General features: G+C 42.1%; 50 protein-coding genes and 6 pseudogenes (2 of these 56 only partly in view). 16 read left to right on the top strand and 40 right to left on the bottom strand.

From position 1 onward, the window contains the following. The 3 genes and pseudogenes from ADJ67_01060 to ADJ67_01050 all read right to left on the bottom strand — a co-directional run. Positions 1 to 560, bottom strand: the 5' portion of a protein-coding gene (locus tag ADJ67_01060; GenBank protein ID AKT46428.1) for an HAD family hydrolase. The gene continues 91 nt to the left of window position 1, outside the view; only the first 560 of its 651 coding nucleotides appear in the window; its start codon is at positions 558 to 560; its stop codon lies beyond the left edge, outside the window. Between the two features lie 13 nt (positions 561 to 573). Then, on the bottom strand, positions 574 to 1,149 hold the full coding sequence (locus tag ADJ67_01055; protein ID AKT47614.1) for a hypothetical protein: 576 nt from the start codon (positions 1,147 to 1,149) through the stop codon (positions 574 to 576). Between the two features lie 75 nt (positions 1,150 to 1,224). Then, a pseudogene (locus ADJ67_01050) lies at positions 1,225 to 1,704 on the bottom strand (hypothetical protein). A 203-nt stretch (positions 1,705 to 1,907) separates the two neighbouring features. Here ADJ67_01050 and ADJ67_01045 point away from each other — a divergent pair. From ADJ67_01045 to ADJ67_01030, 4 genes are all read left to right on the top strand, one after another. Beyond that, positions 1,908 to 2,105: a hypothetical protein gene (locus ADJ67_01045; GenBank protein ID AKT46427.1), complete on the top strand. Its 198-nt coding sequence runs from the start codon at positions 1,908 to 1,910 to the stop codon at positions 2,103 to 2,105. A gap of 9 nt (positions 2,106 to 2,114) precedes the next feature. After that, positions 2,115 to 3,482: a hypothetical protein gene (locus ADJ67_01040; protein AKT46426.1), complete on the top strand. Its 1,368-nt coding sequence runs from the start codon at positions 2,115 to 2,117 to the stop codon at positions 3,480 to 3,482. Positions 3,483 to 3,620: 138 nt separating this feature from the next. After that, positions 3,621 to 5,390, top strand: coding sequence for a threonyl-tRNA synthetase (locus ADJ67_01035; GenBank protein AKT46425.1), 1,770 nt, complete (start codon positions 3,621 to 3,623; stop codon positions 5,388 to 5,390). A 268-nt stretch (positions 5,391 to 5,658) separates the two neighbouring features. After that, on the top strand, positions 5,659 to 6,999 hold the full coding sequence (locus ADJ67_01030) for a hypothetical protein (GenBank protein ID AKT46424.1): 1,341 nt from the start codon (positions 5,659 to 5,661) through the stop codon (positions 6,997 to 6,999). A gap of 139 nt (positions 7,000 to 7,138) precedes the next feature. On the opposite strand, the pseudogene ADJ67_01025 reads toward ADJ67_01030, so the two are convergent. The 5 genes and pseudogenes from ADJ67_01025 to ADJ67_01005 all read right to left on the bottom strand — a co-directional run bounded on the left by ADJ67_01025 (position 7,139) and on the right by ADJ67_01005 (position 12,155). Next, positions 7,139 to 7,714 (bottom strand): annotated as a pseudogene (locus ADJ67_01025) (hypothetical protein). Then, positions 7,701 to 8,315, bottom strand: a complete 615-nt coding sequence (locus tag ADJ67_01020; protein AKT46423.1) for a hypothetical protein — start codon at positions 8,313 to 8,315, stop codon at positions 7,701 to 7,703. The pseudogene ADJ67_01025 and the gene ADJ67_01020 overlap by 14 nt, the downstream one beginning before the upstream one ends. Before the next feature lie 340 nt (positions 8,316 to 8,655). Next, a pseudogene (locus ADJ67_01015) lies at positions 8,656 to 8,880 on the bottom strand (hypothetical protein). 140 nt (positions 8,881 to 9,020) lie between these two features. Continuing rightward, positions 9,021 to 11,390, bottom strand: coding sequence for an ATPase P (locus tag ADJ67_01010; protein ID AKT46422.1), 2,370 nt, complete (start codon positions 11,388 to 11,390; stop codon positions 9,021 to 9,023). Positions 11,391 to 11,411: 21 nt separating this feature from the next. Next, a complete protein-coding gene (locus tag ADJ67_01005) occupies positions 11,412 to 12,155 on the bottom strand; it encodes a hydrolase (protein AKT46421.1) in 744 nt (247 codons plus the stop codon). 150 nt (positions 12,156 to 12,305) lie between these two features. Here ADJ67_01005 and ADJ67_01000 point away from each other — a divergent pair, with 150 nt between their 5' ends. Beyond that, positions 12,306 to 12,560 (top strand): hypothetical protein, encoded by a 255-nt coding sequence (locus ADJ67_01000; GenBank protein AKT46420.1) that lies wholly within the window; start codon positions 12,306 to 12,308, stop codon positions 12,558 to 12,560. A 7-nt stretch (positions 12,561 to 12,567) separates the two neighbouring features. On the opposite strand, the gene ADJ67_00995 is transcribed toward ADJ67_01000, so the two are convergent. Genes ADJ67_00995 through ADJ67_00980 form a run of 4 tightly spaced genes read right to left on the bottom strand, consistent with a single transcriptional unit; the run spans position 12,568 to position 16,580 of the window. Then, the gene (locus ADJ67_00995; GenBank protein AKT46419.1) at positions 12,568 to 14,013 is read right to left on the bottom strand and encodes a hypothetical protein; all 1,446 of its coding nucleotides are present in this window, start codon (positions 14,011 to 14,013) and stop codon (positions 12,568 to 12,570) included. After that, positions 14,006 to 14,707 carry a PhoB family transcriptional regulator gene (locus tag ADJ67_00990; GenBank protein ID AKT46418.1) on the bottom strand — a complete coding sequence of 234 codons (702 nt, stop codon included), beginning with the start codon at positions 14,705 to 14,707 and terminating at the stop codon, positions 14,006 to 14,008. The genes ADJ67_00995 and ADJ67_00990 overlap by 8 nt, the downstream gene beginning before the upstream one ends. Positions 14,708 to 14,709: 2 nt before the next feature. Further along, on the bottom strand, positions 14,710 to 15,915 hold the full coding sequence (locus ADJ67_00985; protein ID AKT46417.1) for a hypothetical protein: 1,206 nt from the start codon (positions 15,913 to 15,915) through the stop codon (positions 14,710 to 14,712). A gap of 2 nt (positions 15,916 to 15,917) precedes the next feature. Further along, positions 15,918 to 16,580 carry a hypothetical protein gene (locus tag ADJ67_00980; protein AKT46416.1) on the bottom strand — a complete coding sequence of 221 codons (663 nt, stop codon included), beginning with the start codon at positions 16,578 to 16,580 and terminating at the stop codon, positions 15,918 to 15,920. A gap of 191 nt (positions 16,581 to 16,771) precedes the next feature. On the opposite strand from ADJ67_00980, the gene ADJ67_00975 reads away from it, so the two are divergent. After that, positions 16,772 to 17,443: a hypothetical protein gene (locus ADJ67_00975; protein ID AKT47613.1), complete on the top strand. Its 672-nt coding sequence runs from the start codon at positions 16,772 to 16,774 to the stop codon at positions 17,441 to 17,443. Positions 17,444 to 17,535: 92 nt separating this feature from the next. Further along, positions 17,536 to 17,739, top strand: a complete 204-nt coding sequence (locus tag ADJ67_00970; GenBank protein AKT46415.1) for a disulfide oxidoreductase — start codon at positions 17,536 to 17,538, stop codon at positions 17,737 to 17,739. 61 nt (positions 17,740 to 17,800) lie between these two features. Here ADJ67_00970 and ADJ67_00965 read toward each other — a convergent pair whose 3' ends face one another. The 6 genes and pseudogenes from ADJ67_00965 to ADJ67_00940 all read right to left on the bottom strand — a co-directional run bounded on the left by ADJ67_00965 (position 17,801) and on the right by ADJ67_00940 (position 22,698). Further along, positions 17,801 to 18,883: a hypothetical protein gene (locus ADJ67_00965; GenBank protein AKT46414.1), complete on the bottom strand. Its 1,083-nt coding sequence runs from the start codon at positions 18,881 to 18,883 to the stop codon at positions 17,801 to 17,803. Between the two features lie 22 nt (positions 18,884 to 18,905). Next, the gene (locus ADJ67_00960; protein ID AKT46413.1) at positions 18,906 to 19,292 is read right to left on the bottom strand and encodes a hypothetical protein; all 387 of its coding nucleotides are present in this window, start codon (positions 19,290 to 19,292) and stop codon (positions 18,906 to 18,908) included. Continuing rightward, positions 19,279 to 19,608, bottom strand: a complete 330-nt coding sequence (locus tag ADJ67_00955) for a hypothetical protein (GenBank protein AKT47612.1) — start codon at positions 19,606 to 19,608, stop codon at positions 19,279 to 19,281. The genes ADJ67_00960 and ADJ67_00955 overlap by 14 nt, the downstream gene beginning before the upstream one ends. A gap of 547 nt (positions 19,609 to 20,155) precedes the next feature. Continuing rightward, a complete protein-coding gene (locus ADJ67_00950) occupies positions 20,156 to 21,004 on the bottom strand; it encodes a 3-hydroxybutyryl-CoA dehydrogenase (GenBank protein ID AKT46412.1) in 849 nt (282 codons plus the stop codon). A gap of 157 nt (positions 21,005 to 21,161) precedes the next feature. After that, positions 21,162 to 22,235: a hypothetical protein gene (locus tag ADJ67_00945; GenBank protein ID AKT46411.1), complete on the bottom strand. Its 1,074-nt coding sequence runs from the start codon at positions 22,233 to 22,235 to the stop codon at positions 21,162 to 21,164. Positions 22,236 to 22,482: 247 nt separating this feature from the next. Then, positions 22,483 to 22,698, bottom strand: a pseudogene (locus ADJ67_00940) (hypothetical protein). A gap of 199 nt (positions 22,699 to 22,897) precedes the next feature. Here ADJ67_00940 and ADJ67_00935 point away from each other — a divergent pair. Next, a complete protein-coding gene (locus tag ADJ67_00935; protein AKT46410.1) occupies positions 22,898 to 23,179 on the top strand; it encodes a hypothetical protein in 282 nt (93 codons plus the stop codon). Between the two features lie 14 nt (positions 23,180 to 23,193). On the opposite strand, the gene ADJ67_00930 is transcribed toward ADJ67_00935, so the two are convergent. The 3 genes from ADJ67_00930 to ADJ67_00920 all read right to left on the bottom strand — a co-directional run bounded on the left by ADJ67_00930 (position 23,194) and on the right by ADJ67_00920 (position 28,410). Further along, positions 23,194 to 24,186, bottom strand: coding sequence for a peptide chain release factor 2 (locus ADJ67_00930; protein ID AKT46409.1), 993 nt, complete (start codon positions 24,184 to 24,186; stop codon positions 23,194 to 23,196). A gap of 148 nt (positions 24,187 to 24,334) precedes the next feature. Continuing rightward, positions 24,335 to 27,127, bottom strand: coding sequence for a preprotein translocase subunit SecA (locus tag ADJ67_00925; GenBank protein AKT46408.1), 2,793 nt, complete (start codon positions 27,125 to 27,127; stop codon positions 24,335 to 24,337). Beyond that, positions 27,124 to 28,410 carry a transporter gene (locus ADJ67_00920; GenBank protein AKT46407.1) on the bottom strand — a complete coding sequence of 429 codons (1,287 nt, stop codon included), beginning with the start codon at positions 28,408 to 28,410 and terminating at the stop codon, positions 27,124 to 27,126. Before ADJ67_00920 ends, ADJ67_00925 begins: the two co-directional genes overlap by 4 nt. 176 nt (positions 28,411 to 28,586) lie before the next feature. On the opposite strand from ADJ67_00920, the gene ADJ67_00915 reads away from it, so the two are divergent. Continuing rightward, positions 28,587 to 29,555, top strand: a complete 969-nt coding sequence (locus tag ADJ67_00915; protein ID AKT46406.1) for a hypothetical protein — start codon at positions 28,587 to 28,589, stop codon at positions 29,553 to 29,555. Between the two features lie 159 nt (positions 29,556 to 29,714). Here the strand turns inward: ADJ67_00915 and ADJ67_00910 are convergent, their stop codons facing one another. The 6 genes from ADJ67_00910 to ADJ67_00885 are packed head-to-tail and all read right to left on the bottom strand — an operon-like array spanning position 29,715 to position 34,097. Next, positions 29,715 to 30,509 (bottom strand): hypothetical protein, encoded by a 795-nt coding sequence (locus ADJ67_00910; protein AKT46405.1) that lies wholly within the window; start codon positions 30,507 to 30,509, stop codon positions 29,715 to 29,717. 15 nt (positions 30,510 to 30,524) lie between these two features. After that, the gene (locus tag ADJ67_00905) at positions 30,525 to 31,184 is read right to left on the bottom strand and encodes a hypothetical protein (protein AKT46404.1); all 660 of its coding nucleotides are present in this window, start codon (positions 31,182 to 31,184) and stop codon (positions 30,525 to 30,527) included. Further along, on the bottom strand, positions 31,185 to 31,565 hold the full coding sequence (locus ADJ67_00900; GenBank protein AKT46403.1) for a hypothetical protein: 381 nt from the start codon (positions 31,563 to 31,565) through the stop codon (positions 31,185 to 31,187). Between the two features lie 24 nt (positions 31,566 to 31,589). After that, positions 31,590 to 32,381: a hypothetical protein gene (locus tag ADJ67_00895; GenBank protein AKT46402.1), complete on the bottom strand. Its 792-nt coding sequence runs from the start codon at positions 32,379 to 32,381 to the stop codon at positions 31,590 to 31,592. Between the two features lie 26 nt (positions 32,382 to 32,407). Continuing rightward, positions 32,408 to 32,947 carry a hypothetical protein gene (locus ADJ67_00890; protein ID AKT46401.1) on the bottom strand — a complete coding sequence of 180 codons (540 nt, stop codon included), beginning with the start codon at positions 32,945 to 32,947 and terminating at the stop codon, positions 32,408 to 32,410. A gap of 1 nt (position 32,948) precedes the next feature. After that, positions 32,949 to 34,097 (bottom strand): hypothetical protein, encoded by a 1,149-nt coding sequence (locus tag ADJ67_00885; GenBank protein ID AKT46400.1) that lies wholly within the window; start codon positions 34,095 to 34,097, stop codon positions 32,949 to 32,951. Positions 34,098 to 34,262: 165 nt separating this feature from the next. Here ADJ67_00885 and ADJ67_00880 point away from each other — a divergent pair, with 165 nt between their 5' ends. The 5 genes from ADJ67_00880 to ADJ67_00860 all read left to right on the top strand — a co-directional run bounded on the left by ADJ67_00880 (position 34,263) and on the right by ADJ67_00860 (position 40,623). Continuing rightward, positions 34,263 to 35,168 carry a permease gene (locus tag ADJ67_00880; GenBank protein ID AKT46399.1) on the top strand — a complete coding sequence of 302 codons (906 nt, stop codon included), beginning with the start codon at positions 34,263 to 34,265 and terminating at the stop codon, positions 35,166 to 35,168. Between the two features lie 179 nt (positions 35,169 to 35,347). Next, complete coding sequence (locus ADJ67_00875) at positions 35,348 to 36,718, top strand: guanine permease (protein ID AKT46398.1); 1,371 nt, start codon at positions 35,348 to 35,350, stop codon at positions 36,716 to 36,718. A 163-nt stretch (positions 36,719 to 36,881) separates the two neighbouring features. After that, positions 36,882 to 37,436, top strand: a complete 555-nt coding sequence (locus ADJ67_00870; GenBank protein AKT46397.1) for an adenine phosphoribosyltransferase — start codon at positions 36,882 to 36,884, stop codon at positions 37,434 to 37,436. A gap of 19 nt (positions 37,437 to 37,455) precedes the next feature. Next, positions 37,456 to 38,988: a phosphoglucomutase gene (locus tag ADJ67_00865; protein AKT46396.1), complete on the top strand. Its 1,533-nt coding sequence runs from the start codon at positions 37,456 to 37,458 to the stop codon at positions 38,986 to 38,988. A 276-nt stretch (positions 38,989 to 39,264) separates the two neighbouring features. After that, on the top strand, positions 39,265 to 40,623 hold the full coding sequence (locus tag ADJ67_00860) for a branched-chain amino acid transporter (protein AKT46395.1): 1,359 nt from the start codon (positions 39,265 to 39,267) through the stop codon (positions 40,621 to 40,623). A 200-nt stretch (positions 40,624 to 40,823) separates the two neighbouring features. Here ADJ67_00860 and ADJ67_00855 read toward each other — a convergent pair. The 3 genes and pseudogenes from ADJ67_00855 to ADJ67_00845 form a co-directional block, all read right to left on the bottom strand. After that, positions 40,824 to 42,065: pseudogene (locus ADJ67_00855) on the bottom strand (hypothetical protein). 18 nt (positions 42,066 to 42,083) lie between these two features. After that, on the bottom strand, positions 42,084 to 43,598 hold the full coding sequence (locus ADJ67_00850) for a hypothetical protein (protein AKT46394.1): 1,515 nt from the start codon (positions 43,596 to 43,598) through the stop codon (positions 42,084 to 42,086). 125 nt (positions 43,599 to 43,723) lie between these two features. Beyond that, on the bottom strand, positions 43,724 to 44,152 hold the full coding sequence (locus ADJ67_00845; protein ID AKT46393.1) for a hypothetical protein: 429 nt from the start codon (positions 44,150 to 44,152) through the stop codon (positions 43,724 to 43,726). A gap of 661 nt (positions 44,153 to 44,813) precedes the next feature. Here ADJ67_00845 and ADJ67_00840 point away from each other — a divergent pair. Continuing rightward, a complete protein-coding gene (locus ADJ67_00840) occupies positions 44,814 to 45,926 on the top strand; it encodes a hypothetical protein (protein AKT47611.1) in 1,113 nt (370 codons plus the stop codon). Between the two features lie 130 nt (positions 45,927 to 46,056). Here the strand turns inward: ADJ67_00840 and ADJ67_00835 are convergent, their stop codons facing one another. Genes ADJ67_00835 through ADJ67_00820 form a run of 4 tightly spaced genes read right to left on the bottom strand, consistent with a single transcriptional unit; the run spans position 46,057 to position 49,133 of the window. Beyond that, entirely contained in the window at positions 46,057 to 46,752 is a 696-nt protein-coding gene (locus ADJ67_00835; protein AKT46392.1) for a hypothetical protein, read from the bottom strand. A 28-nt stretch (positions 46,753 to 46,780) separates the two neighbouring features. After that, positions 46,781 to 47,743, bottom strand: coding sequence for a hypothetical protein (locus tag ADJ67_00830; protein ID AKT47610.1), 963 nt, complete (start codon positions 47,741 to 47,743; stop codon positions 46,781 to 46,783). A gap of 53 nt (positions 47,744 to 47,796) precedes the next feature. Next, the gene (locus ADJ67_00825; GenBank protein AKT46391.1) at positions 47,797 to 48,654 is read right to left on the bottom strand and encodes a hypothetical protein; all 858 of its coding nucleotides are present in this window, start codon (positions 48,652 to 48,654) and stop codon (positions 47,797 to 47,799) included. Continuing rightward, positions 48,654 to 49,133: an adenosine deaminase gene (locus ADJ67_00820; GenBank protein AKT47609.1), complete on the bottom strand. Its 480-nt coding sequence runs from the start codon at positions 49,131 to 49,133 to the stop codon at positions 48,654 to 48,656. The genes ADJ67_00825 and ADJ67_00820 overlap by 1 nt, the downstream gene beginning before the upstream one ends. A gap of 169 nt (positions 49,134 to 49,302) precedes the next feature. On the opposite strand from ADJ67_00820, the gene ADJ67_00815 reads away from it, so the two are divergent. Beyond that, complete coding sequence (locus ADJ67_00815; GenBank protein ID AKT46390.1) at positions 49,303 to 49,977, top strand: hypothetical protein; 675 nt, start codon at positions 49,303 to 49,305, stop codon at positions 49,975 to 49,977. A 106-nt stretch (positions 49,978 to 50,083) separates the two neighbouring features. Here the strand turns inward: ADJ67_00815 and ADJ67_00810 are convergent. From ADJ67_00810 to ADJ67_00785, 6 genes and pseudogenes are all read right to left on the bottom strand, one after another. Beyond that, positions 50,084 to 50,635, bottom strand: a pseudogene (locus ADJ67_00810) (hypothetical protein). Between the two features lie 778 nt (positions 50,636 to 51,413). Then, a complete protein-coding gene (locus ADJ67_00805) occupies positions 51,414 to 52,862 on the bottom strand; it encodes a sodium:proton antiporter (protein ID AKT46389.1) in 1,449 nt (482 codons plus the stop codon). A gap of 256 nt (positions 52,863 to 53,118) precedes the next feature. Further along, the gene (locus tag ADJ67_00800; protein AKT46388.1) at positions 53,119 to 53,685 is read right to left on the bottom strand and encodes a hypothetical protein; all 567 of its coding nucleotides are present in this window, start codon (positions 53,683 to 53,685) and stop codon (positions 53,119 to 53,121) included. A gap of 167 nt (positions 53,686 to 53,852) precedes the next feature. Continuing rightward, a complete protein-coding gene (locus ADJ67_00795) occupies positions 53,853 to 54,941 on the bottom strand; it encodes an alanine racemase (GenBank protein ID AKT46387.1) in 1,089 nt (362 codons plus the stop codon). Positions 54,942 to 54,953: 12 nt separating this feature from the next. Beyond that, positions 54,954 to 56,543, bottom strand: coding sequence for a DNA mismatch repair protein MutL (locus tag ADJ67_00790; GenBank protein AKT46386.1), 1,590 nt, complete (start codon positions 56,541 to 56,543; stop codon positions 54,954 to 54,956). Between the two features lie 66 nt (positions 56,544 to 56,609). Further along, positions 56,610 to 57,671, bottom strand: partial view of a LuxR family transcriptional regulator gene (locus tag ADJ67_00785; protein ID AKT46385.1) — the end only. Its footprint extends 1,194 nt past the window's final position; 1,062 of the gene's 2,256 nt are visible here — the last part of the coding sequence; its start codon lies beyond the right edge, outside the window; it ends in the stop codon at positions 56,610 to 56,612.

Raw genomic sequence — 57,671 nt, 5'->3', positions numbered from 1 at the left:
CATGTGACTATTATGTGATTAATCCCCGCATTGTTTGCCGTGAGCAGATCAACCTCCGAATCACCGATATATACAACCTCGTCCTTGCTCAAGCCGAACTCATCAATTATAGCATTTATAGGCTTTGGATCTGGCTTCCTTGGTATTCCAAGTCTCTCACCATAAGCTACATCAAAGGCGCCCTCAAAGAAATTCGCACAAAGCTCCTTAACAGCACTGTCAATCTTGTTGGAAACAACAGCTGTCTTTACGCCACTAGCTCTCACCTCTTTGATCAGTTCAACTATTCCATCGTAAGGCCTAGTATTATCCATGCTATGAACCTTATAGTATTTCAGAAAATCCTCTTCAACCTTTGATATTTCAGCATCGCTAAGTCCGGCTGGCACGCTTTGTTCTATCAAAAACCTGACGCCCCTGCCGAGCGCCGCCCTCGTCTCCTGCTTGCTTCTTGCTGGGAGCCCATTCTCACTTAATGCATAGTCTACACCGTTTGCAAGGTCGTCGAGCGTCGATAGAATGGTTCCGTCCATATCAAAAATGGCTAATTTATATTTCATCAAATCCCCCCACCTACTCATCAAAACTAAGAACTTCATCCAAAGGAAGCTTAGGGACGTAGTAGTTTCTTTCTTCATCTATATAGTAGCTAAGTTCACCCGCCTTGCCTTCGACCAATGTGCTCGTATGAGCTGGTTTTCCAATCGCTATTGCAAGGCGCATTGTGATATCATCATCAAGCCCAAGCTCCTTTGCAAAAGCCTTGGCATTAATTGATGCGAGTATGCAGCTTCCGTAACCCTTTTCGGCACTAGCTATAGCTATAGTATCTGATGCAATTCCGGTATCTATATCCTTTATCATCGATGGGCTTCCTGCATAGTAAATCACTATAAAAGCTGTCGGCATCTCATCTTCTTTTGGCGTTCCTAGTTCGCTTGGCAAGGACGCAGCCCACTTTGCATTCTCGCAAAGCGTTCTGACTTTCTCCCTATTTGTTACAACAACAAAACGAAGCTCCTGAGCATTTCTGCCACAGCTTCTCTTTGCTGCCATAGAAACTATTTCGGCGAGTTCTTCTCTAGGAATTTCAACCTGTTTAAACCTTCTATATGTCCTGCACCTATCTAGCAATTCCTTGAGATTCATCTTTGATTCTCCAGAAAAATTCAGACCACCTACCTTTGTTATAGCAGTCTTCTCCGATGTCTTTCCAAAGTGTGCCTTGGCTGAAGCGACATAGTGCTCTGCCGCTTTTTGATTGCCGATTATCTCCTCTGGAGTTAGATCTCTTACTACCTTTGCTGGGCTTCCTACTATGAGCACACCCTCTGGAAATTTCTTGTTCTGGGGGATTAGGCTTCCTGCTGCCACTAGGGAATTCTTTCCTATATGACATCCATTCATCAAAATTGAGCCCATGCCTATCATGCAGTTATCCTCAATTACTGCACCATGAACTATAGCGCCATGGCCAATCGTCACATCATCACCTATATGCATAGGATATCCAGCATCAAGATGCAGAACTGCAGATTCCTGGACATTAACTCTCGAGCCCATTTTGAGCTCAGCTGAGTCTCCTCGAACCGTTGCGTTATACCAAATAGAGCAATCCTTGCCACATCTTACATTTCCGCTGACAACTGCGCCCTCGGCTATCATCAAATCCTCAAAACCGTTCATATATTCATCTCCTAGCATATTTATATTCTTTTAATAACCATTATATTATACCATCTCATCTGCTTAAAACAAAACTGACATACACATGATAACTACAATTAAATTAATATCTTATATTATAACTAGTGAAACTATTCCATCCTCTGGTTTTTAGTGATACAATCATATGACAATCAAAATATAAAATGATAGCAAAGGCCTCTTGGCACAAAGGAGATAAGATGCGTAAAAAGAATAGAATGAAACTAAAGAAAGCTGAGGAAATCCTCGCTAGAGAGAAACAGCGTCAGAGAAACGTATTTCTCAATATAGCTACAGCCTTAACTCTGACAACACTTGTTGGACTTTCAGTAATTGCCCTAGCGCCAGTTCGCAAGGACGAAGCAGTTAGCTCTGAGCTGGAGTCAGAAAGCAGATAGCTTATAAGTATGAAAAAATCAGATAAACTCGGCTACAGCATTGCTTCGACCGGAGATGCAATTGCCTATACATTTATAGGTACTTTTTTGATGTTCTTTCTTACCACCGTGGCAAAGATTGATCCAGCAAAGGCTGGCGTAATCAGCGCTGTCGGTGCTATTTGGAATGCCATCTTTAACCCATTTATGGGGTATTTTTCGGACAAAGTAAGAACTCGCTTTGGTAAGCGTAGACCTGTAATGCTCGCGTTTTCAATTCCGCTCGGCGTTTCACTCTTCTTGCTTTACACCGTTGTTCCACTACCCGAAACCCTAAAAGCAATCTACTACGGCCTGATTCTCATGCTTTTTTGGACATCATACACTGGCTTCTTTGTCCCTTATCTAGCACTTGGCGCAGAATATACAACAAACTACGACGATAGAATCGTGCTAAGGCTTTATGCATCATTCTTCAATATGATGGGAATCTTAATCTGCATGTTCTCGCCTACACTTTTGATAGACTTTCTAAAATCAAAGGGAATGGAAACCAGCCACGCATGGTCGCTAACTGCAGGCATGCTTGGACTGATTATAATGAGCGTAATATTTATAACGGTTCATCTATCAAAGAGTAAGGATCTTCCATGTTCTAAGGCAGATGCCCCAGCAAAGGATGACAGTAATGGAATCCTAGGTATATTCAAGGAATACATTGCCGTTGCAAAGCTAAAGCCTATGATATACCTGACAATTGCCAGCCTAACATCGCTTATCTGCTATGCGATTTTGATGTCTGACATGCTCTACTTTATGACATATAACCTAAGATTTTCACCTAAGCTTATTGCACTTTTACTTTTGTTCAGACCGCTGATTGCAGTAGCTTTCATCCCACTTGTGGGAAGAATCGCTATCAAAACAGACAAGCGTCTAGCGATAATTGCATTTTACTCTCTTGGTATCGCTTTGATGGTATTACTTCACTTCATCGGTATCGAAAGCAAGTTTACCATCGCTCTATATGTCCTAGCTTTGATGCTCTGCACATGTATCTACTGGCAGCTAATGCCTGCAATCTACTACGATGTGTGCGACTACGACCAGCTCCATAGCGGTAAATCAAGACAGGGAACTATAGTTTCCTTCCAGGGGTTAATTGAGGCAGTTGCTGTAGGCGCCGGCTCGCTGATACTCGGTACACTTCTTAAGGTATCTGGCTTTGATGGAAATGCAACTGTGCAAAATGCCGAGACTTTGGCACGAATAGAGAGCTCTACAACTATAATTCCTGTAATGTTTCTAGCTGTTGCGGCTATATCAATCTACCTTTATCCGATAACAAAGCGTGCACATGAGGAAATTTTGAGGGATTTAGCAAAAAAGGATAAATAAAATTAGTAAAACCAATAAATTTATATTAATTTATTGGTTTTATTTTACAATAAATGGATAATATGTTAGTATAAGGGGTACAATTAAATTACCTTTTTAATACTAATTAATGCTAAATTTTATATGGGGGATAGTTTTATGAATAAAGAAGAATTTGCAAAAGTATATCGCCATTCCCTTGCACATATCCTAGCTAAAGCTGTTATGGAGATTTATGGCAAGGAGAATGTTCAGATAGCCATCGGCCCAGAAATTGCCGACGGATTTTACTACGATTTCGTATTGCCTAAGAATGTGACAAATGACGACTTCCCTGCAATAGAGGAAAAGATGCGCGAGATTATCAAGCGCAGAGAAGATTGGGTATGTAAGGAGCTCTCTAAGAGCGAGGCTCTAGAGCTATTCAAGGACCAGATATTCAAGGTTGAACTGATCAACGAGCTACCTGAGGACGAGAGACTCACAGTTTACTACACAGGAGATGACTTTGTTGACCTATGTCGTGGACCGCACATTAGCAATTCTCAGGAATTGATGAACTGTGCATTTCAGATTAAATCAGCTTCTGGCTCATATTGGAGAGGCGACGAAAACCGTGAGCAGCTTCAGCGTATCTATGTTTACGCCTTCCTAAACAAGCAGGATCTAAAAGAGCATCTAAAGCTCGTTAAGGAAGCTATGGAGCGTGACCACAAGAAGATTGGCCCAGCACTAGATTTATTTATGTTCCAGCCAAGTGCACCTGGTATGCCTTACTGGCTACCAAGAGGATGGAAGCTCTTCAATGCACTTAAGGGATTCTGGTCTAGCATACACGAAGAGCATGGATATCAGGAGATTTCAGGTCCTGTTCTAAGCAGCAGTGAGCTCTGGGAAGTCAGCGGACACTGGGGTCATTACAAAGAGAATATGTTTGTAGTTCCTCCAGCAAACGATGGTGATAAGATTTATGCTCTTAAACCAATGAACTGCCCTAATGCTATACTTACATATAAGAGAAGTATTCACAGCTACAAGGACCTTCCAATTAGAATCAGCCAGACAGATACAATTCATCGTAAGGAGAAGTCCGGCGAGCTTAACGGTCTATTCCGTGTTCAGATGTTCCGTCAAGACGATGCACACACAATCCTAGCTGAGAATCAGGTAGCTGACGAAATCGCCGATATCATGAAGATAGCGGACGAGATTTACGGAACACTAGGTCTAAAGTACCGCGCAGAGCTTTCAACAAGACCTGATGACTATATGGGAGACATCGAGTCATGGAACAAGGCTGAGGCAGGTCTAAAGGCAATCCTTGATAATCAGTATGGAGAAGGCAACTACGAAGTTAATGAAGGCGATGGTGCTTTCTACGGTCCTAAGATTGACCTACAGATGACAGATGCTCTAGGTCGTGAATGGCAGATGGGTACAATCCAGCTTGACTTCCAGCTACCTTTGAACTTTGATCTTAAGTACACTGCAGCTGACGGAAGCCAGCAGCGCCCAGTTATGATTCACCGTGCAATCTTCGGTTCATTTGAGCGTTTCATCGGTATCCTAATCGAGAACTTCAAGGGTGCATTCCCATTCTGGCTCTCACCTGTTCAGGTAGGCATAGTTCCTATCCGTCCTGAGCACAATGAGTATGCTGAGAAAGTTGCTAAGCTTCTTCGTAAGAACCGCATCAGATTTGAGGTTGACTACGAGAACCGCAACATGAAGGAAAAGATTAAGGCTTATAAGAACTGCAAAGCTCCATATATCATCGTACTCGGTGATAAGGAAGCTAGCGAAAACACTGTTTCTGTAAATGTTCGCGGAAGCAACAAGCAGATCCAGAATGTTCCACTAGAGAAATTCATCGATATGTGTAATGAGATGAATCTTGAGCACAACCTTGAGCTAATTGAGGAACTATAAGGGTTTAGATTGAATCGTTAATAGGCGATTCTTATAAATATTCAAATATAAACGATTAAAGGGACTAGATTAAATCTAGTCCCTTTGTTATTTCGGCGCTCTAAAATATTGGGTTGGGGTTGGTACTCTCTAAATTATCGGGTTGGTAAAAACAGACCGTTTTTTCTTTGAGGTTGGTGGACTCTAAAATATCGGGTTGGTAAAAAAAATAACCCTTCGCATATAATGTATTTAAGCACAATACTCTAATTACGAAGGGAGGAACTCTATGATTCCTAATACTGATTTTATCACAACTTTTCTCAATATCAGAGATTCTGATCTGGAATATTTCTTTGTTTCTACAGAAAATGGTAAAACTTACTACAATGTTCAGCTTAAAAGGAAGCTTTTTTCCTGTCCATATTGCCGTTGTGAAACTATCGGATATGGACACAGAATGAAAACAATCTATCACCCTGTTTTGAGAGATACTAACGGATATATCAAATATAATGCCAATCGATATCTCTGTAAAGGCTGTGGCAAGATTTCCATGGAACCTAATCCTTTTGCATTCTCTGAATTCAATTCATCATACTTGCTTCTTGATGAAGTTATGAAGAAATTAAAGAACCTTGGCTACACTCTAGAAATGATTTCCGAAGAACTGAATATTTCAACCACACAGATAAACAATTATCTTGATTCATATGTTGTTGTCCCTAATCTTCCTCTTCCTGAATCCGTTGGCATTGATGAACTTCATAGTCCTTCTCTTTCAAGGAAGAATGCTAGCTATTTATGTGTAATTGTAGACAACGAAAAGCGTTGCCTATACGATATTCTGGATTCCAGAAGTAAAGATTATCTATCAAATTTTTTCGTGAGTAAAACAAGAGAAGAAAGGCATAATGTAAAATATGTAACTATTGATATGTGGGAACCTTACCGTGATGTTGCAAAGTCATTTTTACCAAATGCAATAGTGGCAGTTGACCCTTTTCATGTAATTGAACACCTGTGCAGAGACTTTGAAAATCTTAGAATTAGCCTTATGAAACAATGTCCTTACGATTCAAATGGCTATTATCTTTTAAAGAAATGGAACTGGCTATTAAATAAGGACGGCATAGATTTAGATAACGCTAAAGCATATAATCACAGATTCCAAACCACCTTAAATCGAAGAGATTTGTTAATGATGATCAAAGATACTTTCCCAATCCTTGGCGAAGCATATGAATTAAAAGAGTATTACAGAAGGCTAAACAAAACAGCAACCTATGAGGAGGCAGTTGAAAAATATGATGATGTTGTAAGGCTTTTTAATAACTCCGGAATTCCTCAATATGATGAATTTGCATCCATATTAGTAAAATGGAAAACTGAAATACTTAATTCTTTCAGAAGACCATATGAAAACAGAAAACTTTCCAATGCTTATTCTGAGAATATCAACGGAAAACTCCGAACATACATAACTGTATCCAGAGGGCTTGGCAACTTTAAACGGTTTAGATGTAGAACTCTATTCGCTTTAAATCCAAAAATATACTTTGCAATATCGGACAACCTTAAAACAAACAAGAGGATTGGACGAAAGAGAGGTCCATACAATAAAGAGTAGCAATATAAAAGGACATTTTCCACATGAATTTCATGCGAAAAATGTCCTTTTTATTCATAGTCACCAACCCGATAGTTTAGAGATGGATTTTTCTAACCAACCCGATAATTTATACTATCGTTATTTCTCATATTTACTTACTAATCCTTGCCTCTATGTACTGTTCTGCAGCCTTTTCCATAGCTAGACATATCTCTAGTGCATCCTGAAGGTCCTTGCCACAAGCAATCATACCGTGGTTTGATATTATGCATCCAGAGCGGTCGCCGAGTGCCTTTACGACATTCTTGGTCAGCTTTCGGCTTCCAGCATAGGCATAGTCACTGATGTAGATTAGCTCTCCTGTAATCTTTGCTAGTTTTTCATCCAAAACCTGCAGTGGCTTTCTCGCCGCCGCAAAGATTGAGCAGTATCTGGAATGCGTATGAATTATTGCTCCAATGTCGCTTCTACTCTCATAGATTCCTGCATGTAATCCCTTCTCTGTTGTTGGAACATTTCCGTCTCCACATGTCAAAGTTTTAATTGCGACCTTTACCATATCGCTACCATCTATCATCTTATAATCTAGGCCTGATGGAGTTACAAGCATGTAGTTTGCGGAAAGTCTCACAGATATATTTCCCCAAGTGCCCTGAACTAGTCCAAGTTCAAGAAGCTTGCGTCCGTATTCAGCCATGGAGCGTCTGGATTGCCATTCATCATTTTTTCTCATCTGCAATCCTCCTCTCTGCCCTAGAGTACTTGTTCAAATACTTTCTTCTGTTTGTATTCACAGTAAAAAAGCCAAGTTCCTTTGCACCACCTATTACCGAAGCTTTGAGGACTATTTCTGCCGATTTTTCTAGTACAGTCATGGCAACAACAGCCTCATATGGATTTCTGCCAATGGTTATTGCATAAGCATGCGATAGCTCTCCTTGTGGATCTACAAGTACTGCTGAATCCTTCCTGAGAGAACTTGCAATTTTATGTGCATCTCTATCTAGTATTGGAGCCCTGTGACCAACAATCTGTGCGAAGTCATCGAGCACTGCTGTTACTTGCGTACCTGCTTTGATGCACGCCTTACAGTATTTAGGTGCGCTAAGCATAAGAGCCTCATAATTTTTGAGGCTCATTAGTATTTCAGCTTCTGTCATATACTCGTCTGTAACTTCGGAAAAATCTTCAGTTCCTAGCTTGTAAAGTTCGGTTCCTGCTTTTGATATAAGGCATTTGCCGTCCAGCTTAACGAGTAATCTGTCTTCTACTTGTAAATTGTATTCAAGCTCTCTTATCTTTTTGATATAGTTTGAAAGCTCTTCTGGTTTCATCAACTAATCCTTTCCCCTTAAACTAGCCCAAACACTCTACCTGCTGAATGATGTCATCCATCTTGTCCATCATCTTATTCTCGTCAATCTTGCCATCGTGCAGGTAAGTATGATTTAGAACTGCGTAAAAACCACCAGTTAAAAATGTTAACTTGGTCTCGTCTCCACCGATTCTGTCTAATATCATCTGCTCTATTTCTAAAATTGGATTGCAGCCGCCCGGTTCGACTATTGATGCTGAAATTACCCTGATAATCAGCGCCGGGAAGACAGCTGCATCTTTAATCAGCTGCTCGAAGACATGTCTTACATCTGGACGATTGTCTTCCCTTTTCTCTTTTCTTTCGCAGTATTCCCTTACTGCGTTAACCTCATCCTCGCAAAGTGCGTCTAGCACACCTTTAACACTCCCAAAGTAGTTGAAAACCGTTGTCCTGGAAACATTCGCAGCATCTGCAATGTCCTGCATTGTGACATGCTCAATTCCATGAGTTTCTAGTAATGCTTTAGAATTCTGCATTATTAGTCTTCGGGTCTTTCCTCTCTTGCCATAAAATACACTCATTCTTTTTCTCCCCACTTAGGTACTATATTATGTTTTTATATGCAGTCTAACGTATAGTTAAACTTACCACCTTTTTATATTAGCTCATCTCCAATCAAATATCAACGTAAAATATGCATATCTCAATAAATTTCACATTTCTATTCCGCGCTCTTACGTCTTCTTCCTCTTCGCTTTTCTAGCTTGCGAGCTTTACGCCTCTCTGAAATCCATTTTCCGATACCCACACCCTTATGGATATATCTGAATAGGCCTTCTGTAGCGATCAAAAATACTACGAGAAGCATAGCAGCTTCTGTTGTAATGCTGTTGATACCAAAGAGCTTAGGCATAAACATAACGCTGTAAGCCATACCCGCTATCAAAATCGCCATCATTCCAATGTGAAGTCTATTTATCGGCTGAGCCACCTTACCTAAGTATAGGAAGCCAACTAGCGCAACAAGCATAGTGCTTGAAGTCGAAATACACTCTGCTGTGATGTTGAACACCTGCCCAAATACAACCAGAGAACTTACGCTTATGAACATCGTAATACCCGCCGGCAGGGCCATCTTGAACACATTTGATAGGAATCTTCCTTTGATTCTATCAAAATTTGGCTCTAGCGAAAGGATAAACGACGGAACGCCAATCGTGAACATGCTTATCAAAGTAATCTGCGAAGGCTTTAGTGGATACTTAAGCACATTGATCACCGAGAACACCGCAAGAAGCAGTGAGAAAATATTCTTTGTTAAGTAAAGTGATGCTGCCTTTTGGATGTTATTTACAACTCTTCTACCCTCGGAAACTACAGAAGGCATCTTAGAGAAATCTGAATCCATCAAAACGAGCATAGACGCATTTGACGCCGCCTCGCTTCCGGAAGCCATGGCTACCGAGCAGTCTGCATCTCTTAAGGCGAGGACGTCGTTTACACCGTCACCCGTCATACCTACAGTCTTGCCCTGTTTCTTAAGCGCCTTGACAAATGCAAGTTTCTGCTCAGGCGTAACTCTACCAAATACCGTAAATCTCTCAACAGCCTCATAAATTGACTGCTCATCCGTTAAATCTCTAGCATCTACATAGTGGTCTCCACCTATGATTCCAGCTTCCATGGCTACGTGTGATACTGTCTCAGGGTTGTCTCCCGAAATAACTTTGATCTCTACGCCATTTGCTGCGAAGTACTCAAAGGTTTCCTTCGCCGATTCTCTTACTGGATTATCTAGGAACACAAGTCCAAGAAGTCTCGCAGCTGCCTCAAGCCTTCCGCCATTAGGAACCTCGTTAGTCTGTGCAATTGCAAGGACTCTATATCCCTTATTGCTTATATTACTTATATAGTCTTCGTACCTTTCAAAGTCACTTCTCAGTATAAACTCAGGTGCGCCTATTACAAAGTTGCCCTCAACAAAGCAGGTTGCACTGTACTTATATTTAGATGAAAATCCGCAAACCGATGTAGCTTCTCTTCCACTCAGCTTAGTAAAGTGCTCTTGAAGCGCGGCCATGGTCGAGTTATCCTTGCTTTGATATCTCACAATGTCGCCTACTAGAGTCTCTAAGGCATCATCGCTAATACTTTCATCCATCTTTACAAAGCCTTCAACCTTCATATCTGGGCCTGTTATAGTACCAGTTTTGTCAACGCAAAGCACGTCTACACGTGCTAGAGCTTCTATGCACTTCATGTTCTGGACAAGAACATCCTTCTTTGCTAGCCTCAAAGCCGAAACAACCATAGCTATGCTCGCCGTCATGTATAGGCCTTCTGGAATCATTCCGAGAATAGCTGCAACCATTGAAGTTATACTGCTTCTAAAGGTTCCATCGAGTATGTACCACTCCTGAAATACGAGCGTAAGTCCCATTGGTATAATTAAAATTCCGATGACCTTAACCAGCTTGTCGAGCGACTTTATCATCTCGGACTCTTCCTGCTTATCCTTGGTTGCTTCCTTTGTTAGCTTTGATATATACGAGCTAGCTCCGACCGCAGTAAGAACTGCCATGCACTCTCCAGAAACTACATAGCTTCCCGAAAGCAATGCATCGCCCTGAGATTTTCCAATCTCGTCGGCTTCACCCGTCAAAAGAGACTCATTTACCTGAATCGAGCCATCTATAACCTCTGCATCTGCTGGAATCTGGTTTCCAGAGCGCAAAATAATCACATCATCGATGACTAGTTTTTCTGTAGCGACCTCTGTTCTCTTGCCATCTCTCAAGACCTCAACCTTTGGCATCTTGAGGATTTTCAGGCTGTCGAGGGTGCGCTTTGATCTAATCTCCTGCAGTATTCCTATTGCCGTATTCGCAAAGACTATGAGCATAAATGTCAAATCCTTAAGCGAACCTGCGATAACGAGTAGAAGTGCGAGCACCGTAAAGATAAGGTTGAAGTAGGTGAAGACATTGTCCTTCACTATCTGCTTCACCGTTCTCGTCGAGGAGCTTACCTTTACATTCACCTTTCCGGCCTGTTCTCTATCTTTTACTTCTTGCTTTGTTAATCCCTGCATACTTTTCCTTTTCTAAACGAACTATATTATATCCATTGACGCTTTGAGTTCTTTCTCGATTTCCTCGAGATCACTGCCTTTCTTTGATGCATCGTCTGGACTATTTCTGTAGTTTTCCATCATGCTTGCAAATATATCTGCTGTTGAAGGCGGCGTGTAGCTTATCGTGTTTGCACCAGCTTCAATTGTCTCAGCTATGGATTCCTCCGTAGGACCACCCGTTGCGATAATTGGAATCGTTGGGAATTTCTTTCGGATTTCGCGAACCACCTGAGGCGTCTTTGCCGCAGCAGAAACATTCAAAATCGATGCACCTGCATCTAGTCTTGCCTGAATATCCGTATCACTGTTTAGTACGGTTACAATGATTGGAATATCAATAGTCTTCTTTATCATCATGATAGTATCATTCTGAGTTGGGGCATTTACGACTACACCAAAAGCTCCATGTGCCTCAGCGTCTCTTGCTATCAAAACAGAACGAAGTCCCGTTGTGGTTCCTCCACCAACACCTGCAAATACAGGAATAGACGACGCATTTACTATGGTCTGCGAAATAATCTGCTGTGGCGTAAAAGGATACACCGCTAGCACCGCATCGGCATTGCAGTTTCTGATTATGGCAAGGTCCGTTGTAAATATAACTGACTTTATTCTTCGGCCGAGCACAACTATGCCCTTTGCCTTCCAAATGTTTTCTGGAATCTGTAAGCTGTGTGATCTTAAGGTTCCATTTAGGCGTGGAATGTCTTTTTTGTTCATCATATCACTCCAATCTTAGTTTTATATAACGCACGACACGCGTGCCTTTGATTCTGGTTTCGCACTTTTCACCATCCATCAAAGATTGTCCTTAGTCAAAACAGCAAAACTATGCTATAATGCGATAAGAAATGCAATATTTGGAGGTGTAAAATGTCATATAAATTCAAAACTCATGGAACATGCGCTTCATTTATCGACGTTGAGATGGACGGCGACAAGATCAAAGAGGTCAATTTCACCGGCGGTTGCAACGGTAACCTCAAAGCAATCTCAAACCTTGTAAAGGGAATGACCCTCGAAGAGGTGAGAGAAAGACTTCAGGGAATTACCTGCGGTTTCAAAGACACCTCTTGTGCCGACCAGCTTGTTCACGCACTCGAAGAAGCTGCCAAAAACGGAAAATAATAGATTTCTATTGATGCTTTTCCGTAATATCTGTCTCAGCTGAATCCTGCGATTCAGCTTCATCAGCTTTGATTTCACCTTCCGGCGTTCCCTCGAATACCGGGAGATTTATTTTTACCGTAAATAGAGTTCCCTCATCTTTATATGAAAATCTTCCGCCCATATTACGGCAAATTCTCTCACAAGTCTTGAGTCCAATTTTGTTACTCTCTACATCGCGCGAATCTGGACGCGATCTATTTATGATTCTGATTATAATCTCCGAAAGCTCCTGCACTGCACTTATTCGCACGTGGTAAGTCTTATCGGCGTACTTTAATATATTTGATGAAACATTATCAAAGAGCCTCTTAAGACCTGAAACATCGGCCTTTATATCAATCTCAGGAACTGAGTACTCAAAGTCAATCTGATATCCGTAGTTTATAAGCTCAGCTGCATGCTCAGATATAAGCTGCTGCAAAAGGATACCGGCATTGTAGACCTCAAGCTCCTTCTCCTTGTGGCTTCCAAATACAAGGAAATATTGGAATAGCTTATCAGACAAATCCTTTAGCTGGAAAGCTTTCTCTCTGCTCGAAACAATGTACTTAAGCATTTCCTCTTCAGAATTATACTTATGACTCTCAATAATGTCCAAATAGCCTATTAACGATGTGAGCGGAGTCCTGATATCATGCGACATAGCGGTTATGAGCTGTGTGTTTGCATCCCAAGCAGCCTTCTCGCTCTGAAGTCTTTCAACTATAGAGTTACGCATGTTGTCGACATTGACCGCAAGCCTTCCAATCTCGTCATTTGACATAGGATTAATCTCTGCCTCAAGGTTTCCGTCGATAACCTCCTGAACTTCCTTTGATAGCCTAATCATCCTCTTCAGAACCCTACTGTTATATATCAAAAGACTTCCGAAAATAGCAAGACCACAGACGAATATCTTGACAAAAAGCATAATCTTGGAAAAATGCTCTTCCTTGTACACATCTATAAATACGTAATATTTTTTATCAGCGAATTTAACAATCCTATTCTTAAAGTTTGTCTTAAAATTCTCGTCTAAAGTTGTTGTTTGCTGTTTTATTTGATTGTTAGTCGTTAACTTCTTGTCGCTCTTGGTTTTATTGTCCGTCGTTGGCGAGTATGACCAGCCTCCGTCGAATACCGTATTCGTATCATCAGAAACCGTGAGATAAGTGTAATCGTTTTTCTTTACCCATTTCTGAAGCTTTTCGGTGTCGGTCCCCTTGACATTATTATTCGCTATATACTCCTCAAGCCCGCTGTATGCCTTGCCGACATTCTTTTCGATTGCAGCATCGCTCTTGTAGAATTTCTCAATCAGTATATTCTCTAGCCAATCTGAGACTCCATAAAGCGAGATGGCAAGCACAATGGTTGCGAGTACGACAATGGTGAGCATAAGGTTAAGCGAAATAAACTTCTTCTTACTCAACCTTGTACCCCTTTCCCCAGATGGTCTTTATAAGCTTAGGGTGGTTAGCATCATCCTCGAGCTTCTTTCGCAGGTTAAGCACGTGAACCATTACCGTATTCCCATCAGATGGACGATACTCACCGTTCCAAACGCCCTCATAAAGGTCCTTATTGCCGACGATTTCACCACGGTGTTCAACAAAGTATCTCATTATCGCATATTCCTTATCTGTCAAAGAGATACGCTTTCCTTCTTTGATGACACAACGCTTCTTAGAATCGAGCCTAATGCTCTCGTTCAGCGCCGTAACGCCCGAAGCCTGAGATACCACTCTCTGATACTCCGTATATCTTCTCAGAAGGGATTTTACCTTCATCAAAAGCTCTGCCTGAGAAAAAGGCTTAACTAGGTAGTCATCACCGCCCTCTGAATAGGCATCTATCTTATCCTTCTCCTGCGATTTTGCCGTCAAAAACATGATAGGCACGTTTGATCTTCGGCGAATCATCTCGCAGGTTTCAACGCCTGTAAGACCAGGCATCATTATGTCAAGAATTACGAGATTTATCTCCTTGTCAGCATATACCATCTCAACAGCATCGCCACCATTACCCGCTTGAAGAACATTGTATCCCTCACTTCCAAGCAAAATGGAGACTACCTCTCTAATATCTTGATCATCATCAACAACCAAAATCTTATTCTGTGCCATTTTTAATCCCTTTCCTTGTTTTCCTCTGCCGCCTTATCTATATACATAAAAATGAATATAGCACCTATGATGGTGAGCGCAGATGATGCGCAAAGAAGAACCTTTGCTGAAAAAATATCCAATATAAAGCCGCCCATCAAGCTAGTTACAACGCCTGCCGTAGTTGTCATAGTCGTAAACAGCATGTGCCCCTTTATTTCCTCGCCTTTTCTCATATTCTCATCGATATACTTGACCATTGCAGGTAAAAATACCGCTAGTGAACAAAGCTGAGTTAACTGGACTATGAGAAGCATGGTTACATTCGGTGAAAGCGTGCATCCGACAAGCCATATACAGAACACAACTGCTGAAAACTTCAGAAGCGTACTGCACTGTATTCTCTTGCTATATTTATCAAAGGTCATCATCGCAGGAACCTCGAGAAAAGCTAGAACCGATAGAACTAGCCCTACTTCACCATTGTTTCCTCCAACTGCCCTTACAATCTGAGCCATAAAAGTGTTTACAGTCGCATTTCCAACATAAAGACCTAAAACACCTAGATTCACCATGAAGAACATCCTGTGATCTTTGAGGAACGCCCTTAGGTTTATCTTCTCTGCAGGAACCTCATGCTCCACATTTTTTTCCCCTGCCATCAAAGTGTTTTGTCTATGTGCCCTATATGAGAACCAAACGACTATTAAAAGCACTAAAGTCGTTAGAATTCCGGCCTTTGGAATAATGTCAACAGTATATGAATCAACCATATATCCCAAGGCAACAACGACAATGCTGTAAACCAAGGAACCTATGCTCCTGCAAAATCCGAAATAAATCTTATTTCCGCCATCCTCGAGCACGCGGTTAAGTCCATTGCAAAAAGGCTGCATAACTGACTGAAGCATGAAAGCTGCTACATAAAAAGTTCCAAGTACAAGATGATTCTTAGCTACAAGAATTATATTTGTAAACAAAACAAGTGCTATGCACATGCTCGCCATAACGCTAAATATCGCAGTTCTTCTAGATCTATCCACATAGTCAGCAAGATATGGCTGTATTATTACCGCAAGTATATTCGCCAGCGCTATGATAATTCCAATCTGCGAATTTGAAAAGCCTCTTGCCAGCAAAAACACCGACGAAAAGCTCGAAATAACACCGTAGTAAACCCAGTATGCACCGTGTACCGACGAGTAAAGGAAGTTCAGTTTCTTTTCCATCCCTAACCTTCCAATCCTTCTATTAGGCACACTAGACTCTCGCCCTCGCTAACATATAGGTCCGCAAGTTCCTTTATTTCCTTTTGGTTAGCGATACTCACCTCATCAAAGATACCAACTGTCTTCATTCCAAGCGCAGCTGCTGTTTTGAGCGAGTAGAGCCCATCCTCAAAAACTATGGTCTCCTCTGGGGCCCTAGCCATAAAATCCATGGCCTGAAGGAACAAATCCGGCTCTGCCTTTGATTTTCCGACCTCTGTCGAGGTGTAAATTCTATCAAAATAGGAAGAAAGTCCCGTGCGCTCAAGGCCTACCTCGATGCATTCCCTATCAGTCGAAGTTCCGATAACCATAGGAATCTCACGCGTCTTAAAATACTCTAAAAGCTCCCTAGCGCCTTCCTTAAGTTCAACCTCATTCTGATAAAACTCTCTAATTATCGCATCCATCCCTTCAACAGCTTCCTCTGCCGTTACCGTAAGATTGTATTCATCTATTATGTACTCGGCCGCCTCAGAAATCGTCATAGCAAAAAGCTTTTCGGCTATGTTTTCATCTGCATCTACACCGAGTGATTTTATGTATTTATACGGCACCAAATTCCACTGTCCCATCGAGTCGAGAAGCGTGCCGTCGGCATCAAATATTGCTGCCTTTATCTTCATATTTTCCCTCTCGTGCACTGTAAATTTTTGTATAATTATCCTATATAACTTTACCACGATATCCCTTTGATGTCCATTTATATGGTAGAAATATCTCAATTGGGGTATTAATAAAATGTAATTTGGGCTGTTCGTTTTTCTTCGCAAAGGAGGCTAATGTGGCAACTATCAAAAATATATCGGCACAGGCTTTGGACGCGCTATGTTGCTGTCCGCTTTTTAAGACTCTGAGCCGTGATGAAATCTCGAAATACCTAGAAAACAGTAATTCCAAGCTCTGCAGTTTTGAGAAGGGCGAGCTGATATTTGACATGGACGATGAGCCGACAGATCTTCTAATTCTGATTAAAGGTTCTGTCGACATAGGCAAGATTTTCCTCGATGGAAGACGAAGCATAGTCACTCATTTTGATGAGCCTGGTGAGATATTTGGCGAGGTTTTGCTATTTTTGAACAAGGACAGCTACGACCACTTCGGCGAGGCAATTGCGCGTTCAGAAGTTTTGATGGTTCCAAAGAAATACATTCTAAGCGATATAGGAATTGGTATCAGGACACACCAGATTCTTTCGTCAAATATGATCAACATTTTGGCGCAGAAGGCTTTCTACCTTAACGGCAGAGTTAGGCTTCTTCTCGGCTCAACGCTTAGATCCAAGATTGCTTACCTCATAGTCAATGAGACGAAATGCGATCCAAAGACCCCGCTCACAATAGGGCGCGAAAACCTTTCTGAGCTTCTCGGCGCGGCAAGACCATCCGTTTCACGTGAGCTTATGAAAATGTACGACGAAGGCCTCATAAATGTTGACGGCAAGAAAATCTACGGAGTTGATTTTGATGGCCTAGCGGATTTAATCTAGTTCGCATGTAACATTTGTTACCTACAAGGCCCTAAATATATGTTAAAATATGTTTATATTAAACAGATGAACAATAAATGGAGGATATAAAGATGGAAAATAAAGTAACTAAGGACATGCTAATCGGTGAGGTTGTATCAAAGTACCCAGAGACAATCGAAATTCTAATGGGGGCAGGAATGCACTGCCTAGGCTGCCCATCATCACAGATGGAGTCACTTTCAGACGCTTGCGCTGTTCACGGCATCAGCTCAGATGCTCTTCTAGCAGCTATCAACGAAAAGCTATCAAAATAAGACGAAAACTGCTGTCAGTGAACAGCAGTTTTTTATTTTTTGCATGGCTAAAGGCCTGCTATTATTCAAATTGTTTAATCGCACCATCCACGAGCGTAGTAATCAGCTCTGAATAGCTAATTCCCTTGTCCATTATAAGTTTAGGATACATACTGTGCTCAGTGAATCCTGGCATTGTATTTATCTCGTTAAAGCAAATCTCACCATCATCAGTATAGAAGAAGTCCACCCTAGAAAGCCCCTTGCATTCAAGGACCCTGAATACTGCCTTGGCCTGCTCCTGAATCTCACAGACTATTTCATCGTTTAGGTCATCGCAGATGCCAACCTTGGTCTTAACCGAATCCTTGTACTTCTCATCAAATGAGTAAAACCTATCATCGCTGACAATCTCACCTATCCTCGAAGCAATTAGCTCACCATTCCCGCAGTCTAAAACAGCTACCTCAATTTCACGACCCGATATGCCCTCCTCGACAACTATTTTATTATGGTGCTTATATGCCTCAGAAACTGCATCTCTAATCTCTGAAGCACTGCTCACCTTACTTACACCTATGGATGAACCTGCATTAGCTGGTTTGACAAATATAGGGTATCTGTTACTGAAGTAGCTTGCTATCTCCTCGCACTGCGCTTTGACATCACCATCTTCTAGCTTAAACTCTAGATAATCAGCCTGCATAAGGTCTAAGCCTTTGACCAGCCTTTTGGTTATCGCTTTGTCAATTGCAACTGCCGATGACATAATTCCTGGACCTATATACGGAATGCCCGCATACTTGAAAATGCCCTGAATTGAGCCATCTTCACCGTATTCGCCATGTAATATCGGTAATAGGCAATCCGGGATATAGATAGGCTCGCTCGCATCATCCCAGCGATAAAGACCCTTCCTCGACATATCCGTTGACAAAAATACAGCTATATTATCTTCTCTATTCTTCCACTCGCCCGATTTTATCTCTTCGCTAGTCGCTTCCGTCAAAAGCCATCTGCCTTCTCTCGTTATGCCGAGACATTTAAGCTCGAATCTGCTTCTATCCACATTTGATGTAAGGGATGCTGCCGAAAGGCAGGAGACATCGTGCTCTGGCGATAGCCCACCGAATATTACTAAAAGCTTTTCCAATTTGTCCTCCAGATTATAGCCTTGATTTCTGATGCTAGATAATGTTTCTGATTATCGCAAACACTATGAGTGCAGTGCAGTAAATTACAAGCAAAATCTTATTCCATCTAGGCATTGCCTTTTGCTTATAGCCAAGGTATGCGTTATATAGTATTTCAAAAAGTAAAAACGGAATGGTTGTAAAGATGAACGGATTAGCGTAGAAAGCCTGCGGAAACCTAAACATCAAAATATTGACGCACATTGTCGTCACACCACAGCCTGGGCATTTATATCCTGTGAAGTGCCTAAAAACACAAGGCACATATATATTCGTCATTCTAAGCCATATATAGTAAATGACTCCCAATATTATAAAGGGAGTCGTTTTCTTCAGCAAATAGCGTAGAAATCCACCTTCTCGCTTATTACATATCTGCATAGTTATTTAGTGTGTCCTGCATTAGAGCATATGATACGATACCAAGTCCTAGGAAGGTAAGCACGATGTATAGAATTCCTGTGTTTGACTTACCTGTAACTCTATCAAGTCTTTCACCCATCTTGTACATCCAGTAGATACCGTAGATTCCGCATGTCAGTATTGAAAATAGGAATACCATTCCACCTGTTGTAGCTCCTACTTCACCTGACAGTGAGTTAACTTCATCGTTGAGCACGATCATCCAGTAGATGCCATAGATTCCGCAGGTTAGCAAGCTGAAAATGATGCAAAGAGCAATTTCTCTTCTTCTAATTGGTGCTCTATACTGATTGAATCCATTTCCGCCAAACTGGCCGTTGTTAGCGTTAAACTGACCATTGTTCTGATTGAACTGTCCGTTGTTAGCGTTAAACTGACCATTGTTCTGATTGAACTGGTCGTTGTTAGCGTTAAACTGGCCGCTATTCTGGTTGAACTGGCCGTTGTTAGCGTTAAACTGGCCGCTATTCTGGTTGAACTGGCCGTTATTTGGGTTCATGTTGTTTTCCATTATTGTTCTCCTTATTAATCTTAATCTTCTACCTAAGATACTCGCTTTTAAAATCTTTGTCTATTATATCATAAGAAATGTGATTTTTAAGGGTAAATTTACCTTTAAATGTAAATTTAAAGCTTCCTTAAGCTTTTTAAGTTTCTTGTAATATATTTTTAACAAATATATCGCTTTGATATCAAACAAAAAGGACTACACCCAGCGTGAACGCCTCGCATAGTCCTTGAAATTCAACAGTCACCCGCTATTCAGTCGATTGCTGTTATAATCTTGTATTTCGGTACTACTGAATAGCACCTGCTTCTGACTACTTGCTGTAGTCGTAGAAACCTTCTCCGCTCTTGCGACCAAGCTTGCCGCCTCTTACCATCTTCTTTAGAAGTGGGTGTGGTCTGTACTTTGTATCGCCGAACTCTGTGTAAAGAACTTCCATGATTGCTAGGCAAACATCTAGTCCGATTAGGTCACCTAGTTCTAGAGGTCCCATTGGGTGGTTTGCACCAAGCTTCATAGCAGCGTCGATACCCTTTGCATCAGCAACGCCGTCAGCTAGGATTCCGATACCTTCGTTGATCATTGGGATAAGAATTCTGTTAACAACGAATCCTGGAGCTTCTGCAACTTCTACAGCTGTCTTGCCAAGCTTCTCAGCTAGCTCAACAATTGTCTTGTTTGTCTCAGCTGATGTTGTTAGTCCGTTGATAATCTCAACAAGCTTCATTGCTGGAACTGGGTTAAAGAAGTGCATTCCGATAACCTTGTCAGCTCTCTTTGTTGCTGCTGCAATCTCTGTGATTGAAAGTGATGATGTGTTTGTTGCGATGATGCACTCTGGCTTTACAAGCTCATCTAGCTCAGCGAATAGAGCCTTCTTAGCTTCCATATCCTCTGTAGCAGCTTCGATGATAAGGTCAGCATCCTTGATAACCTCTAGCTCTGTAGCTCCTGTGATACGTCCTAGAATAGCTGCTTTCTCTTCTTCTGTGATCTTTTCCTTAGCTACCATCTTAGCAAGGTTCTTCTCAACAGTTGCCATTCCCTTGTCGATTGAGCTCTGACGTCTAGCTCTCATTACTACTTCGTAGCCGTTCTGTGCAAGTACCTGAATAATGCCAGCACCCATTGTGCCTGTACCTAAAACACCAATCTTCTTCATTGTAACCCTCCTGTGTGGATATTAAAATAATATAATTCACTCACTTGGTAATTTTGTTAAAAAATTAACCTTTATACAGTATATTATAACACACTCGAAAATAATGTAAACCTTAAAATTTACAAATAAGCTTTCAAAATCTCATCTTCTTTAATTTTTATATTAAAAACTCGATTGATTGTGTCATCTGCAAAAATGCCACAAGTTCACCAATATCTTCAGCGTCGTTTGTGTCTAGTTCAATTGTCAAGCCTTCGCACTCAAGACCTGCAAAATGCTCATCTCTCTCCCTGTTCAGAAGAAGCTGAAGTGAGCCATCCTCATCACATCCCTCAAAAGAAGGAGTCATCAAATCCTCATAAGCTTCTCTTCCAGCCACGCAGATTCTAAGACTTTCTCTATCAAAGTCAAGCGCTGGCATCTGAAGATGCTTGTGCGTAGCTCTTATATCAGTTCTTGCAAACCACTTTGCGATTTCCTCATAGTCACTCTGCCAGCTCTCTACGATAATGCCCTTGTCCTCAGCAGCGAGCATTCTTGAAGCCATCAAAGGAAGATGCGTATCCCATTCAGGCGCGGAAACGCAGTCGTAGAAACCTGTCAAATATGCTTCTACATCGACGCCCATGAATATCAAAAGTAAAATAACCGCATCTGAATTCGCAAGATATGAAGGATCTACACCATCTGGAAGTTCAATCTTTGTGTACTCATTTTCAGAAGCATCCTCTTTGATTATTCTGCTTCCCTTTCCGTATATGACACAAATTTCCGGGCTCACCTTGGCCTTGTTTGCCTGAGCGATAACAAAATGCTTTGCAACGCTGTACGCACAGCGGAGTTCTAAACTCTCTTCAACGATTGAAACTGCAAGAAGTGCAATCTTCTTATTCTCTAGTTTTCGGAGAAGCGCTGTGTATTCTCTTACAGAAAAATCTATGGGCATGAAAACAATCTCTGCACAGCCTTCCTTTTTCTCAAAAAGATCTGTAACAGCTTTGATTGATGCTCTTTCCTCTCTTCCTGCCACTACAAGAATTGTATCGTATATCTGATTGAGATTTGATACATACTCATTAAATCCATTAATCTTATTTACATCCTTCTTGTGGATGCAGTCGTTAAGCCATTGCATTGCCCAGATTTTGTCGAGCGCTGGACTCGCGATGTCGTTAGCGTGTTTCAAATCCTCTGAAGTATATGTCTTGTTATTCTTAATGTTTATTCTCATTCTTTCCCTCCACTCCAAAGAGTTTTTGGAGCTTTTATTTTGTCATTTTCATCATGGAACTTACCGCGTCAAGTAAGTTGCTTAGCTGCACGTCATTCAGCCCATCCGCAAGTTCCATCAGTTCTGCTTCTAACAGCTTGCGACTCTTTAGACGATTAGCATTTCCATCTATATCTCTAGTGACTTGACCGCTTATATACCCAGTATTTTCCTCGACCACGATCTTTGAGCTGTGATTATAGCCATCTACTAGATAATCAAGTCCTACATCAAAATACTGAGCGATATTGTACAGATTGCTCAGCTTTGTTCCATAAATACCCGACTCAATATTTCTCATCGTCTTATCTGAAATCTCAAGGAGCTCGCCGAGCTTCTCACGTGTGATATCGCGTTTTTCTCGCAGGTCCCTAATTCTCTTACCTACCTCTGCATTGTTGATTTCTTTGAATCTTTCGCTCATCAGGCTTTCTCCCCATAAAATAGTATTACTTTTATTTTATGGTTATTGAAATCCATCTTAAAGGAAGCTAGGTTTCCTGTCTTGGAAGTTTAACTTCCTTTTCATTGCGTACATATTATTGTATAATTCGAACAGTTAAGTCTCTGATGTCATTATACATTTGATACAATGCGAAAAATCAATACTATAAGGAGTATCTATGGACTATTTAAATTTCAACTTTAAAGTTAGCAAAAACCTGCGGCTGCTTAGGTCAGCCACGAACATGTCCCAGCATGCAATAGCATCATCGCTGGGAATAAGTCGCTCAAGTTATTGTGCGATTGAAGCGGGTAGACAGCCCCTTGGCCTCTACCACGCAATCAAGCTGTCTGAGATTTTCAGAGTCGATTTCAGAAGACTCTGGTCAGACGATTTACAAAAAGTCATCATTGCTGATTTGCACGAACCCCATTTCCTCAATCCGAGCAAATCCTACTAATCAAATTCTATTCTTTAGATTCTAGCCTTTAGTTCCTCATTTATAAAGTAATCTATATCACCATCCATTACGGATGCGACATTTCCTACTTCGGCACCAGTACGATGGTCTTTAACCATGGTATATGGTTGGAAGACATAGGATCTTATCTGGGAACCCCAAGTTATCTGTGAAAAATCCCCTTTTAATTCAGCAAGATTTTCCTTGTGCTCCCTTTCGGCGAGTTCAGCTAATTTTGATGCGAGAATTCTCATTGCAACCTCACGGTTCTGATGCTGGCTTCTCTCGTTTTGGCATGTAACGACTATGTTTGTAGGCAGATGCGTAATTCTTATCGCAGAATCTGTCGTATTGACGTGCTGTCCGCCTGCACCAGTCGACCTATATGTGTCTATTCTCAAATCCTGAGGATTTATTTCGATATTGAAATCCTCGTCCATTTCCGGCATAACCTCGACTGATGAAAAAGAGGTCTGTCTCTTTCCTGCCGCGTTAAATGGCGAAATTCTGACGAGTCTATGCACTCCATGCTCTCTTCTGAGATAGCCATAGGCATTCTCACCATCGATTATCATCGTGCAGCTTTTAATTCCTGCCTCTGCATCATCCTGGAGGTCTACTACTTTGACCGTGTATCCGTGCTTATCTGCCCATCTTGTGTACATGCGCATCAGCATCTGAGCCCAGTCCATAGCGTCGACGCCACCAGTTCCAGCGTGAATTGAAAGAATCGCGCTGTTGCTGTCGTACTTTCCGTCTAGAAGGAGTTTGAGCCTAAATGTCTCAGCATCCTTGCACAGCTCATCAAAGTTCTCGACCACCGTCATCGCCTCGTCTTCATCCTCAAGTTCCTCTGCAATTTCTATCATTTCAGAGATATCTTTAAAGCCCGAGCTCAGTCTGTCATATTCATTTACGGTGCTCTCGAGAGCCTTTTTCTTTTTGAGCAAGCTTTGCGCCTTTTCGGGGTCATCCCAAAAGTCGCTCTGCTCGCTTTGTTTATTCATCGAATCTATCTTCGCCCTAAGACCTGCGAGGTCAAAGGGACTCACCTGCCTCTTTGAGTCTTGCTTCAGCCTTCGGTAAATCCATCTTTACCGGATCAAGCATCAACATCAAATCATCTCCCCTCTGTGTTGGAATATGTTTAAAATCCTATTCTGCGTCAGCCATATCCTTCTTCATACAGCAGTTCTTATACTTCTTACCGCTTCCGCATGGGCAAGGATCATTTCTGCCTATCTTTGGACTTTCTCTTCTCACAGTCTCCTGTCTATGCTCTCGTTCCTCTTTGTGCTGAGCTGGCTCCCCGCTCTGAGGTTCTTCGTCATGATATTCTGACTTGCTTGCAGTCATGCTACCGCCTGTAACTGACTTGCGCTCAGCCTTAGTATCAACAGAGACATTGTAGCAGTATCTTACCGTATCCTCCTGAATAGCTCCAATCATCTGCTCGAACATATCAAAGCCTTCCTTGCCGTATTCAGCGGCAGGATCCTGCTGACCTATAGCTCTTAGTCCAATACCTGACTTTAGCTGATCCATAGCGTCGATGTGATCCATCCAGAGACTGTCAACAACTCTGAGAAGGATAACACGCTCAATTTCACGCATCTGCTCTACGCCGACTTCCTCTTCCTTCTTGGTGTAGAGTTCGTCTAGCTCTGCACAGATGTCCTGAATTAATGATTCCTGAGTCATGTCTCTGAGCTCGTCAGCGCTGTAGTCTACTCTCATCTCATAGCTAGGAATTAGCTTGTTTAGATTACGTCTCATCTCAGCGAAATTCCACTCCTCAGGGAATTTGCTGTCCATGGTTGAAGGTCCAATGATTGCAGCAACTAGGCTGTCCTTCATGTTCATGATATCGCTACGGATATCTTCACCAAAGAGAACCTTTCTTCTCTCACCGTAGATGATAGTTCTCTGCTTATTCATTACATTATCGTACTGAAGAACGTATTTTCTGATACCGAAGTTCTTACCCTCAACCTTCTTCTGAGCGTTTTCAATTCTTCTTGAAAGAACGTTTGCTTCTAGCGGTTCGTCTTCTGCAAGTCCGAATCTGCTAACGATGTTTTGCATCATTTCTCCACCGAAGCGGCGCATCAAATCGTCCTCGAGTGAGATAAAGAACTGTGTTGTACCAGGGTCACCCTGTCTACCAGCTCTTCCTCGTAGCTGGTTATCTATACGTCTTGACTCGTGTCTTTCACTACCTAAAATGCAAAGACCACCAAGCTCGACTACCTGCTCGTGTTCAGGCTGTCTCTCAGCCTTATATTTGTCATGAAGCTCAGCAAACTTCTGTCTAGCTGCATTTAGCTCCTCGTCATCGCTCTTTACAAAGCTTGTTGCAAATAGAATCTGCTCTTCTGTATATCCGAGCTTCTTCATCTCGCGCTTTGCCTCAAACTCAGGGTTACCACCTAGGATAATATCGGTACCTCTACCAGCCATATTGGTTGCGATGGTTACCTGTCCTAGTCTACCTGCTTCAGCAACAATCTCTGCTTCGCGCTCATGCTGCTTAGCATTTAGGACATTGTGCTTGACACCCTTCTTTGTTAGAAGATTGCTCAAAAGCTCAGATTTTTCGATTGAAATCGTACCTACAAGCACCGGCTGCCCAGTTGCGTGAACCTCTGCAACCTTATTAGCAAGAGCCTTGTACTTTCCGCTCTCCTTTAGGTAAACAGAATCTGGAAGGTCCTCTCTCTTAGGAGGTTTATTTGTTGGAACAACAACTACATCCATATTGTAGATATCACGGAATTCCTCTTCCTCAGTCTTAGCAGTACCAGTCATACCTGATAGCTTATTGTACATACGGAAGTAGTTCTGAAGCGTTATAGTTGCCATTGTCTTTGATTCAGATCTAACCGATACATGCTCCTTAGCCTCGATAGCCTGGTGCAAGCCGTTGCTGAATCTTCTTCCGACCATCAGACGACCAGTGAACTCATCGACAATCAAAATTTCTCCGTCGCTAACGATGTAGTCGACGTCTCTTTCCATGATGTTGTGAGCCTTCAAAGCCTGAAGAACGTGGTGGTTGATTTCCATATTCTCAGGGTCACCGAAGTTTTCGACACCAAAGAAAGCTTCAGCCTTGCTTACGCCGGCGTCTGTCAAAGAAACCTGCTTATCCTTTTCGTCTACGATAAAGTCGCCCGTAGGATTTGTATCCTTTTCGTCAATCTGCTCACCTCTTGTGAGAGTCTTAACAAAACGGTCCGCCTTTTGATATAGGTCTGTTGACTTATCGCCCTGTCCAGAAATAATCAAAGGTGTTCTCGCCTCATCGATTAGGATTGAGTCGACCTCGTCTATAATCGCATAGTTTAGCTCGCGCTGTAAGAGCTCTTCCTTGTAGATAACCATGTTATCTCTCAGGTAGTCAAAACCGAACTCGTTATTTGTTCCGTAAGTGATGTCGCAGCGATACGCCTGCTTTCTCTCCTCACCTGTGATGCTATTGATAACGCAACCAACTGTGAGTCCAAGGAAAGTATAGAGCTTACCCATCCACTCCGCGTCACGCTTTGCTAGGTAATCGTTGACAGTAACTACGTGTACACCGTCGCCAGAAAGTGCATTTAGGTATACAGGAAGTGTAGCCATCAAAGTCTTACCTTCACCAGTCTTCATCTCGGCTATACGGCCCTGGTGAAGAACGATACCACCTATAATCTGCACGTGGAAGTGCTTCATTCCGAGGCTTCGAACTGCAGCCTCTCGGCAGACAGCAAAGGCCTCAGGCAAAAGGTCGTCTAGCGTTTCACCCTCTGCAAGTCTTCCCTTAAATTCATCTGTTTTAGCACGAAGTTCATCGTCGCTAAGCTTGGCAGTTTCCTCATCTAAGGCCTCGACCTTCTCCGCTATTTTCTCGAGTTTCTTGACTTCCTTAGCGTTGAGGTTGCCAAATATTTTTTCCATTAGGCTCATTTCTTTTCCCCTTCTCCGGCGCCTTCATCGAGTTTCTCGACTCTAATCGTGAGCTCTAGCGCCTTTCTATCATCTGCTTTTGTTACTATTGCTTTAAATTTCTTTTTGCCGACCACATATTCGAATCGGTCCCCTCTGCGTGGCAACTTGTCAAGCTGTATAGCAGCCCATCCGTTTACCGTTGTCGCATCTATCTCGGCTTCTTCGCCAAAGTAGTCCATCATCTTCTCAAAGTTCGCTGATCCGAGCACCCTGTAGCTTCCGTTCTGCTGTAAGGTTATCTCTCTCATCGCAACCGTGTCGCTCTCGTCGTATATCTCACCAACAAGCTCCTCGATGATATCCTCAGAGGTTACTATACCCTCAGTTCCACCGTATTCATCAACGATGATTGCCATTCTGCACTTGTTTTCCTGTAGCTTTCTTAGCAGATCTATCGCCTTCATCGAGCCCGCAACGTAAATTACTGGCTTAACTAGGTTTGCTATGCTAGCACCACGCTTATATACGTAGTTGTGGAAATCCTTTTGATTGAGTACTCCTATTATTCGGTCAAGCTCATCCTCGTAGACTGGAAGCCTTGAAAATCCTGTCTTTCGGAAGATCTCATCAACCTCTTCTTCAGGAGTTTCAACCTCGACAGCCTCTATGTTTACACGTGGTGTCAAAATATCCTGAGCCTCGAGTTCCCTAAAGCTTATTGCATTCTGGATCATCTCGTTTTGCTCTTTGTCGATACCGCCTGTAACGAAGGCCTCGTCAACTATTGTTACGAGTTCGTCCTCTGTTATGCTAGGTACAACCTCAGTCTTGAAAATTACTGAGAGCAATTTTTTCCACTGCGCAAATATCCAGTTTATTGGCGTGAGAATAATCCTCAGCAGGTTTATAATCGGTGCGGCAAAGGAAGCAAAGGTCTCTGGATGTTCCTTAGCAAGACTCTTCGGAGTGATTTCACCGAAGGTCAAAACGATAACCGTTGTAACTATTGTCGAAATCGTAGCACCGTACTGCCCATATAGGTTTATAAACAAAACCGTTGCTACTGCTGTACTTGCGATATTTACAAGGTTGTTTCCGACCAATATCGTCGAAAGCAGGTTGTCGTAGTTCTGCTCGAGAGCTAAAACTCTCTTAGCTCTAGGGTTACCTGCGTCAGCCTTATTCTTAATTCTTATTCTGTTGAGTGAAGTAAACGCCGTTTCCGTCGCTGAAAAGAAAGCGGAGCAGAGCAGTAATACTAAAATTTGTACGACTGACGACGTTATACTGTGACTTTCCATATATTATTTCTCCCTAAATCTCAAAGTGAGCCTATTTACCCAATTTACCCGATAATTTTATCATATAAATGTGAAAAAATAAAGGAGATAGCCCTAAAAATCAATGTGTTTTCAAAAAGCTCAAAACATTGTATAATAGGTTTAATCAAATTGAACTTATTTGTATGGAGGTCAGCATGTCTACTAAGATAGAACTTCTAAAATTTTTAGACGAGAACTACGGTTCCTTTGTTTCAGGCGAATGCCTAGCCCAGACCTTGGGTGTTTCTCGAGCTGCGGTGAACAAGGCTGCCTCTGCACTCAAAAAGTCAGGCTACAAGATATTGAGTAGACCAAGCCAAGGCTATAAGCTACTTGAGAAAATCGATATTCTAACCGAGGAATCCATCGGTTCCAAGATAAATGAGGCTTGCAAGCTCATGGTTTTTGATGAGATTGACTCAACAAACAACTTTGCACATTCCCTGCCATCATCAGATGTACCACAGGTAATCGTTGCAAACTGCCAGACTGCAGGTAAGGGGAGACTCGGAAGGAGCTTCATGTCCCCGTCAGACAACGGAATTTATCTGACCGTTGCCTTCAGACCAAACTTTGATTTAAACAAATCACCTTTCATAACCATGGCATCTGCACTAGCAGTTTGCAAGGCACTTGAGAATGTTTGTGATATAAACCCTAAGATTAAATGGGTCAACGATATTTTCTATAAGAACAAAAAGGTTTGCGGAATCTTAACAGAAGCTCAGACCAATCTTGAGACTGGCAGAATTGATAAATTGATTATCGGAATTGGCATCAACTGTTTCCCAAGTAAATTCCCTGAGGAAATTGCTGATATTGCAGGAAGCGTAGCGGACGAAAACGGTGCGTTTTCGAGAAGTACACTAGCTGGTGCAGTAGCTGATAATATTCTCGCCATGATTAAGGAATTCCCAAGCACAAACTTCCTTCCTGAGTACAGAAGAAAATGCTTCATACTCGGCAAAGACATCTACGTCCATACAATCGCAGATGGCAAGCGCATCAAAGCACGCGCCCTAGATATCGACGACAAGGGAGGGCTCGTTGTGGAGTACATGGAAGGTGTCAGAATGAGAGAAATTGAGACCCTATCATCGGGTGAAGTTTCCATCAGGCAATAGTCTTGCAAATCCTTCGCAAGCTATAGAACGTAAATCTATGTATAGGTTACATCGCAAATAGACGATTCTTATAAGCCTTATAATTACAACAAAATAAGATAACTATAAAGACCGATTTCTAAAAATCGGTCTTTTGATTTACCATATATCTTGGCGTGATTACTTGCTTTCAGGAGTCTTTTCTACAAGTTTTCCCCATACAACAATTCTGTCATCGCCTGGGTCATAAGTACAGGTACTTAGCATAACTATCTTGTCATTTGCCGTTACATCTACGGTTCCCTTGTAGCCAGCGAGTTCATTTTTGCTGAGTACATTATTGATGTATGCTTCTTTAGTTGATACATCATCCTCTGCAATATTGAGATTATATATGCTCTCATTAGTTGCATTTACATTTGCTGCACCGAAAATCTCAAGCTTATAGTTCTTCTCAGGCGTATAAATGTCGATAACTTTGTGCTTCTTATAGTACTTCGCATCCTCAAAGTAATTTCCGAGGCTATTGAACATACTATCGTCAAGCATTCTGTGTCCGTAAACAATGGTCAAAAAACTATTGAACGGATCCCTATTGTTGCTATCGATGAAAATAGAACCCTTACGGCTGTACTCTCCTGTCATGATGTGGTAGAGATAGTAATCGTTGTCACTTCCCTGCATGATAGGATAGTTGATAACCGTACCCTTAGATCTGATCCATCCCTTGACATTCTTGCTAATTTTTGTCAAAGCATCCCAGTCGATTGTGAGGTCCTTTTCTTCCTTATCTGCTGATTCACCAGCACCAGCAATCTTTGCAAGATCATCGTAGGCAACTGTGCCCTTGTGATATTCCATATAAATCGTGAAAACCTTATATCCACTGAAAATCATAACGCAAAGCAGTGCAAGCATTACGAGTCTGTAAAGCCATGTTCCTAGCCCTGCTTTTTTCTTTTCTTTTTTACCCATATCAACCTCTTGTCCTTACTCTTCCCCATTCTCGGACTCATACTCATCTATCATCGTCTGAAGCTTATCACCAATTCTTCCGATAGCCTCATACCTCACAGGTTTACCGTCCTTAAAAATTATCTCGTATCCACATCCAGGCTCAGGCATCCAGTCCCACATAGACCTTTCGTCACCGAAAAGATGATCCATAAAGCTAGAAATTACACCACCGTGACATATCATCACAGTCATAGGTACATTCTTAGCAACATGTTCATCTATCAAAAACTGACCGCCTCGCCTTGTTCTCTCATGAAATTCGTTTCTGGATTCACCGTTTGGAAGCTTGACCTCACCAATCTGATCGTATCCCCACTCTAGGAAAACCTCATCGTCCTTAAGAGAATCAAAGGCTCTGCACTCGTAGTCTCCGAAGTTCATCTCTTTCATATCCGTGATTCTGCCGTGTTCAACATCTCCAAACAGAATCTCAAGAGTCTCCTCTGTGCGCTTCATACCAGTTGTGAAGAACTGCGCTCCCTCAGGAATATCAGGATAAAAACCGCTATTCCTTTGTTCAATAAGCTCTGCAACGCCCTCTTCGCAGAGGCCTATATCCGTCGCTCCGTAGAACCACTTCTTCTTATTCCCCTCAGTTATACCATGTCTTATGATCAAAATCTTAGATTCCAACTATTTTATCCTACTTTCAATTCCGCAGAAAACTGTATATACCTCGTCAGCCTCTGCAGCTACAGCATTGACAACCCTTCCGTTCGTCTCACGCCAAGCTCTCTCAAGCTTGTCCATAGGAACAAGACCACGAGATATATCCTCACAGATTATTATCTTATCCTTCATCAAAGGAAGCTGCGCCCTTATGTATTCATCAGCGCTTTGCCCCCTCTTCTCATACCCATATATAAATTTTTCCAAACCGTAGATGACTTTTCTCCCAAAGTCGATAGACTCCATATCGCTATTGCAATAGCAAATATCCTCATCTTTGATTCCGAAGCTTTTTCTGGCAAAATCGAGCTTACCCTGATAAGCTCCCGCATATATCAAAATCATTGGCTCTCCTTTCGCTCATCATTCCTACACTATTATCAGCGCTGCCAAAATCATTCCGCCAAGTTCACCCATGCAGATGCTATATCCTGCGATATCGCCATTCATGCCGCCCAGGTTATGTCGTGCATAAAGACAAGAAAGAAGCGTAACACATGAAGTTCCAAGGGATGAAACAACAAGTCTAGCTATAGCCTCTGGCCTTGCAAAGATGATTGCAAAGATGAGAATTAACAAAAAGTAGGCACATGTAATCAAGGCTACCATCTTAATATACTTATCTCTAGGTTTTTCGTGATCCTCTAGATACTGGCTTGTCGTAAGTGGCTTGAAACTAAGCACACAAGCACCTGCCGTACCACGGGAAATAACTGGAATTGTCAAAAGAGGAAAGAGCCCACTTATATCCATAGGCTTTATAAAAAAGCTAAAGCTCGCCACATACATAGCAAGAACTAGGAATACCAAAGTTATAACGGCAAAAGCTCCAACCGTCGAATCCTTGAGAATCCTAAGTCTATCCTCCAAAGGTCTGCGCGACATAATCGCGTCATTGACATCCATAAAGCCATCCATATGCATAAAGCCACATATCGCATAGATAAAAAAACATATTAGCAGTGCTGAAAGCAGTGGATAAACTGCAATTCTTAGCAAAATACATCCTAGGATAAACCAGATAATACCTGCAACCATTCCTACACCAGGTAGAAAGGCCAGCATCATGTTCTTAAGTCCGCTATCCCATCTCTTGTACGGACAAGGCAAGGTTAAAAAATTACCCCAAGCCATGAAAAACCCAATAACAAAATCCTTCATAACATACTCTCTAAATCAATTCAAAACTATAAATGACCCTTGCGCGCGATGACATTACCACAAATAACCTCGCATACAAGCTCGCATTTATTCGCTAAAGCCCTATCTATCAAAGCAAGCCCACGCCTGTAGTTTTCCGTAAAATCATCAAAAATTCTAGCCTCAGAATATATGTAATCAGAAACGAAAACTACATTGCCGCTAAGCTCAGCAAATCTCAAAAGGTCCTCTGAAACCTTCTCAGCCGCGTGCTCATCAAAATCTCCCATCCAGAACATCGCGTTAGCAAGCTGTGCTGTAACGCTGTCCAGAAGGAAAACTCCGTCCCTATCTAAATTATATGGTGCATCAAAGAGCTCACACATGTTCATAGGCTTCTCAACCGTGATAAAGCCCATTCCGTCACGGTCTTCTACATGCCTTTGGATTCTAAGCTCATCCTCATCGTCCGTTGCGACCATGGTGGCAAGATAGTATAGCTTTTTCCCCTTTGCCATGTCAAACGCATATCTCTGAGCAAAGGAGGACTTGCCATTCTTTGCGCCTCCGCTTACAAAAACATTCATATTAAAACAAACTCTTTTCTCTCAGCTCATCAAGATATTCCGAATCTATCTGTCCTTCATCTAGACTCTTCATCTCATTCATAACAGCACAAGCCGCTTCCATAATCTTAAATGCTATAGGGCATCCGCTAGCCTCACCGAGCTTCATCTCAAGGTCAAACATCGGTCTAATTCCAAGCTTTTTCACCGCTGCCTTATATCCTGGTTCCTGCGAAAAATGCGATGTGAACATGAAATCCTTAACCCTAGGATCAATCTCAGCTGCAAGAAGCGCTGCCGCAATAGAAATATATCCGTCCACAACAACTGGAATTCTATTAATCGCTGCACCTAGGAAGGCGCCTGCCATGGCACAGATATCGTAGCCACCAAAAGCTGCTGCGCGTTCTATAGGATCGGGCATATCATATTTTGATACAGCCTCTGCAACAATCTTACACTTTTTGCTCAGGGATTCATCGTTCAGTCCACCGCCTCTTCCGACAACCTCCTCTGCACTCATTCCTGTAAACGAGCTTATTATGCAGGCTGCAGTTGTTGAGTTTCCTATACCCATTTCGCCGACGCCGTAGATATTCTTTCCGGCCTCACAAACCGCATCGGAAGCCTCGATTCCGGTCAGTATCGCAGCGATAGCTTCTTTTTTAGTCAAAGCTGGTTCCTTTGCTAGATTTCTGCTTCCATCAGCAATTCTTCTGTCTACGACAAGTCTCTGAATCTTTCCATCAACTAGCATGTCATCTGCAAGTACGTCAGCTGGTATCGGAAGTTTAACGCCAACATCTATATCTAAAATGTCTATTCCAAAGTACTTGGCCTGTGCACCTACACCTGTAATACGCTTTGTGAAGTTAATAGTCTGCATCAAAGTAACAGTCTGAGGAGCCGATGCCACACCTTCCTCGACAACACCGTTATCTGCGCACATCAAAACGACAGCCTGATTATCTACCATATTTCCGTAGACTTTCCCAGTAATACCCGCAAGCCTAATGCTCATCTCCTCAAGCCTTCCTAGGCTTGTTGGAACTTTGAGTCTATAATCCTGTCTCACCTTAGCATCCTTCATCGCCTGCTCATCTAGAGGCTTGATTTCTGCTAGGCGCTCTCTGAGCTTTGATTCGTCTGCAGAGCAAATCCATTTATTCATTACTTAGACCTCATTTTTCAAAAATTCGTTGTAAAATATACAATGATTTTATCATATCTTTGTGTTGAATAAAAGAAGGCCTTATTGCCTCAGCAAAGATTCAAATATATAATATTTTTACAAGGTAAAGCGATTTATTATTTTGATTATGAAAGGGAATTATTTATGAACAAACGAATCATCAGCAATATTCTATTGCTAGTCACAGCACTGATCTGGGGTTCGTCCTTCGTTGCCCAGAAGGCGGGTACGGCGCTGGAGCCGTTTACATATAACGGTATCCGTACACTAGTTGGTGGAATTTCTCTAGTCCCAGTTATATTGATTCTATCAAGGGTCGGCAAAAGCAAGGCAGACGAAGCTGCGCCTAAAGACAAGAAACCACTAATACTTGGTGGTATAGTCTGTGGTACATTTTTGGCGATTGCCTCAAATCTTCAGCAGTTTGGCATGTACTTTGATGCCGATGCTGGTAAGGCCGGCTTTATAACCGCGCTATATATAATGATAGTTCCAATTTTAGGAATGTTTCTCGGCAAGAGAGTACGTCCTCTAGTGTGGTTCTGCGTGCTTCTTGGAGCATGTGGATTCTACCTTTTGACCATCGCAGGCAAGGGCGTTGGACTCACAATAGAAAAGGGAGATCTCTTCGTTTTGCTCTGTGCGGTACTGTTCTCATGCCATATTCTTGCAATCGATCACTTCTCACCTAAGTGTGATGGTGTCAAGCTATCCTGCTTGCAGTTCTTTGTTGCAGGAGGACTTAGCTTCATCATGATGCTAATATTTGAATCACCTGATATAAACCAGATTCTCGACTGCTGGTTCCCTATCATCTATGCTGGTGTATTCTCCTGTGGTATCGCCTATACGCTTCAGGTTGTTGCCCAAAAGAATGCAGAGCCTACAGCGGCTTCTTTAATTCTCAGCCTTGAGTCTGTGTTTGCAGTTATCTCTGGTGCAATTCTTCTTGGCGAGAGAATGACAGGCTATGAAATTCTCGGATGCATAGTGATATTTATTGCCGTTATCCTAGCTCAACTTCCGGAGAAAGATAATACGAACATTTAGAGCAAAACTACTTTGATATATTCGTATTTTTGCCAAAATCTCAATAAAATGTGTCAAAACATTTGTTTTTTTGCATTTCAGGAAATTATTTTTATAGTCAATTGTAACTTTACTACATTATAATTACAGTGTATTTATTTTAACTATTAAGTTGATGTATTAAAGGAGAACAATCAATTATGGAAAAGCTTTTCAAATTGAAGGAACACGGCACTGATCCACGTACTGAGGTCATCGCCGGCTTTACCACCTTCCTGTCAATGGTTTACATCTTGGCAGTTAACCCTAACATTCTTTCAGCGGCTGGAATGGACCGCGCAGGAATCTTTACTGCTACAGCAGTTTCTGCCGCATTCGCAACACTATGCATGGCATTCTTTGCTAACTATCCAGTTGCACTTGCTTCAGGAATGGGTCTAAACGCATACTTCGCTTATTCGGTTTGTATTCCGATGGCTGAAGCAGGAATTAAAAACCCATGGACAATTGCTCTAGCGGCAGTATTAATTGAAGGTATTGCATTTATCCTTCTGTCTCTGACAAACTTCAGAGAAAAGCTCGTTAACGATATCCCAGAAAGCCTCAAGTACGGAATTACAGCAGGTATAGGTCTATTTATCACAATCATCGGCCTAAAGGGTGCTGGAATCACAGTTTCAAACTCTGAAACACTCGTTGAACTTGGTGCAGTAAACACACCTCAGTTCATTCTAGCACTTGTTGGACTTCTAATGATCGCAGTAATGCACCACTTCAAGATTAAGGGTGACATTCTTATCGGTATTCTTGGAACATGGATTCTAGGCATGATTGCACAGGCTGCAGGCTGGTATGTTGTAAATCCAGAAGCAGGTGCATTCTCACTATATCCAAGCTTTGAGGGAAGCAGCTTCATCCCTAAGGCACCTGAGCTATTCGCATTTGACTTCGCATGGATTGGCCAGCACATAGTAAGCTTTGCTACAATCGTATTCTCATTCCTATTTGTTGATATTTTTGATACAGTAGGAACACTTATCGGTGTTGCATCAAAGGGTGATCTCCTAGATGAGAATGGCAAGCTTCCAAACGCTAAGGGCGCACTTCTTGCAGACGCTGTTGGTACAGTTGCAGGTGCATGCCTAGGTACATCAACAGTAACAAGCTATGTTGAGTCATCAGCAGGTGTTGCAGTAGGTGGACGTACAGGTATGACAGCTCTTACAGCTGCAGTACTCTTCATCATAGCTCTATTCTTCTCACCAATCTTCCTAGCAATTCCAGGATTTGCAACAACTCCTGCTCTTGTATGGGTTGGACTTTTGATGATGAGCACAGTTAAGAAGATGTCATTTGACGGAGACATCGCAGACGTACTCGGTGGTTTCCTTGCAATAGTCATGATGCCATTCACATACTCAATCGCTAACGGAATCATGTTCGGAATGCTAGCATGGGTAATCCTAAAGGTTCTAACAGGAAACGCTAAGAAGGTTCCATTAGTTATGTGGGTATCAGCGGTGCTATTCGCATTCAGATTCTACACACTTGCACATGGACTTACATTCTAGTAAAGCCTAGGAATTACAAGAATAAAAAACAAATAAATTTGATATCAAGGCGTGCCTCAAGGCGCGCCTTTTACCTTGCAAGTATTTTGCGTCAAAGGTATAATATAAGCGTATGCTTGAGCGTGTTCAAGCATAGAAATCATGTAAAAAAGAGGAAAGCAAAATGCATTATGAAATGAAGATTGCTGGTCTAACAAGACAGCTACCACTTTGTCCGATAAACGATGAACTTTACATCGCAGCCTTTGTAATGTTTGGAGACGTTGCAATAACAGAAGCATCCGCAAAGGAGCTCCTAGCTAAGGCACCTGAATTTGATGTTATCGTAACAGCAGAATCTAAGGGAATTCCTTTGGCTTACGAGATGGCAAGACTTAGCGGTGGTAAGGACTATGTCGTATTTAGAAAAGCAGCAAAGCTATACATGCAGAACATTATAGAGACAAGCGTTGACTCAATTACAACTGACCACGTGCAGACACTATGCATAGGCGAGAAGGAAGCTAGCCTAATTAAAGGCAGAAGAGTCCTCGTTGTAGACGATGTTATCAGCACTGGTGAGTCTCTCCGCTCCATGGAGAAGCTCGTAAATGCTGCTGGTGGAAACATAGTATGCCGTATGGCAGTTCTAGCTGAAGGAGAAGCCGCAGATAGAGATGATATCAAGTATCTTGAGAAGCTACCTCTATTCAATGCAGATGGCTCGATCAAAGAGTAATAGCACATAAGGAGAACAAATGGCTTACGACTACTCAAAATTGCAAAACGGAAGCGATATACGAGGCATAGCTATCGGAAGCCCTGCAGAACCGGTAAATCTCGATTCTGAAGCAGTTTCGCGCCTAGCTAAAGGCTTTCTGTATCTTCTATCACATAAAACAGATAAAGAACCAAACGAGCTTTGCATAGCAGTTGGACGAGATTCCAGAATTTCAGGTCCTGAGCTAGTGCGAGATATAGTCTCCGCACTCACTCCATACGGAGCTAAGGTTTTGGACTCAGGACTTTCATCTACACCTGCTATGTTCATGTCCACAGTCTTTGAAGAGTTTAAATGTGACGGCGCCATCATGGTTACAGCAAGCCACATGCCTTCAAACCGAAACGGAATGAAGTTCTTTGATGTGGACGGCGGACTAGATAAGGGTGACATTGCTGACATAATCACCTTTGCTGAATCTAGTTCAATCCTAGGTAGATTGATTTCAAAACCTGCTTCTGATCCAATCAAAGCTAATTTGATGGATGTTTACAGTGCACACCTAAGAAAGAAAATCGTAAATGCTCTTGATTCTGGAGAAACCCCTCTTTCAGGATTATCTATTACAGTTGATGCCGGAAACGGTGCTGGTGGTTTCTATGCCGAAAAAGTTTTATCACCACTCGGCGCTGATGTAAGCAGCTCACAGTTCCTAGAGCCAGACGGAAGCTTCCCAAACCACATTCCTAATCCAGAGGACAAGGATGCAATAGAATCCATCTGTGCAAAGGTTCGCGAAGCAAAGACCGATTTAGGTTTAATTTTTGATACAGATGTAGACAGAGTTTCTGCAGTTGACGAAAGCGGCAAAGAGATAAACAGAAACGCTATTGTAGCACTAGCAGCTGCACTCATAGCAGATTCACACCCAGGCTCAACAGTTGTTACAGACAGTGTAACTTCTCGTGGTCTGACCGCCTTTCTCGAAGGAAGCCTAGGCCTTAAGCATCTTCGCTTTAAGAGAGGCTATAAGAATGTGATAAACAAGTCTATAGAGCTTAACGAGCAGGGCATAGAAAGCGATCTTGCGATAGAGACATCGGGACACGCAGCATATAAGGAAAACTTCTTCCTAGATGACGGCGCATATCTTGCAACAAAGATAGTAATCGCTGCTGCAAATTGTAAAAAAGAAGGCAAAGGAATCGCATCGCTGATAAGCGATTTGTCAGAACCGCTAGAAAGCCTAGAAGTTCGCTTGCCAATCATAGGAAGTGACTTCGGTGCTGTGGGCGATAGTATAATAGAAGATTTGCGCACGCTAATCTCCTCAGGCGAGCTTTCTGAGTGTAGTCTTGAAGAACCAAATTACGAGGGCGTACGAATCAACTTTAACAATTCATCGATTAAAGGCTGGATGCTCCTGAGAAAATCCCTGCATGAACCTATCATGCCACTAAACTTTGAAAGTGATGTTGAGGGAGGCTGTATCAAAATAGCTGAGCTTCTCATCCCGCTTCTATCAAAATACGAAAACCTTGATATAGGAAAGCTAAAAGACTTAGTTTAAGACATAAAAACTGGCTCAGGCCAGTTTTTTATTTTTGTATACATTTAATTAAAAATATGTTTATTTTTTTACTTATCATTTTGATTAGAGATTAGAATGCAAGGTCTGTAACCATTGAAATTACAAGGATTTTGATATGCTATATTAGTATATTTTGATATCTGAGTGAACAAAATGAAAAAAACATGAAAAAATATCTTGTGTACATAAACAAATTATGTTACAATCCTTATTATTTCCAAACAAAAATTTAAAAAGAAAAGGGGACAAAAACATATGGATAAGAAACTTTCCACAAAAAATTATGTACTACTTGCCTCCCTCCTATTCGGACTGTTCTTTGGAGCGGGAAATCTAATATTCCCGGCGCTTATGGGGCAGATGGCAGGCGAACACACACCAGCAGCGACTATTGGCTTCGTTATTACAGGCGTAGGTCTACCGCTACTCGGTATTATCGCAATTTCACTGTCTCGAAGTGAGGGTCTTTACGACCTAGGTTGCAAAGTATCTAGACCGTACAGTATATTTTTTACTTGCCTACTATATCTAACTATAGGACCATTCTTCGCAATTCCTAGAACTGCGACAGTTCCTTACACAGTAGGTGTAGTACCAGCACTTCACAAGGATTCACCTATAGTGCTTGGACTCTTCTCACTCTGCTTCTTTGCGGTAGTTCTTTGGTTCTCACTAAGACCATCGAACATCCTAGACAGTGTAGGTAAGTACATCAATCCAATATTCCTTGCATTCCTAGCAGTGCTACTAGTAATGTGCTTCGTTAACCCAATGGGTTCAGTTTCAAGCACAAAGGCAACTGGTGAATATGTAACACACCCATTCTTCAGAGGATTCGTTGAGGGTTACAACACCATGGACGCACTAGCTTCACTAGCATTCGGAATCATCATCATCAACGCTGTTAGAAATCTTGGCGTTAATGAGCCTAAGAACATAGCTAAATCAACTGCTATCGCAGGTGTAGGATGTGCGGTTCTCATGGCAGTAATCTACTTTGCACTCGTATTTGCTGGTGCACAGTCAAGAGGAATCTTTGAAGTTCAGCCAGATGGTGGTACACTACTTAACAAGATGGCTGACCACTACATGGGAGGTATAGGCGCAACATTCCTAGCTATCACAATCACACTTGCTTGCCTAAAGACTGCAATCGGTCTTATAACTGCAGGTGCAGAAACATTCGGAAAGATGTTTCCTGGCTTACTTTCATACAAGGCTTGGGCAATACTATTCACATCTGTTTCATTTGTATTTGCAAACTTTGGACTACTTAAGATCATCGCATACTCAATACCAGTATTGATGTTCCTATATCCACTAACAATAGCTATCATCCTAGTGAGCATCGTTGGAGGACTGTTCAATTATCACACAACTGTTTACAGATGGACAATCGCATTCACTATGCTTCCAGCTATCTTCGATGGAGTTAAGAGCCTTCCAGCTGAGACAGTTGCAGCTCTACACCTAGATGGTGTTGTTGCAAAGGTCGGTGCATTCCTTCCACTTTCAGATATCGGAATGGACTGGGTAGTTCCTTCAGTATTAGGCTTTGTAGTAGGACTAATCTTCTACGCATTGAAGAAGGATAAAGGAACGGCTAACGCTTAGTAGCATATAAGAAAACATAATTTTAAATAAAAAATAGTGCAACTGATGTTGCACTATTTTTTACGTCTTTTTACTGGTCTTGTCTTCTTTGCTGCACTGAGCATCTTGCGGTACGCTCGCTTGCTCTTTTGGCTCACAAGCCTTCCTATAGCCTCCGGCTCATGTCTTCTTACCATGTTGTTTTGGTTTGTTCGCATCTCTACAGGCTTTGCCTGAAGCTTGGAATCAGGTATCTTTTGACTTGAATAAAGCCCGTTATATCCCGAACAAAGGTATCCCATGAAGCTAGCTATTGCAAACATTTGCACACCTCCGCCTCCAAAACACTCTATGGCGAGGCAAATCGGTGCTATCATGGTATTTGTTGCTCCTCCGAACAGTGCTACCATAGCGAGCGCTGCGCCGAAGGATGATGGTATGCCTAGTAGCGGCGCGAATACGGCGCCGAAGGTGCTTCCTATGAAGAAGAGCGGCAGGATTTCTCCGCCCTTGAATCCTGCGCCGAGCGTTATTGCTGTGAACAGTATCTTGAGTAGAAACGCGAGATAGTCTTCATTGCCACCTGAGAGCGCCTCTGCTATTGTTTCACTGCCTGCTCCGTTATAGGTATCTTTTGATACTAAAAGGCTTAAAATAATTATAATTATTGCTCCTGAGACTACTCGAATATATGCGTTGTTAAATAACTCATCGTAAATCGCATGTATCAATCTGTAGCTATTGCACATCAGTGTGGATACGAGGCCACAAAGAGATGCGAGCACGAGGATTTTGAGCATCAGTACTGGCGTTGTCGTCGGTATGCTTATATGGAAGCCAAAGGCGACTACGCCAAGCTTTGTTGCAATCCAGTAGGCTGTGTACGAGGACACAAAACATGGGAATACGGCCATTTGGTAGAGGTGTCCGACTTTGATGAACATGACGACGAAGACCGTTGCGGTAAGCGGTGTACCGAAGATAGCCGCAAAGAAGGCTGCCATGCCGGCCATGGTCGCTATTCTGAGGTTCTCCGCGTGGAGTCTCGACTTTCTACCTATGTAGTTGCCTATGCCTCCACCTATCTGAAGTGCTGCACCCTCCTTACCTGCTGAACCACCACAAAGGTGCGTCAGAACTGTACCCACAAAAATAGCAGGAACCAGTCTAAATCTAACAGGTGCGCTGTCGTGCACAGAATCGATTATATCATCGGTTCCCTTGCCCTCAAGCCCTAGCTTTTGATACATGTAGACTATGATTATTCCTGCAAATGGAAGCAAAAAGAGCAGCCACTCGTGCTTCTTGCGAAATACATTCGCATATAATACACCATTGTAAAACAAAGCTCCGATAACACCACAAATCATTCCGATTACAATCGCAATAAGGCTCCATCTAATGATGAGCTTTACATACTGCTTAACGTATTCAGTCTGGGTATATCGCTGATTTTGTTTCAAGACCGCTCCTTATATTATTTAGTTACTGTATAAATTTGTTGTTACATATTCTGGGTCGCAAGTTACATCGATTCCAAGTGATGAAAGTGTCTGCTCGTCTCGGTCTGAGAGAATTGCCGTGCAATGTGCCCTGCATCCATGAAGCAAGGAAAGCTTGCTAGCTGCAAGTCTTGCCTTTTCGTCCGTAACTCCTGAAACTGTAAGAGCCATCAAAATCTCCTCGCAGTTCAGGCTGCTCCTGTCATATCCAAGCACATCTGTCTTTAGGTGCTGCGTTGTCTCAAGAACCTTTGGCTCTATCAAAAGGAGTTCGTCTGGCATTTCTGCTAGATATTTGATTGAGTTCAAAACCACTGCAGCTGCTGCAACCATACGCCTTGAGCTACGTCCCGTTATAACGTGACCATCCGGCATCTCCATGGCCATGGCTACTGCATTCTCGTATTTATCGCAGAGCTCTCTCTTGAATTCCACATAATCTCTAGCTTTCTGAACTACAACTCTATCGCCAACAGCCTTGCCAACTTCCTTCATCAAAAGCTCCGCCCTATCTAGGGAATCGCTCTCAATCTTACCCTTCTTGAAATCGACTGCTGCTATCAGAAATCTCCTGATTATCTCCTGACAAGAAGCCTCCTGACAGACCTCATCATCAGTAATACAAAAGCCTACACGGTTTACACCCATGTCCGTTGGTGACTGGTATTCAGATTCCTCTCCTGTAATCTTCTCAATTATTCGTTTAACTACTGGAAATACCTCAATATCTCTATTGTAGTTGATTGCCTTCTCACCATAAGCCTCTAGGTGGAAAGGGTCTATCATGTTCACATCCTTTAGATCTACCGTTGCAGACTCATAAGCAAGGTTAACTGGATGCTTTAGTGGAAGATTCCAAACTGGGAAGGTCTCAAACTTCGCATATCTTACCTTGCGTCCACGCATAAAGTCATGATATAGCTGGGATAGACATGTCGCAAGCTTTCCTGAGCCTCCACCAGGTCCAGTTACAACGACAAGCGGCTTGGTCACCTCAATGTAAGGGTTTGCGCCATAGCCTTCTTCACTTACAATCGTATCTACATCTGTAGGATACCCCTTTGTAAAGCAGTGCTTATATGTCTTAATTCCGCGTCTTTCGAGCTTTTTGATGAACATGTCAACTGCTGGAGCATCCTCATATCTCGTTATGACTACGCTGTTTATATCTAAATCGTACTTTCTGAATGTATCTATGAGCCTTAGAACTTCGAGGTCATAGGTGATGCCGAAGTCATGCCTCGTTTTGTTAGTCGTTATATCTCCAGAGTAGATGCAAATAATCACCTCTGCTGAGTCCTTCATCTTCTGCAAAAGCTTAATTTTCGCATTCTCATCAAAGCCAGGAAGCACCCTCATAGCGTGCTTATCGTGAACCAACTTGCCACCGAACTCAAGGTAAAGCCTTTCGCCCTGCTTTTCGTTGATTCTCTGCATTATATAATGCGACTGTTCTTCGAGATATTTTTCTGAATCAAAACCTAATTTGTACATAGAGACGCCTCCCGTCTACACTAACATCTGAAAAGAAAGAAATAAGGTGGTTCCAACCATAGAGAGGATAATAACCGCTACTACTATTCTTGCAACCCATCTGTGAAATCTGTTCATACTTACACCTACTGCATTATCTCAATCGCAAGCTCGTTGCGACCTTCTATCATTCCTCTGAGACTAATATCATACTCAAGAGTTATCTTACCGTACCCCTCTGGCGAAAGCTCTCTCTTGATGCTATTCGTCAAAACCTCTAGCGACATAGGCCCATACGGCGTGCTATAATCGCTCTTAAAACGCTTTCCGGTCTCAAACTCTAGTACTGATCCGTACTCACTTGAGTCTCCAATTCTCTTCATTCTCAGGCTGGTATCCGTCAGTTTAAGACTGGTCTTACATCCTGGAAATCCCGAAAACTCACTCTCTTCATATATAAAATACTTGGCTCCGCCCTTCTCGAACATCATGCCGTCACTCACAAATTCGAGTTCTTCTTCGACATTGTCGCCGACAAAACGCTTGCCAGTTATCTTTATCGTGACATTCTTCATATCATTACTGTCCTTTCACAAACTCAATTTGCTATTATACCACAAATAGATATTTTTTTGTTATTCAGCAAGCAAAAAACTTGTATTAAAATCATTTATTTTGCTTTTATAAACCCTTAAACTCTGATAGTATCAAAATATATAAAATCATTGCACAGGATTAACCCTTTTATCACAAAAAAGTCATATATCTTAACTATAATCATACCATAAATAGACAAACTAACAAGGAGGTAAGCTTATGGATCACAATAATGATTACACACCCCCATTTGGCAACAAAGATGAAATAACTCCCCCAAATGAAAATCCATCGGATATAACCGAAGCTACAGCTAGCGAGCTACCAAGTGCTAATAACACTTTCAGCGCAGGCACAGCGCAGACAGGCGTTGATCAAAATCCTGCTTCAAACTTTGATTCAACATCTGCAAACACATCATACAATGCACCAAATAGCACGTCAAATGCAGAATGGGAGTCTGTACCAAAATTTCCTGGCTATGAGAGAACCTCATTTGGCAATACTTCGTTTCAGTCATCGAGCAATCCATTTGAGCAGGAAAGACAGTTTAACACTTCAAGAGGATTTGAAAACTATTCATATGATACTTCACAGCTTAGAAGCTTTGATAGAAAATCCTCTGACGGAAATGGCGGCATGCCTAAAACCAAAACACCTAAGTCCCCTGTTTATATTACCAAGAAGGCTTTTATCATCTGCCTAATTTGCGCAATGCTAGGAACTTCTGGTATAACCATTGGAGGGCTTAAGCTAGCAGGAGCATTTGATGGTTCATACGGTGGAAACAATGTCTCTGCTACAAACTATAAGTTAACTAAATCCAATGGCACAACTAGACCAATCAAAGAAATCGTTTCTATGAACGAAAATGCTGTCGTTGAGATACAGACAGAAAAGGTCAGTGGAGACTCTTGGATTAAGAACTATGTAACCAAGGGTGCAGGCTCTGGCGTAATTATCGATAGCGACGGCTATATAATGACCTGTAATCATGTAATCGATGGCGCTTCGAATATAATCGTAAAGCTCAAAGACGGAACGACCAAGAAAGCACGTCTTATAGGTGCTGATAGTCAAAACGACATAGCTGTTCTAAAAATTGACGGCTCAGGATATACTGCTGCAAGATACGGTGACAGCGATTCTATCTCCGTAGGTGATCAGGCAGTTGCAATTGGTAATCCACTTGGCGAGCTAGGCGGAAGTGTTTCAGCAGGTATCATTAGCGCTCGTGATAGACAAATTAGCGTTGACGGAAAGGCAATGAAGCTTCTTCAGACTGACACTTCAATCAACCCAGGAAACTCGGGCGGTGGCCTTTTTGATGGACAGGGAAACCTAATCGGAATTGTAGTTGCTAAATCGTCTGGTTCTAATGTTGAAGGACTTGGATTTGCAATTCCTATCAACACCGCATCAAAGATTGCAAAGGATCTAATTCAGAACGGCAAGGTTACTGGACGTGCAATAATAGGCGTTAAGATTGTTGATTTATCAAGTGAAGAAGATGCACAAAAATATGGCGTAAGCGCGCCAGGAGTATATATCGATGATGTTGTTACAGATGAGGCGAAGAAATCCGGATTACAATCTGGTGACAAGATTCAATCCATCGGAAAAGCAAAGATAGAGTCAGCTGTAGACCTGAGAACAGCACTAGATAAATACAAGCCAGGTGATAAAATAAAAATCACCGTTTTACGAAATGAAAAATCCGTAGAAATCACAGTAGTCCTCTCGGAAGGTTAACATAGATTAATATAGCTGTATTGAAAAATCCTCAAGATTTATTTCTTGAGGATTTTCTCTATTTTATGGTTTATATTAAATTCTTATAATCTAGCAGCATATACCTGCCTTTTATTATAGCTCCCAGATATTAAAGCTCTCTCTTATCGCGGAAGCCTGTTTTTCCTCCTTCGATGACAAAAGCTCTTAGTGCCTGAATGTGCTCTGAAACAACACGTCTAGCCTCGACACTATCTCCGCTCTTGAGAGCTGCAATGATTCCCCTATGTTCGCTAGGCATGTTCTCATAGCGCGAGAAGTCATCGTAGTAAATGTATCTGAATCTCAAAGCTAGCTCCTGAGCCATGGTGCTGAATTTTACAAGAGTGTTATTTCCTGTAATCTCAACAATTTCCTTATGGAACTGCTCATCACAAAAAATCATCTGCTCTGTATCGTTATGCTTAACTGCAAGCTCATAGTCGTCTGTGATATTCTCCAAACGGTCGATTTCTTCAGGAGTAATGCGCTTTGCTGCAAGCTCAGCCGAAAACCCCTCAAGCTCCTCTCTTACGTCCAGCAGGTCCACCATCTCATCTATGGAAACATCGGATGCATAAGCGCCGTGTCTTGGCTGAATTGTAACAAGGCCTTCCTTCTCCAGCTTACGAATTGCCTCTCTAATAGGAGTGCGGCTAACGCCCATCTGATTTGAGAGATCAACCTCCATAAGACGAGTTCCAGGAACAATACGACCAGTCATAATATTCCTCTTCAGCTCCTCATATACAACCTCTCTAAGAGGTCTGTGGCTACCAATATCCATTTTCACATCCTGTAGGTCCATAAAAATCTCCATTCTGCTTCAATAAGCCCTATATCATCGTCCTTGCCCAAAAGGCAAAGCAAGACTTTTCTTTAAAAACTGTCGCGTACTTCTTAGCCTGACTTTCGCTATCAAATATTGCAAATACCGTCGGTCCGCTACCGCTCATCAGCACCTTCCTCGCACCTTCACAGGTCACAATCATAAAGCGCTTGAGCTCCGCAACCTCTGGATACTCCTTCAGTGTAAACTCCTCGAGGACATTTATCATCTCAGAATACACTGTATTCTTATCACCATATCTCAAAGCTCTACAAAGCTTATCATTATTAGGTCTATCGCTTATCGTACATTCATCAATCCCAGTAAATACCGTCCTTGTTGAAACGCTAAGCCTTGGTGTTACGACAAGTATGCTCGATTTCAGAGGTCTCACTTTGCTAAGCTCAGTGCCCGTTCCTCTTGCTCTCGCACAAGTTGAAGCAATGTTAGAGTATCTGATATTCTCAGGCAAGTCCTTGTTGCTTTTTGCCTGCGCCATCAAACAAAACGGGATATCAGACCCTAGCTTCGCCCCTTGTTCACAAAGCTCTTCTAGCGAAAGCCCTAGCTCCCACATAGCATTGAGTCCATGCATTATTGCCGCAGCATTGCCACTTCCGCCAGCCATGCCCGCAGCAACCGGGATTCTTTTCTTTATGAAGATCTCAATGAGCCCCTTTGGATTCACCTTATCTCCATATTCATCTATCATAAGCTCCGCTGCTCTCCACGCGAGGTTATACCTATTGTTTGGCAAATATCTTAGGTTTGTTCTGAGGTATATTTCAAAACCCTTTAGATTCGCTCCAAAGCTATTAATTGGCTCTGGTGGCATCTCATCTGTGAATCTGATACTTATCTCATCTCTTAGTGATATTTGCTGCATCACCATATCTACTGGGTGCATACCACTTGGCATTACATTGCCAACATCAATGGAAAGGTTAATCTTCGCATAAGAGAAAAGCATTATGGTCTTTTCCACTTTTGCCTCCAATTACGCTATGTGCAAGATCAAAAAGCTTACTTCTTCTTGTTCTTAGCTCTTCTCTTAGCGAGTCGCTCTTCTTCTGCCGCCTGAGCCTCTGCTAGAGCCTTACGGCCAGTTATATATCTTCCGCCAGCTTCAGATATAGGTCTTGGTCCCTTTACCTTGAAGTTGCCGTTATCCTCTTCCTCATACTCTTCGTAATCGTCCTCGTCAGCTTCCTTAGCTGCCTTTTTCGCAGCCTTCTTAGCAGCCTTAGCCTCTTCCTTCTCATGCTGAGCGATTATTTCGCTAACAGGTCTACCTGTTCTCTTAGCTTCCTTGTATGGGTTAAATGGAGCATTGCTCGTATCTGCATCTTCGTCCTCTTCCTGATGCTTCTTAGCCTGTCTGCTTGCAAAGAAGAACATTCCGACCATCATTAAAAGCATCATACCCATGTAAATCTTGTTGTTAAGACTCTGGTTCAATGTCTTAAATTCAATCTTATGATCCTTACCGAGCGTATTTCCATCATTATCAACAAATTTCTTAGAAATAACCAGTGTGTACTTGCTATCACCCTTGATTGCATTCTTCTTGGCATTTACTGTATCGTAAAGCACGAGAACCTGTCCCTTAACATCAGGGTTAAAATACACCTTGATAGGAAGTTCCTTTCCCTTAGCGTCTAGAATCTTAAAGCACTTAGAATTCGCCTTCTGATTCTCCTTCTTGTTCACCTTGTTATTAAAAGTTAGCTTAACGCCGACATTCTCAACAGATGTATTCTTCTGTCCATCCTTAGGGTAGCTTTCCTTTAGCTCAAGCTTACCGCTCTCTGCAAATGCAAACGAGGTAAATATCATCACAATCAATGCTGTTAGGCAAATTCTGATACTCGTTTTCTTCATTACTCTTCCTCCGGTTTTTTCCTTTTATTTCGTAGGTTGCGAAAGAATTCGCGCACAAGCTGCGAACTTTCCTCTGCCATTATACCTCTATCCACTGCAATCTGATGATTTAGCCTCTCATCCTGCACGATATTGAAGACCGATCCACACGCCCCCGTCTTAGGGTCATCCGCACCTATGTATAGATGCTCTATTCTCGACCACACGAGTGCACCCGCACACATACTGCAGGGCTCCATAGTCACATACATATCGCAGCCTATCAGTCTCCAGCCGCCCAAAACTTTAGACGCCTCTCTGATGGCTATAATCTCCGCATGCGCTGTCGGATCCTTGGTAGTTTCGGTCAAATTATGGCCTCTCGAAATGATTTCGCCATCCTTAACAATAACTGCTCCAACAGGTATTTCTCCCATTTCAGCAGCCTTCTGAGCCTCCTTAAGGGCCTCTTTCATATAATTACTCATATACTTTACAATCTTATCACATATACGTGTATTATTCAAGATACAAAATCCACGCTAGCGTGGTATTATCAATCAAAGAAGGTCCATACTTTGATGCTAAATACTATCAAACGCAAGTTGCACAAAGCAGTTTTATGGGTTATCATTTACATATTAATTAATCAAAAAGAGAGGAGATCACATGAGCCTTTTAAGCATTGCCATGATTAGCAAAATCGCAGACATTCTAGTCATCGCCATCATAGTTATATCAGCAGCTTCTGGCTATCGCAGAGGCCTACTGAACTCCTTTTTCAATTTCTTTCGCTGGTCGCTATGTGCAGTTTGTGGAGTTGTCTTTGCTCTACCAATCAAAAACTTCATAGTCAAGCATACTAGCCTTCAGCTCAGCATATCAAAGAGCATCAAAGACACACTAGATTCATCCATAGCTTCAGATAGTTTTATCATGAGCCTGCCACGTCAAATCAGGCTTTTGTGGGATGACATCCGAAACGAGGCAACTTCAAGGATTTCAGTATCTCTAGCAGATACGCTAATCTCCATGCTCTCGTTTACATTACTCTTCATTGCTTTGTTTATGCTAGCACGCTTTACACTTCGCAGCCTCGAGCTAAAAAAACGCGGAGTGCTCGGTCTTTCCAACAGGCTTTGTGGAATGCTCTTCGGCGCACTCAAAGGAGCTTTGCTAGTAAGCATCATAATGCTTATTTCATTCCCTCTGCTCAGCCTGCTAGAGCCAGATACATCAGCTACGATTGCAGAAGGACTAAGCCACGGCAAACTATCAGGCTTTTTCTACAACTCCAATCCGATTACTGACGGTATAACTCTAATATCAAAGCATTCTATCTAGATAAATATCAGCCTCGTAGAGGAACCAATATAGATAAGGTACTTAACAGACACAAAAGGGACGAAAGCTTTTGCTTTACGTCCCTAATTATTATCACTTTGAATTCCTACTTAGAGTAAACGCTCGAAATTCCAAAGTACTCCTCAAGTGTAATCCACTTGCCATTGTTATATAGCTTTGTTGCAAGCTCAGGTCCTACATATCTTACATGCCATGGCTGATATGTTCTTCCCGTAATGGCTTCCTTTCCCTTAGGATATCTAATGATGAAACCATATTTAGCACAGTTTGCGTTAAGCCACTTTCCTGCAGTAGTATCTGCAAAGCTCTCCTGCTCATCGTTTAAATCAAGAGCATATCCTGTCTGATGCTCTGAATATCCAGGTCTAGCAACGGCCTTGTCAGCAGCTTCCTTCCCGTACTTAGAAACATAATCATCGTAGATTTCCTTCTGCACACGGTAAGATCTATATCCACTTAGCAAGCTGAAATGAACACCATCTGATTTCGCATCATCGAGAAGCCTCTTAAACTCTGTATACGCATCGTTTTGGATAGCACCTATGCCATAGTCCTCAGGAAGCGAGAAGCTGTTATTTACAATCAAAATACCATCTATGCTAGTAAGCCCATCCACGCGTGTAAGTGTAAAGCCCTTACCTGTTACAAAGCTCATATCTCCTTCGGTTTGATCCATGTCTATAACATTGACCTTGATCTTCTTCTCAGACTTATTTCCGCTATCATCAGTTGCAATTAGAGTCAGGCTATAGCTTCCGGCCTTCTTTGCGTCGTAGCTTCCCTCTGTCTTAAGTTTAAACTTACCTGAGTTATCGCTCACCTTAGCCATATCCTCAATCTTGCTTGCATTTCCGAGTAAGACATTAACTTCGGTCTCCATGCTGATTACCGGAGCCTTAGTATCAACAACATTAACGTCGAAATCGTAGTTCTTATCCTTACCATCTATGCTAAGGACAACCTTATATTTCTTCTTTCCGAGTTTGGAGGTATCAATCTTAACATCCTTCTTCAGCTTGCCACCGTCTATACTCTCAATATAGTCAGACGCCATAGCCTTGCTGTTAATCTCAGCATTTAGGCTATCCTTTAGCTTAACCCTGCTCGCTGTACCAAAGAAATTAAAGTATATAAACAAAAATACTAGGAACGCTAAAAATAGAATTACTACTCCGATTACGATGTCCCTTATATATTGAATTCGCGTTTTCCTCGCAAAGAGATATTTCTTTCTTCCAAACATAGATGTCCCTTTCGGCACATAGCCTATCTAAAATCTGCTTTTCATGTTGCCTATATAATATCATAAATCACAAAAAATTTAAAGTTCTAGGAAAAGCAAAAGAACCGCAGATGCGGTTCTTTCGCTTTACAGGATTTCTATGTGATTAATTATGTTAATTTCACGCCTAAGTTTATAGCTTTACTAGTCCGCCTTCGTCTGCAATCTTCTGCTCTTCTGGTGTCATCTTCTTGATTGTGACTCCCGCGAATGCTAAGAGGAATGTAACTACTGGCATTGCCAAGTTGAAGATTGCCCATGGGAAGTATACTGCTGTGCTCTGGATACCAAGAGTCTTCTTGATGTAGATAGCACATGTGTTCCATGGAACGAGTGGTGAAGTAACTGTACCAGCTGACTCTAGAGCATTTGATAGAGCTGCTGGGTGCATTCCTGCCTTACGATATGCTGGAGCATACATTCTTCCTGGAACTAGGATTGAGATGTACTGCTCAGGCATTGTAACGTTTGATGCGATACATGTAAGCTCTGTAACACCGATAAGTGCTGGACCGCTCTTTACATACTTTGTAATAGCATTGATGATAACGTTTAGCTGTCCTGTAGCTTCCATGATTCCACCGAACATCATAGCGATCATTGTCATGAGAATTGACTCAGCCATTCCCATTAGTCCGCCCTTAGTTAGTAGGTTGTCTAGTGACTCGATTCCGCTCTGCATTGTGAATCCGCTCATTGCACTGTTGAAGATTGCGCCGAGTGTAACATCCTTCTGAAAGATAGGAGCCATAACTGCTGCTACGATTACACCTAGTGTGATACCAGGGATAGCTGGCATCTTAAGTGCAATAGCTAGTATAACTACTAGTGGTGGAAGTAGTAGAATTGGGTTAACATTGAAGTTATCCTTAATTCCGTTCATAAGAATATCTAGCTGTGATGTATCTGCGTGACCGTTGTTAGCGTGCATGAATCCGTATACTCCGAAGAATACAAGTGCGATTACATATGCAGTAATTGTAGCCTTCATCATGAACTTAACGTGTGAGAATACATCAGTACCTGCCATAGCTGGTGCTAGGTTTGTTGTATCTGATAGAGGTGATAGCTTATCTCCGAAGTATGCACCTGAAAGGATTGCACCTGCTGTAGGTCCAACGGGAACTCCTAGACCTGCTGCGATACCCATAAGTGCAAGACCCATGGTTCCCATTGTTCCCCATGATGTACCTGTTGCTAGGGATGTTACTGAGCAGATAAGAACAGTTGCAACCAAGAAAACTGATGGTGATAATAGCTTAAGTCCGTAATAAATCATTGTTGGGATTGTTCCTGATAGGATCCATGCTCCAACGAGCATACCAACAATCATAAGAATTAGAATAGCCTGCATCGCACGTGATATACCTGTGATCATCATGCTTTCTACTGCATCCCACTTGTATCCAAGTCTTAGTGCCATAAGTGATGCAAAGATAACGCCAATGAACATTGGGATGTGTGGGCTTACTTCAAATACTACGATACCCACTGACATGATTACAACTAAGCCTAGGAACGTAGCAATCGCTTCGTACAGCTTAGGTGCTCTTGGCTCTTTAGCCTTTACATTGTCTTCCATTTGTTGTAATTCCTTTCTTTTCATAGACTTCCATAATTTTGTAGAACCCTGTAGTTTCATAGGTATATTATGAACCTTAATCTACATTATTACAATAGTTAATTTAATCAAATTTAGAGGGTCATTTTTGTTGACTCTACACAAAAAAATTTCTATTTTTTTATTAGTGATTCTAATTAACATTTGCTTTATAGCCTTGTTTACTAATGATAAACCTTTGAAATTTGCTTTTTCGTAACAAATGTGCCCGTTTTTTCTATTTGGAAGCTAACTCAAAGGATTTTTTAATCTCAGAAAGCTCATTTAGCTTCCTTTCTAGCACGACCTCATTCATTCCATTTTCTTTTGCAATCTCTAGATACTTTTCAAATTCAGGGTGATTATTTTGCTTCACGACTGCTAAAAGCTCCCCAAAATATTCCCAAGCTTTGTTGTAGCTCCTCGTCGAGTTATAGTCCTCCTTCTTCGGCATCCATTCTAGCTCCAAAAAATATCTGTGAAGTATATCACTCCAAGTTTCACTATCATCGTCATAGCAAAAGAATTTATTTTTAAATAGGCTTCCAAAGCGTCTATCCCATATTTTAGCCTCGTCTGGCAAATACCAAGTTTCTCTACATATGAGTTCGCTTACTAGCATTTCAAGGATATTCTCAGGAAATCCCCCAAGGCATCCGTAGTCTCCGGGAACTGAAGTCTTTGATGCGTCTTCTTTAAGCTCCTCGTATACGGTAGCACTATCTAGCATGACCATCGCGATTTTGGCACGATGAGCAAATGGCTTTCCTGCACTTAGAATTTTATATTTCTCGAAATTGTTCATTGTTCCTCCTTAATCTATTCCATCAATACATATCATTTATTATAACATGAATAATTTATGTAGAAATACTTGTAATATAAAAACGGCACTCCCTAAAACTTGTAGTTTGTGCCGCTTTGATGGATTTATATCCCTATTTGTTCTTTGGATTTGGATCTTTGACTAGCCTACTTAATATATGTTTTTTCTACATATTTGCTTGTCATGCACTTTAGCAGTCCGCCGTAGCTCAAAGTAAACTCGATTATGTCGCCAACCTTATAGTCGCCTTCTGCCTTTGTTACATCGACGATGATGTGGTCTGAGCTTCCGCCCATAATCTCAAGTCTTGAGTCAATTGGCTCCATGCTATCTAGGTCTGTGTCCTGCTTACCAATTGCGATGATGGCTCTATCCATTATACCTCTGTCCTCGTAGTAAGGCTTCTGTCCAAATGCGTCAACGCCAACCTCACCGATAGGTAGTGAAGGCTTTTTCTTGAGCTCAACGATTTCTGCCTTGAGAACAAAAGCATCTGCGTCTGTACCTGGAAGTCTTGTGCTGTATGCTGTGTCGTTTCCGAGGAGCACCGACTCACCAAGTCTTAGGTTGTTGATTCCCTCTGGAAGCTCTCCCTTGTCAATCAAATAGATTGAGCTTGAGTTTCCACCTGAAACCATCTCTAGCTTGATACCGAACTTAGCTTCAATTTCTCTTGCGATTTCAACAAGACCTGAAAGGTTCTCGTTCTTTGGAATGATAGCACCATAGCATGTTAGGTTAACACCAACGCCATAAAGATTGATGTTATCAAGAGCTAGAATCTGCTCAACTGCTTCGAAAATCAAATCCTTGTTCTGGAAGAAAATTCCCTCTCTGAGGTCTCCCATATCAATCATCAAAAGTATATCCTGCTTCTTGCCAAGCTTTGATGCTTCAGCATTTAGAAGCTTGATTGTCTCAATTTCGGAGATCATGCATAGATCAACGTACTTTGCTACTTCAGCAATCTCGCTCTGCATTGGAATTCTTAGAAGAACTGTCTTCTTGCCATTCTTGTGTGCGACATCTGCATAGCTTGCGATATTTGATATACGTGAATCTGCAAGAAAGTCAACTGCTGGAGTATCTGCAATCATCTTTACTACTTCTTCATCTGCGCAAACAGCCTTGGTTACAACCATCATGCTGCACTTACCATCCTCCTTAGTTGTCTTTGCAACTGCATCGAGGTTTTTTCTGAGTTTCTTTAGGTTAATGCTAATCTGTGGATACATGTCCTTCTCCTTTTATTCCTTTTCCGTCCACTTGCCCTTAACGCCTTCGTCATCGCCGTTGCTCGTAGGGTCATCCTTCTTGTACGCTGACATATCATAGCCGAGCTTCTCCATCTGTCTGATGTGCTCTCTGCGCTCCTCTTCAGCGTGATCCTTTTCTTCAACTGCAATTTCTGCCTCTTTGAGGGCCATAGCTGCCGAAGTAAACTTCTCGTCCTTCTTCTCTGGGAACTTCATATCAAGGCTCTTCTCGAGAAGCTTTATCGCAGCCTCGCGGTAACGAGTTGAAAGCACACCTAGTGAAGCCATGATGTAGTCGTTATCAACCAAAATCTGAGCGTGTTCACTTGGGAAAAGAAGCATTCCGCTCTCATTGTATGGAGCAATCTTCTTCATGATGTCCACTCTATGAGGAAGTCTTGTCAATGCACCACCAGTACCAACGATGTACTTTACCTGTGTAAGGTCCTTGCCCTCTGCCAGTGTACTTCTTCCACTTGGTCCATAAATATATCTAAGATATCCAGCGTGTCTTTCTGTTGCCTTGAGAACTGCCTCAGTTGTCAATCTTTCAACGAACTTAATTTCTGCTTCATTCTTTGGAATTGCAACGTAGCTTGCGAGAACTTCATCAAAGTCAACTCCCATAGCCTTGCACTCTTCTCTAAGCTTTTCCTCACCTATAGATTCGATAACCTTCATTCTATTGACATAGACACCAAGGTCTCCTTCTACGGTTCTCTTAGCCTTTGGCTCAGGTGAGATCATAAGTCTTGCAATCTTGTCTGATTCTGTAGCTACTGAGTGAAGGTCCGTTGTCGCACCACCTACGTCGAGAACGATTAGGTCTCCTAGGCAGTCATACAAAACCTTTGTACATTCCATTACAGCACCTGGTGTTGGAATTATAGGTCCGTTAACCATGTCCCTAACATGTTCCATTCCCGGAGCATTTGTAATGTGGTCCTCAAAAGCATCCTGAATTACCTTACGGCAAGGCTCAACATTGAGCGCATCTATCTTTGGATATACATTATCTACGATATAGAGCTTCTGTCCGCTCTCTTCATCAAAGATAAGCTTCATCTCTTCCTGGTTCTCTACATTTCCTGCATAAATTACAGGAATCTTAAGACCCATAGCACGAATTAATTCCGCATTGTCAAGCGCTGTATCTCTTTCACCGAAGTCAACACCGCCAGCTATCAAAATGAGATTAGGATTAATTTCCTTGATCTTTGCTATATCCGTTCTTCTCAAACGACCTGCCGTTATGTTGTGGATGATTCCACCTGCACCAAGAGCAGCTTCCTTTGCTGCCTTCGCTGTCATATCGTAAACGAGGCCGTGAACTGTCATCTTTAGTCCGCCTGCAGCAGATGATGTTGCAAGCATTTCACCATATTCTAGTTTATCAATACCTTTGTTTCGGCAGAGATCATCTATTGCACCCTGCAATCCGACTCTTACGTCACCTTCTAAAACCGAAGTAGGTGCCTGTCCTTGTCCCCAAAAAACCGGATTATCAGTACCAAGATCTGTGAACGCGTTTACAACTGTCGTCGTAGATCCGATTTCTGCTACCAATACATCTACTTTCATCTTCTTCCTTTCTGCCGTTTAGACAAAAGGACGGGCAAAAGCCCGCCCTTTTATTTAATAGAAATCCTATTTTTTACCGAACTTTTCGTTGGCCTTTTCGCCTGGAGCTAGTACGCCCCTCTTTCTCATTGCTTCTTCTGCAAGGAATGTCGCAACATCGATACCATGTGAGTCTCTTCCGAAACCTTCGTCGATACCAGTCTTTCTAGCTTCTTCAGGAACAACCTGAGTTCCGCCAGCACAGATAATTACCTTATCTCTGATACCCTTCTCGATTGCGAGTTCGTTGATTCTCTTCATGTTCTTGTAGTGGATGTTATCGTGTGAAATGATTGTTGAAGCTAGGATTGCTGAAGCGTTAAGCTCTATAGCAGCGTCAACAAGCTTTTCAACTGGTACTGAAGTTCCTAGGTAGTTAACCTTGATACCCCACTTCTCGATACCACCGTGCTTGATGTTGATGATTTCTCTTAGTCCAACTGAGTGTTCATCCTCACCTACTGTTCCGCAAACAACTACCATTGGGTGTTCCTTGAACTCCTCAAATAGAATTGCATCTGGTAGGTGATGTGGTTCAGGTGGAATCTCAAGTCCTTCAGGGTCTACATCGAATGTAACCTTACCCTTCATCTCGATTCTTGTACCTTCAGCCTCCTGCATTACTTCCTTACTTGTTACTTCAGGATTCTCAAGGCCTAGCTTGCGACCAATCTCTAGAGCAACAGCTTCGGATGTTCTTGCATTTGCTGGAATCATCATTGTCATGAGTACAACGCCGTCTCCGCACCATTCCATCTCTGGCTTGATTGCTTCTCCGTCAAGGTATTTCTCAACCTTTTCGAGTCTGCGATGTACTGTATCTTCTTCTTCGAGCTCATCGATAAATACGATTTTGCTTCTGTCTTCGAATGTACAACCACCGATAAGAGCTGATGGATTTTCAGGATCTCCTCCGTACTGCTCAACGTTGTTGTATCCGTAGTGAGCTGTTACTGGAGCCATGTAGTCTTCTTCTCTCTCAAAGATAAATCCGTAGCCTACACCGCCTTCAATCTGTCTTGCGATACCGTCGCCGTTTCTTGCTGGGTACTTAGCTGAGTCTACGAAGAAGCCTTCCTGTACAGCCTG

This window comes from Eubacterium sulci ATCC 35585 (genome assembly GCA_001189495.1).
Taxonomy (GTDB): domain Bacteria; phylum Bacillota; class Clostridia; order Peptostreptococcales; family Anaerovoracaceae; genus Eubacterium_B; species Eubacterium_B sulci.
The sequence above is the reverse complement of the archived record's forward strand: the minus strand, read 5'-3'. Positions and strand labels throughout refer to the sequence as shown.

What these genes read in the sequence shown, in the direction of transcription:
- ADJ67_00800 (AKT46388.1), bottom strand. Translation starts at nt 53,685, where the DNA reads ATGAACAATTTCGAGAAATATAAAATTCTAAGTGCAGGAAAGCCATTT.
- ADJ67_00870 (AKT46397.1), top strand. Translation starts at nt 36,882, where the DNA reads ATGCATTATGAAATGAAGATTGCTGGTCTAACAAGACAGCTACCACTT.
- ADJ67_00915 (AKT46406.1), top strand. Translation starts at nt 28,587, where the DNA reads ATGTCTACTAAGATAGAACTTCTAAAATTTTTAGACGAGAACTACGGT.
- ADJ67_01010 (AKT46422.1), bottom strand. Translation starts at nt 11,390, where the DNA reads ATGCAGGGATTAACAAAGCAAGAAGTAAAAGATAGAGAACAGGCCGGA.
- ADJ67_00970 (AKT46415.1), top strand. Translation starts at nt 17,536, where the DNA reads ATGGAAAATAAAGTAACTAAGGACATGCTAATCGGTGAGGTTGTATCA.
- ADJ67_00980 (AKT46416.1), bottom strand. Translation starts at nt 16,580, where the DNA reads ATGAAGATAAAGGCAGCAATATTTGATGCCGACGGCACGCTTCTCGAC.
- ADJ67_01035 (AKT46425.1), top strand. Translation starts at nt 3,621, where the DNA reads ATGAATAAAGAAGAATTTGCAAAAGTATATCGCCATTCCCTTGCACAT.
- ADJ67_00920 (AKT46407.1), bottom strand. Translation starts at nt 28,410, where the DNA reads ATGGAAAGTCACAGTATAACGTCGTCAGTCGTACAAATTTTAGTATTA.
- ADJ67_00900 (AKT46403.1), bottom strand. Translation starts at nt 31,565, where the DNA reads ATGATTTTGATATATGCGGGAGCTTATCAGGGTAAGCTCGATTTTGCC.
- ADJ67_01055 (AKT47614.1), bottom strand. Translation starts at nt 1,149, where the DNA reads ATGAATCTCAAGGAATTGCTAGATAGGTGCAGGACATATAGAAGGTTT.
- ADJ67_00885 (AKT46400.1), bottom strand. Translation starts at nt 34,097, where the DNA reads ATGAATAAATGGATTTGCTCTGCAGACGAATCAAAGCTCAGAGAGCGC.
- ADJ67_00825 (AKT46391.1), bottom strand. Translation starts at nt 48,654, where the DNA reads ATGAAGAAAACGAGTATCAGAATTTGCCTAACAGCATTGATTGTGATG.
- ADJ67_00815 (AKT46390.1), top strand. Translation starts at nt 49,303, where the DNA reads ATGAGCCTTTTAAGCATTGCCATGATTAGCAAAATCGCAGACATTCTA.
- ADJ67_00880 (AKT46399.1), top strand. Translation starts at nt 34,263, where the DNA reads ATGAACAAACGAATCATCAGCAATATTCTATTGCTAGTCACAGCACTG.
- ADJ67_00960 (AKT46413.1), bottom strand. Translation starts at nt 19,292, where the DNA reads ATGCAGATATGTAATAAGCGAGAAGGTGGATTTCTACGCTATTTGCTG.
- ADJ67_00935 (AKT46410.1), top strand. Translation starts at nt 22,898, where the DNA reads ATGGACTATTTAAATTTCAACTTTAAAGTTAGCAAAAACCTGCGGCTG.
- ADJ67_00840 (AKT47611.1), top strand. Translation starts at nt 44,814, where the DNA reads ATGCCTAAAACCAAAACACCTAAGTCCCCTGTTTATATTACCAAGAAG.
- ADJ67_01030 (AKT46424.1), top strand. Translation starts at nt 5,659, where the DNA reads ATGATTCCTAATACTGATTTTATCACAACTTTTCTCAATATCAGAGAT.
- ADJ67_00805 (AKT46389.1), bottom strand. Translation starts at nt 52,862, where the DNA reads ATGGAAGACAATGTAAAGGCTAAAGAGCCAAGAGCACCTAAGCTGTAC.
- ADJ67_00795 (AKT46387.1), bottom strand. Translation starts at nt 54,941, where the DNA reads ATGTATCCACAGATTAGCATTAACCTAAAGAAACTCAGAAAAAACCTC.
- ADJ67_01005 (AKT46421.1), bottom strand. Translation starts at nt 12,155, where the DNA reads ATGATGAACAAAAAAGACATTCCACGCCTAAATGGAACCTTAAGATCA.
- ADJ67_00990 (AKT46418.1), bottom strand. Translation starts at nt 14,707, where the DNA reads ATGGCACAGAATAAGATTTTGGTTGTTGATGATGATCAAGATATTAGA.
- ADJ67_00835 (AKT46392.1), bottom strand. Translation starts at nt 46,752, where the DNA reads ATGGACCTACAGGATGTGAAAATGGATATTGGTAGCCACAGACCTCTT.
- ADJ67_01040 (AKT46426.1), top strand. Translation starts at nt 2,115, where the DNA reads ATGAAAAAATCAGATAAACTCGGCTACAGCATTGCTTCGACCGGAGAT.
- ADJ67_00845 (AKT46393.1), bottom strand. Translation starts at nt 44,152, where the DNA reads ATGAAGAATGTCACGATAAAGATAACTGGCAAGCGTTTTGTCGGCGAC.
- ADJ67_01020 (AKT46423.1), bottom strand. Translation starts at nt 8,315, where the DNA reads ATGAAACCAGAAGAGCTTTCAAACTATATCAAAAAGATAAGAGAGCTT.
- ADJ67_00925 (AKT46408.1), bottom strand. Translation starts at nt 27,127, where the DNA reads ATGAGCCTAATGGAAAAAATATTTGGCAACCTCAACGCTAAGGAAGTC.
- ADJ67_00985 (AKT46417.1), bottom strand. Translation starts at nt 15,915, where the DNA reads ATGGAAAAGAAACTGAACTTCCTTTACTCGTCGGTACACGGTGCATAC.
- ADJ67_00860 (AKT46395.1), top strand. Translation starts at nt 39,265, where the DNA reads ATGGATAAGAAACTTTCCACAAAAAATTATGTACTACTTGCCTCCCTC.
- ADJ67_00875 (AKT46398.1), top strand. Translation starts at nt 35,348, where the DNA reads ATGGAAAAGCTTTTCAAATTGAAGGAACACGGCACTGATCCACGTACT.
- ADJ67_00850 (AKT46394.1), bottom strand. Translation starts at nt 43,598, where the DNA reads ATGTACAAATTAGGTTTTGATTCAGAAAAATATCTCGAAGAACAGTCG.
- ADJ67_00950 (AKT46412.1), bottom strand. Translation starts at nt 21,004, where the DNA reads ATGAAGAAGATTGGTGTTTTAGGTACAGGCACAATGGGTGCTGGCATT.
- ADJ67_01045 (AKT46427.1), top strand. Translation starts at nt 1,908, where the DNA reads ATGCGTAAAAAGAATAGAATGAAACTAAAGAAAGCTGAGGAAATCCTC.
- ADJ67_00910 (AKT46405.1), bottom strand. Translation starts at nt 30,509, where the DNA reads ATGGGTAAAAAAGAAAAGAAAAAAGCAGGGCTAGGAACATGGCTTTAC.
- ADJ67_01000 (AKT46420.1), top strand. Translation starts at nt 12,306, where the DNA reads ATGTCATATAAATTCAAAACTCATGGAACATGCGCTTCATTTATCGAC.
- ADJ67_00945 (AKT46411.1), bottom strand. Translation starts at nt 22,235, where the DNA reads ATGAGAATAAACATTAAGAATAACAAGACATATACTTCAGAGGATTTG.
- ADJ67_00830 (AKT47610.1), bottom strand. Translation starts at nt 47,743, where the DNA reads ATGCTTTTCTCTTATGCGAAGATTAACCTTTCCATTGATGTTGGCAAT.
- ADJ67_00865 (AKT46396.1), top strand. Translation starts at nt 37,456, where the DNA reads ATGGCTTACGACTACTCAAAATTGCAAAACGGAAGCGATATACGAGGC.
- ADJ67_00890 (AKT46401.1), bottom strand. Translation starts at nt 32,947, where the DNA reads ATGAATGTTTTTGTAAGCGGAGGCGCAAAGAATGGCAAGTCCTCCTTT.
- ADJ67_00790 (AKT46386.1), bottom strand. Translation starts at nt 56,543, where the DNA reads ATGAAAGTAGATGTATTGGTAGCAGAAATCGGATCTACGACGACAGTT.
- ADJ67_00895 (AKT46402.1), bottom strand. Translation starts at nt 32,381, where the DNA reads ATGAAGGATTTTGTTATTGGGTTTTTCATGGCTTGGGGTAATTTTTTA.
- ADJ67_00930 (AKT46409.1), bottom strand. Translation starts at nt 24,186, where the DNA reads ATGAATAAACAAAGCGAGCAGAGCGACTTTTGGGATGACCCCGAAAAG.